56 protein-coding genes, 3 tRNA genes and 1 pseudogene (1 of these 60 only partly in view) are annotated in these 56,658 nt (G+C 61.6%); 22 read left to right on the plus strand and 38 right to left on the minus strand.

Annotation, left to right across the window (positions count from 1 at the left end; all coding sequences use genetic code 11):
- Position 1 precedes the first annotated feature (1 nt).
- The 5 genes from Q3Y64_RS18210 to uvrC all read right to left on the minus strand — a co-directional run bounded on the left by Q3Y64_RS18210 (position 2) and on the right by uvrC (position 2,768).
- Positions 2-77 (minus strand) — tRNA-Gly (locus tag Q3Y64_RS18210).
- Positions 78-91: 14 nt separating this feature from the next.
- Positions 92-165 (minus strand) — tRNA-Cys (locus tag Q3Y64_RS18215).
- A 99-nt stretch (positions 166-264) separates the two neighbouring features.
- Positions 265-340 (minus strand) — tRNA-Gly (locus tag Q3Y64_RS18220).
- A gap of 51 nt (positions 341-391) precedes the next feature.
- Positions 392-958, minus strand: coding sequence for a CDP-diacylglycerol--glycerol-3-phosphate 3-phosphatidyltransferase (gene pgsA / locus Q3Y64_RS18225; protein ID WP_170022971.1), 567 nt, complete (start codon positions 956-958; stop codon positions 392-394).
- 10 nt (positions 959-968) lie between these two features.
- Positions 969-2,768, minus strand: coding sequence for an excinuclease ABC subunit UvrC (uvrC, locus tag Q3Y64_RS18230; RefSeq protein ID WP_256376433.1), 1,800 nt, complete (start codon positions 2,766-2,768; stop codon positions 969-971).
- A gap of 216 nt (positions 2,769-2,984) precedes the next feature.
- Here uvrC and Q3Y64_RS18235 point away from each other — a divergent pair, with 216 nt between their 5' ends.
- Complete coding sequence (locus Q3Y64_RS18235) at positions 2,985-4,052, plus strand: CAP domain-containing protein (RefSeq protein WP_303564101.1); 1,068 nt, start codon at positions 2,985-2,987, stop codon at positions 4,050-4,052.
- A 2-nt stretch (positions 4,053-4,054) separates the two neighbouring features.
- Here Q3Y64_RS18235 and nagZ read toward each other — a convergent pair whose 3' ends face one another.
- The 14 genes from nagZ to rpoE form a co-directional block, all read right to left on the minus strand.
- Positions 4,055-5,095 (minus strand): beta-N-acetylhexosaminidase, encoded by a 1,041-nt coding sequence (gene nagZ, locus Q3Y64_RS18240; RefSeq protein ID WP_303564103.1) that lies wholly within the window; start codon positions 5,093-5,095, stop codon positions 4,055-4,057.
- A complete protein-coding gene (acpS, locus tag Q3Y64_RS18245; protein WP_101944058.1) occupies positions 5,092-5,472 on the minus strand; it encodes a holo-ACP synthase in 381 nt (126 codons plus the stop codon). The genes nagZ and acpS overlap by 4 nt, the downstream gene beginning before the upstream one ends.
- Before the next feature lie 7 nt (positions 5,473-5,479).
- Positions 5,480-6,232 carry a pyridoxine 5'-phosphate synthase gene (locus Q3Y64_RS18250; RefSeq protein WP_101944060.1) on the minus strand — a complete coding sequence of 251 codons (753 nt, stop codon included), beginning with the start codon at positions 6,230-6,232 and terminating at the stop codon, positions 5,480-5,482.
- 25 nt (positions 6,233-6,257) lie between these two features.
- Positions 6,258-6,977 carry a DNA repair protein RecO gene (gene recO / locus Q3Y64_RS18255; protein ID WP_303564107.1) on the minus strand — a complete coding sequence of 240 codons (720 nt, stop codon included), beginning with the start codon at positions 6,975-6,977 and terminating at the stop codon, positions 6,258-6,260.
- Between the two features lie 15 nt (positions 6,978-6,992).
- Positions 6,993-7,883 carry a GTPase Era gene (gene era / locus Q3Y64_RS18260; RefSeq protein WP_101944063.1) on the minus strand — a complete coding sequence of 297 codons (891 nt, stop codon included), beginning with the start codon at positions 7,881-7,883 and terminating at the stop codon, positions 6,993-6,995.
- Positions 7,880-8,563 carry a ribonuclease III gene (rnc, locus tag Q3Y64_RS18265; protein WP_254048284.1) on the minus strand — a complete coding sequence of 228 codons (684 nt, stop codon included), beginning with the start codon at positions 8,561-8,563 and terminating at the stop codon, positions 7,880-7,882. Before rnc ends, era begins: the two co-directional genes overlap by 4 nt.
- Positions 8,560-8,910: a DUF4845 domain-containing protein gene (locus tag Q3Y64_RS18270; RefSeq protein ID WP_101944065.1), complete on the minus strand. Its 351-nt coding sequence runs from the start codon at positions 8,908-8,910 to the stop codon at positions 8,560-8,562. The genes rnc and Q3Y64_RS18270 overlap by 4 nt, the downstream gene beginning before the upstream one ends.
- 18 nt (positions 8,911-8,928) lie before the next feature.
- Complete coding sequence (gene lepB / locus Q3Y64_RS18275) at positions 8,929-9,747, minus strand: signal peptidase I (RefSeq protein ID WP_303564113.1); 819 nt, start codon at positions 9,745-9,747, stop codon at positions 8,929-8,931.
- A gap of 20 nt (positions 9,748-9,767) precedes the next feature.
- Positions 9,768-11,561: a translation elongation factor 4 gene (lepA, locus tag Q3Y64_RS18280; protein WP_170022962.1), complete on the minus strand. Its 1,794-nt coding sequence runs from the start codon at positions 11,559-11,561 to the stop codon at positions 9,768-9,770.
- Between the two features lie 103 nt (positions 11,562-11,664).
- The gene (locus tag Q3Y64_RS18285; RefSeq protein WP_101944071.1) at positions 11,665-13,065 is read right to left on the minus strand and encodes a Do family serine endopeptidase; all 1,401 of its coding nucleotides are present in this window, start codon (positions 13,063-13,065) and stop codon (positions 11,665-11,667) included.
- Positions 13,062-13,478 (minus strand): SoxR reducing system RseC family protein, encoded by a 417-nt coding sequence (locus tag Q3Y64_RS18290; RefSeq protein WP_101944072.1) that lies wholly within the window; start codon positions 13,476-13,478, stop codon positions 13,062-13,064. Before Q3Y64_RS18290 ends, Q3Y64_RS18285 begins: the two co-directional genes overlap by 4 nt.
- A gap of 18 nt (positions 13,479-13,496) precedes the next feature.
- Positions 13,497-14,447, minus strand: a complete 951-nt coding sequence (locus Q3Y64_RS18295; protein WP_303564123.1) for a MucB/RseB C-terminal domain-containing protein — start codon at positions 14,445-14,447, stop codon at positions 13,497-13,499.
- Positions 14,444-14,956 (minus strand): sigma-E factor negative regulatory protein, encoded by a 513-nt coding sequence (locus Q3Y64_RS18300; protein ID WP_303564256.1) that lies wholly within the window; start codon positions 14,954-14,956, stop codon positions 14,444-14,446. Before Q3Y64_RS18300 ends, Q3Y64_RS18295 begins: the two co-directional genes overlap by 4 nt.
- Positions 14,957-14,958: 2 nt before the next feature.
- Complete coding sequence (gene rpoE / locus Q3Y64_RS18305) at positions 14,959-15,558, minus strand: RNA polymerase sigma factor RpoE (RefSeq protein ID WP_101944077.1); 600 nt, start codon at positions 15,556-15,558, stop codon at positions 14,959-14,961.
- A gap of 184 nt (positions 15,559-15,742) precedes the next feature.
- Here rpoE and nadB point away from each other — a divergent pair, with 184 nt between their 5' ends.
- Positions 15,743-17,356, plus strand: a complete 1,614-nt coding sequence (nadB, locus tag Q3Y64_RS18310) for an L-aspartate oxidase (RefSeq protein ID WP_303564127.1) — start codon at positions 15,743-15,745, stop codon at positions 17,354-17,356.
- Here the strand turns inward: nadB and Q3Y64_RS18315 are convergent.
- From Q3Y64_RS18315 to Q3Y64_RS18355, 9 genes are all read right to left on the minus strand, one after another.
- Complete coding sequence (locus Q3Y64_RS18315; protein WP_303564129.1) at positions 17,344-17,769, minus strand: protein YgfX; 426 nt, start codon at positions 17,767-17,769, stop codon at positions 17,344-17,346. The genes nadB and Q3Y64_RS18315 overlap by 13 nt on opposite strands.
- A 38-nt stretch (positions 17,770-17,807) precedes the next feature.
- Positions 17,808-19,046 (minus strand): beta-ketoacyl-ACP synthase II, encoded by a 1,239-nt coding sequence (fabF, locus tag Q3Y64_RS18320; RefSeq protein WP_101944083.1) that lies wholly within the window; start codon positions 19,044-19,046, stop codon positions 17,808-17,810.
- Between the two features lie 34 nt (positions 19,047-19,080).
- The gene (acpP, locus tag Q3Y64_RS18325) at positions 19,081-19,320 is read right to left on the minus strand and encodes an acyl carrier protein (RefSeq protein ID WP_101944085.1); all 240 of its coding nucleotides are present in this window, start codon (positions 19,318-19,320) and stop codon (positions 19,081-19,083) included.
- Positions 19,321-19,427: 107 nt separating this feature from the next.
- Complete coding sequence (gene fabG, locus Q3Y64_RS18330; RefSeq protein WP_303564160.1) at positions 19,428-20,174, minus strand: 3-oxoacyl-ACP reductase FabG; 747 nt, start codon at positions 20,172-20,174, stop codon at positions 19,428-19,430.
- A gap of 18 nt (positions 20,175-20,192) precedes the next feature.
- Entirely contained in the window at positions 20,193-21,137 is a 945-nt protein-coding gene (gene fabD, locus Q3Y64_RS18335) for an ACP S-malonyltransferase (protein ID WP_303564163.1), read from the minus strand.
- 22 nt (positions 21,138-21,159) lie between these two features.
- Complete coding sequence (locus Q3Y64_RS18340) at positions 21,160-22,125, minus strand: beta-ketoacyl-ACP synthase III (protein ID WP_101944090.1); 966 nt, start codon at positions 22,123-22,125, stop codon at positions 21,160-21,162.
- Positions 22,122-23,165 carry a phosphate acyltransferase PlsX gene (plsX, locus tag Q3Y64_RS18345; protein ID WP_101944092.1) on the minus strand — a complete coding sequence of 348 codons (1,044 nt, stop codon included), beginning with the start codon at positions 23,163-23,165 and terminating at the stop codon, positions 22,122-22,124. Before plsX ends, Q3Y64_RS18340 begins: the two co-directional genes overlap by 4 nt.
- A gap of 189 nt (positions 23,166-23,354) precedes the next feature.
- Entirely contained in the window at positions 23,355-23,534 is a 180-nt protein-coding gene (gene rpmF / locus Q3Y64_RS18350) for a 50S ribosomal protein L32 (RefSeq protein ID WP_101944093.1), read from the minus strand.
- 24 nt (positions 23,535-23,558) lie between these two features.
- A complete protein-coding gene (locus Q3Y64_RS18355; protein WP_101944095.1) occupies positions 23,559-24,077 on the minus strand; it encodes a DUF177 domain-containing protein in 519 nt (172 codons plus the stop codon).
- 71 nt (positions 24,078-24,148) lie between these two features.
- On the opposite strand from Q3Y64_RS18355, the gene Q3Y64_RS18360 reads away from it, so the two are divergent.
- Positions 24,149-24,733: a nucleoside triphosphate pyrophosphatase gene (locus Q3Y64_RS18360; protein WP_303564169.1), complete on the plus strand. Its 585-nt coding sequence runs from the start codon at positions 24,149-24,151 to the stop codon at positions 24,731-24,733.
- Positions 24,730-25,455, plus strand: coding sequence for an SAM-dependent methyltransferase (locus Q3Y64_RS18365; protein WP_303564170.1), 726 nt, complete (start codon positions 24,730-24,732; stop codon positions 25,453-25,455). Before Q3Y64_RS18360 ends, Q3Y64_RS18365 begins: the two co-directional genes overlap by 4 nt.
- Here Q3Y64_RS18365 and Q3Y64_RS18370 read toward each other — a convergent pair whose 3' ends face one another.
- The 4 genes from Q3Y64_RS18370 to Q3Y64_RS18385 are packed head-to-tail and all read right to left on the minus strand — an operon-like array spanning position 25,456 to position 28,380.
- A complete protein-coding gene (locus Q3Y64_RS18370) occupies positions 25,456-26,400 on the minus strand; it encodes a S49 family peptidase (RefSeq protein ID WP_101944099.1) in 945 nt (314 codons plus the stop codon).
- A complete protein-coding gene (locus Q3Y64_RS18375) occupies positions 26,393-26,752 on the minus strand; it encodes a Rieske 2Fe-2S domain-containing protein (RefSeq protein ID WP_101944101.1) in 360 nt (119 codons plus the stop codon). The genes Q3Y64_RS18370 and Q3Y64_RS18375 overlap by 8 nt, the downstream gene beginning before the upstream one ends.
- Complete coding sequence (locus Q3Y64_RS18380) at positions 26,731-27,390, minus strand: HAD-IIIA family hydrolase (RefSeq protein ID WP_101944102.1); 660 nt, start codon at positions 27,388-27,390, stop codon at positions 26,731-26,733. The genes Q3Y64_RS18375 and Q3Y64_RS18380 overlap by 22 nt, the downstream gene beginning before the upstream one ends.
- Positions 27,391-27,393: 3 nt before the next feature.
- Complete coding sequence (locus Q3Y64_RS18385; RefSeq protein ID WP_101944104.1) at positions 27,394-28,380, minus strand: RluA family pseudouridine synthase; 987 nt, start codon at positions 28,378-28,380, stop codon at positions 27,394-27,396.
- 502 nt (positions 28,381-28,882) lie between these two features.
- On the opposite strand from Q3Y64_RS18385, the gene Q3Y64_RS18390 reads away from it, so the two are divergent.
- The 14 genes from Q3Y64_RS18390 to Q3Y64_RS18455 all read left to right on the plus strand — a co-directional run bounded on the left by Q3Y64_RS18390 (position 28,883) and on the right by Q3Y64_RS18455 (position 46,106).
- Positions 28,883-31,642 carry an Rne/Rng family ribonuclease gene (locus Q3Y64_RS18390; protein ID WP_303564180.1) on the plus strand — a complete coding sequence of 920 codons (2,760 nt, stop codon included), beginning with the start codon at positions 28,883-28,885 and terminating at the stop codon, positions 31,640-31,642.
- 194 nt (positions 31,643-31,836) lie between these two features.
- Positions 31,837-33,645 carry a pilus (MSHA type) biogenesis protein MshL gene (locus tag Q3Y64_RS18395; protein WP_254048286.1) on the plus strand — a complete coding sequence of 603 codons (1,809 nt, stop codon included), beginning with the start codon at positions 31,837-31,839 and terminating at the stop codon, positions 33,643-33,645.
- Positions 33,642-34,775, plus strand: a complete 1,134-nt coding sequence (locus Q3Y64_RS18400) for a lipopolysaccharide assembly protein LapB (RefSeq protein WP_303564181.1) — start codon at positions 33,642-33,644, stop codon at positions 34,773-34,775. Before Q3Y64_RS18395 ends, Q3Y64_RS18400 begins: the two co-directional genes overlap by 4 nt.
- Positions 34,776-34,783: 8 nt before the next feature.
- Complete coding sequence (locus Q3Y64_RS18405; protein WP_101944111.1) at positions 34,784-36,496, plus strand: GspE/PulE family protein; 1,713 nt, start codon at positions 34,784-34,786, stop codon at positions 36,494-36,496.
- A 14-nt stretch (positions 36,497-36,510) separates the two neighbouring features.
- Complete coding sequence (locus Q3Y64_RS18410) at positions 36,511-37,713, plus strand: type II secretion system F family protein (RefSeq protein WP_101944113.1); 1,203 nt, start codon at positions 36,511-36,513, stop codon at positions 37,711-37,713.
- Positions 37,714-37,715: 2 nt separating this feature from the next.
- Positions 37,716-39,212: a hypothetical protein gene (locus tag Q3Y64_RS18415; RefSeq protein ID WP_101944115.1), complete on the plus strand. Its 1,497-nt coding sequence runs from the start codon at positions 37,716-37,718 to the stop codon at positions 39,210-39,212.
- A complete protein-coding gene (locus tag Q3Y64_RS18420) occupies positions 39,209-39,817 on the plus strand; it encodes a hypothetical protein (protein ID WP_303564189.1) in 609 nt (202 codons plus the stop codon). Before Q3Y64_RS18415 ends, Q3Y64_RS18420 begins: the two co-directional genes overlap by 4 nt.
- Complete coding sequence (locus Q3Y64_RS18425) at positions 39,814-40,230, plus strand: hypothetical protein (RefSeq protein ID WP_303564192.1); 417 nt, start codon at positions 39,814-39,816, stop codon at positions 40,228-40,230. The genes Q3Y64_RS18420 and Q3Y64_RS18425 overlap by 4 nt, the downstream gene beginning before the upstream one ends.
- Entirely contained in the window at positions 40,227-41,525 is a 1,299-nt protein-coding gene (locus Q3Y64_RS18430; protein WP_101944120.1) for a hypothetical protein, read from the plus strand. The genes Q3Y64_RS18425 and Q3Y64_RS18430 overlap by 4 nt, the downstream gene beginning before the upstream one ends.
- The gene (locus Q3Y64_RS18435) at positions 41,522-42,247 is read left to right on the plus strand and encodes a hypothetical protein (RefSeq protein ID WP_303564194.1); all 726 of its coding nucleotides are present in this window, start codon (positions 41,522-41,524) and stop codon (positions 42,245-42,247) included. The genes Q3Y64_RS18430 and Q3Y64_RS18435 overlap by 4 nt, the downstream gene beginning before the upstream one ends.
- 41 nt (positions 42,248-42,288) lie before the next feature.
- Positions 42,289-43,617 carry an adenylate/guanylate cyclase domain-containing protein gene (locus tag Q3Y64_RS18440; protein WP_101944123.1) on the plus strand — a complete coding sequence of 443 codons (1,329 nt, stop codon included), beginning with the start codon at positions 42,289-42,291 and terminating at the stop codon, positions 43,615-43,617.
- A gap of 74 nt (positions 43,618-43,691) precedes the next feature.
- A complete protein-coding gene (purT, locus tag Q3Y64_RS18445) occupies positions 43,692-44,891 on the plus strand; it encodes a formate-dependent phosphoribosylglycinamide formyltransferase (RefSeq protein ID WP_101944124.1) in 1,200 nt (399 codons plus the stop codon).
- Between the two features lie 3 nt (positions 44,892-44,894).
- The gene (locus Q3Y64_RS18450; protein WP_303564199.1) at positions 44,895-45,398 is read left to right on the plus strand and encodes a GNAT family N-acetyltransferase; all 504 of its coding nucleotides are present in this window, start codon (positions 44,895-44,897) and stop codon (positions 45,396-45,398) included.
- An 18-nt stretch (positions 45,399-45,416) separates the two neighbouring features.
- Positions 45,417-46,106: a DUF4197 domain-containing protein gene (locus tag Q3Y64_RS18455; protein WP_303564203.1), complete on the plus strand. Its 690-nt coding sequence runs from the start codon at positions 45,417-45,419 to the stop codon at positions 46,104-46,106.
- A gap of 1 nt (position 46,107) precedes the next feature.
- Here Q3Y64_RS18455 and Q3Y64_RS18460 read toward each other — a convergent pair whose 3' ends face one another.
- The 5 genes from Q3Y64_RS18460 to Q3Y64_RS18480 form a co-directional block, all read right to left on the minus strand.
- On the minus strand, positions 46,108-47,052 hold the full coding sequence (locus tag Q3Y64_RS18460) for an AEC family transporter (protein ID WP_303564206.1): 945 nt from the start codon (positions 47,050-47,052) through the stop codon (positions 46,108-46,110).
- Positions 47,053-47,098: 46 nt separating this feature from the next.
- Complete coding sequence (locus Q3Y64_RS18465) at positions 47,099-47,449, minus strand: VanZ family protein (protein WP_216821786.1); 351 nt, start codon at positions 47,447-47,449, stop codon at positions 47,099-47,101.
- A gap of 4 nt (positions 47,450-47,453) precedes the next feature.
- Positions 47,454-48,578 (minus strand): D-alanyl-D-alanine carboxypeptidase family protein, encoded by a 1,125-nt coding sequence (locus Q3Y64_RS18470; RefSeq protein WP_170022930.1) that lies wholly within the window; start codon positions 48,576-48,578, stop codon positions 47,454-47,456.
- A 150-nt stretch (positions 48,579-48,728) separates the two neighbouring features.
- Positions 48,729-49,700 (minus strand): TRAP transporter substrate-binding protein DctP, encoded by a 972-nt coding sequence (gene dctP, locus Q3Y64_RS18475; RefSeq protein WP_101944130.1) that lies wholly within the window; start codon positions 49,698-49,700, stop codon positions 48,729-48,731.
- A 257-nt stretch (positions 49,701-49,957) separates the two neighbouring features.
- Entirely contained in the window at positions 49,958-51,127 is a 1,170-nt protein-coding gene (locus Q3Y64_RS18480; protein WP_303564216.1) for a M20 aminoacylase family protein, read from the minus strand.
- Positions 51,128-51,218: 91 nt separating this feature from the next.
- Between Q3Y64_RS18480 and Q3Y64_RS18485 the strand changes: the two genes are divergently transcribed.
- Complete coding sequence (locus Q3Y64_RS18485) at positions 51,219-51,905, plus strand: energy transducer TonB (RefSeq protein WP_303564218.1); 687 nt, start codon at positions 51,219-51,221, stop codon at positions 51,903-51,905.
- Positions 51,830-52,015, plus strand: a pseudogene (locus Q3Y64_RS19540) (potassium channel protein); the annotation flags it as partial. The gene Q3Y64_RS18485 and the pseudogene Q3Y64_RS19540, both read left to right, overlap by 76 nt.
- Before the next feature lie 304 nt (positions 52,016-52,319).
- Here Q3Y64_RS19540 and Q3Y64_RS18490 read toward each other — a convergent pair.
- Complete coding sequence (locus Q3Y64_RS18490) at positions 52,320-54,134, minus strand: sodium:solute symporter family protein (RefSeq protein WP_303564221.1); 1,815 nt, start codon at positions 54,132-54,134, stop codon at positions 52,320-52,322.
- Positions 54,135-54,295: 161 nt separating this feature from the next.
- Here Q3Y64_RS18490 and Q3Y64_RS18495 point away from each other — a divergent pair, with 161 nt between their 5' ends.
- Positions 54,296-55,960: a VWA domain-containing protein gene (locus Q3Y64_RS18495; RefSeq protein ID WP_303564224.1), complete on the plus strand. Its 1,665-nt coding sequence runs from the start codon at positions 54,296-54,298 to the stop codon at positions 55,958-55,960.
- 128 nt (positions 55,961-56,088) lie between these two features.
- On the plus strand, positions 56,089-56,658 hold the 5' portion of the coding sequence (locus tag Q3Y64_RS18500; RefSeq protein ID WP_101944135.1) for a sigma-70 family RNA polymerase sigma factor. The gene runs 9 nt beyond the window's last position; only the first 570 of its 579 coding nucleotides appear in the window; it begins with the start codon at positions 56,089-56,091; the stop codon falls past the right edge of the window.

Consider the following 56,658-nt stretch of genomic DNA (forward strand, 5'->3'; position numbering starts at 1 on the left):
TTGGAGCGGGAAAAGAGTCTCGAACTCTCGACCTCAACCTTGGCAAGGTTGCGCTCTACCAACTGAGCTATTCCCGCAAAACTTTTAAACTTGGAGGCGCGAGCCGGAGTCGAACCGACCTACACGGATTTGCAATCCGGTGCATAACCGCTTTGCTATCGCGCCGTTAATTCGACACCAATTCGGCTTGCGCCACGTTCCGTTTTTAACCGGAACTTTCATCCAACCAAAAGGAAAAGCTTGCTTCTGCTTCCCCAAAAATTTTGGAGCGGGAAAAGAGTCTCGAACTCTCGACCTCAACCTTGGCAAGGTTGCGCTCTACCAACTGAGCTATTCCCGCGTCACGAGCCATGCATTATAGGGGCTAAAAAAAAGATGTCAACACTTACTCTCACTTTTCGTTGAGAACCTGCATCGCACGACGCATGTAATACACCATGGACCACAAAGTCAGTACGACCGCCACGACCATCAGCACCGAACCCATGCGGCGAATCGGCAACCCCAGCAGGTCGTCGTAATAGAGCAGCATCGGAATAGCGATCATCTGTGCGGCCGTTTTAAGCTTGCCGATGAAGGACACTGCAACGCTCTTGGTCTTGCCCAGCTGTGCCATCCATTCGCGCAGGGCAGAGATGGTCAATTCACGACCGACGATGATGAAAGCCAGCACTGCATTGCAACGATCCAGCCACACCAGCAAAACAAGGGCGGCACACACCATCAGCTTGTCTGCCACTGGATCCAGGAAGGCGCCGAAGGCGGAAGTCAGCCCCAACTTGCGCGCCAGCCAACCGTCAAACCAGTCAGTCACGGCGGCCACCACGAACAGGGCACAGGCAAGCATGTTCTGATGATGCTGTGACAGCACGTCCTGCGGCAGGTAATACACCGCCAATACCAGCGGGATCATGAGGATGCGCGCCCAGGTGAGCGCGTTAGGAATATTGAAGTTCATGCCGGGGCTGTCAATGCAGCGCGTTATAAATTTGCTCGGCCATTTTACGATTGATCCCCTCTACGCGGCATAAATCTTCCACCGTAGCTTCGCGCACCCCAGCCAGCCCGCCAAAAGTCTCGATCAATTTCTTGCGCCGTGTAGGCCCAACACCAGGAATATCCTCAAGCTGAGAAGTGAGGCGAGTCTTGCTGCGCTTGGCACGCATGCCTGTGATGGCAAAGCGGTGGGCTTCATCACGTACGATCTGGATCAGATGCAGCGCCGGATGCTCGCCGCCCAGCGCGAGGCCTGGGCGGCCGTCCGGATAAATAAGTTGCTCCAGGCCTGCCTTGCGTTCCTCACCCTTGGCAACTCCGACCATGGCAATGCTGGTCAGACCCAGCTCGGTGAGCACCTCCCAAGCGACACCGACCTGCCCCTTGCCTCCATCGATCAGGATCAGGTCGGGACGTACGCCCTCCCCCGCCGCCACTTTCTCGTAGCGTCGGGTGAGCGCCTGGCGCATTGCGGCATAGTCATCGCCGGGCGTGATGCCACTGATGTTGAAGCGACGGTATTCGGACTTCTTCATGCCTGCACCTTCCCACACAACACAGGAGGCCTGGGTAGCCTCACCCTGAGTATGCGAGATATCAAAACACTCGATGCGCTGTGGGCGCTCGGATAGCTCGAGGGCCGCCTGCAAGGCATCAAGCTGAGCCTCGGCGCGACCGGTTTCACGCAAGCGCGTCTCGATGGCAAGCCTGGCATTGGTAAGCGCCATTTCGGCCCATGCCTTTTCAGCCTGGAAGCGGGCAGTCGCTACAATCGGCGGTCGCTCGAGCACGTCTTCCAGCAATGCGCGGATCGCCTCTACATCTGCACCCTCGATCACCAGCTTGGTCGGTGCCGGATGCAAGCGGTAGTGCTGCTCAACGTAGGCCAGCAAGGCATCCGCTACGCCCAGCCCTTCACTGGCACTGGGGAATTGGGCCCGATCTCCCAGATGGCGGCCGCCCCGCACCATCGCAAGGTTTACACAAACCTGCCCTCCTGCGGCCTCCGCGACGAGGATGTCGACGTCCTCGTCCTTGCCTGAATCGACGAACTGCTTGTGCAACACAGTTTGCAATGCCCGGATCTGATCGCGGAAGACTGCCGCCTGCTCGAAGGCAAATGCGTCAGAGGCCGCCTGCATGCGTGCAGTCAGGCTATCAATGACATCTGAGTGGCGACCTTCAAGAAAGAGGGTCGCTAGCTTCACGTCGCGCGCGTAACTCTCTGCATCGATCACGCCCACGCAGGGCGCCGAACAGCGTTTGATCTGGTGCAGCAAGCAAGGACGAGAGCGATTGTTGAAAACACTGTTTTCGCAAGTCCGCAGCAAGAACAGGCGCTGCAGCAACTGGATGCTCTCGCGTGCCGCCCAGCTTGAGGGAAAAGGGCCGAAGTAGCGCACACCCTTCTCGAAAGCGCCACGGTAATAAGCCAGGCGCGGTGAGGCGTCGCCGGTGATCGCAATATAGGGGTAGCTTTTGTCGTCGCGGAAAAGAATGTTGTAGCGCGGCTTGAGCGATTTGATGAGGTTGTTTTCGAGGATCAGCGCCTCGGCCTCGGAACGCACGGCTGTGGTATCCACGCGCACGATCTGCGCCACCATCAGAGCAATGCGCGGGCTCGGATGGTTCTTCTGAAAGTAGTTCGAAACGCGGCGCTTGAGATTCTTGGCCTTGCCGACGTAGAGCACTTCCTCATCAACGCCGATCATGCGGTAGACGCCAGGCGCCTCGGTCAGCGAACGCAGGAAGGGTTTGTAATCGAAACTCACGGCGGTTTCTCGCAAGGGGCGGGTCAGGCCCGGATACTACCGCAGGGCAGGCGGGCTGGCCTCTCAAGCCTCCTCCCCAAGACAGAGCGCGCTACGAGCCAAGCAATTTCCGGCCGGCGGCACGGCACCGACCTGCGGGGCGGGCAAGCTCTGCCAGGCCGGTTAGGCTTGTGCCTAATCCGCGCAGCCCGAGCTGCGCCATTATCCGGAGTTCCCATGCATCGCCCTACCCGCCCGCCTTATACCTTGCTTCCCTGTGTGCTTTTCGTCCTGTCACTAGGGGCTTGCGGCGGAGGGGGCGGGGGAGACAGCAGTACGACATCAGGCCAAACGGGTAGCGGCACAAGCAGCGCAGCAAGCGCCTCACAGACAAGCAGTGCCCGCTCGGCCAGCAGCACCAGCAGCTCGGGCAATGCCAATAGCTCCAGTGCGGGTTCTAGCAGCTCAAGCAGCGGCCTTTACCAGAGTGCTCCGCTGGTTTCGAGCTGCATCGCCGGTCAGCTGCAGGCTAGCGAAAAGAATTCGGTGCTGACCCGGCTGAACGAGATTCGAGCCCGCCACGGCTTACCCGCCGTGAGCTATGACAGCAGCGGTGACGCCGCGGCAGCGGCTGCAGCGCTCTACATGGTAGCCAACGAGACCCTCACCCATACCCCTTCAAGCAGCGGCAAGTGCTACAGCGAAGACGCTTACCGTCTCGCGAACACCAGTAATCTCTATACCAGTTGGGGATACAGCACGGTCACCACCCCCAGCGCAGACGCCATGGTGAGCTATCTGATCGATAGCGGCGTGAGCAGCCTGGGCCATCGCCGATGGTTGCTCTACCCCTTCTTCGCAGCCACCAGCTTCGGCCGCGTAGATTCCGCCCCCGCCGGAGGGACAGGGCGCATGGCCTCGGCGCTGCGTACCATCGGCGGGGAAGCCAGCAGTGTCAGCATGAGCAATGACTTCGTGGCCTATCCTTATGGCAGCTATCCAGCGAGCGAGTTTTCGACCAGCTGGTTTCTGTCCTTCTCGGCGATCGCCAGCAAGACCAACCGCGCCAATAACGGCGGCAGCCAAGTGAGTTTTGCTGGCGCCACAATCACGGTTACGGACGGCAACGGCCAATCACTCGGCATTACCGAGCAATCCGCCAACTACGAAGGATATGGTCTGCCCAATCACCTGCAATGGAAGGTGGTGGGGCTCGCCAATGGCGGCAGTTACACGGTCAGGATTGCCGGCGTCAACGTAAACGGGACGAGCCGCGACTACCAGTACGCCTTCCAGTTGCGGTGATGTCAGACCAATGCTTGCACCGATGTCCAGGCATCGGTAAAGCGCTTGTCGATCGACAATACTTCGACGGCCGGGTAGTGAGCGGGTTGCAAAGCCGCAATGCGCTCGGCGGACTCGGCACGCAAGTTCGGCTGCCAGCGCACCAGCAGATCGGCGGTAAGCTCCGGGCGGTTGCACACCAGCACCATGTCGCAGCCAGCGGCATGCGCAGCGTCAGCCCGCGAGACAATATCGCCAGCAAGCGTCGCGCCCTCCATCGTGAGGTCGTCTGAAAACACCACGCCCTGAAAACCGACACGCTGCCGCAATACATCCCGCAACCAGAAGGGCGAAAAGCCCGCCGGCTGCGGATCGATTCGCTCATAGACGACATGTGCCGGCATCACACCCGAGAGCACCTGCCTGAGTTCGCTGCGATAAGGCACGATATCGTCGGCCCAGATCGCATCGAACTCCCGCTTGTCGACGGGCATTGCGACGTGCGAGTCGGCTTCGGCAAAACCATGGCCTGGGAAATGTTTGCCGACACACCCCATCCCCGCTTCACGCATGCCCACCGCCAGCGCGTGGGCCAGCATCGCCGTGATCTGCGGATCACGATGAAACGCTCGATCTCCCACCACCGCACTGTGTCCATAATCCAGATCCAGCACTGGCGCGAAGGAAAGATCGATGCCATAGGCGAGCAGTTCGGCTGCCAACACATAGCCCACATCCTGCGCAGAGAGTAAGGCATCGCGCGGCGAGCGCGCATACAACTCCCCCAGTTTGCGCATCGCCGGCAAGCGGGTAAAGCCTTGGCGGAAGCGCTGCACGCGTCCGCCCTCATGATCCACGGCAATGATCAGGGCCGGGCTGCGCAAGGCATGGATCTCTGCACACAAGGTGGCGAGCTGGTCAGGATTCTCGAAGTTGCGTGAGAACAGGATCACGCCGCCAACCAGGGGGTGGGACAGTATTACGCGCTCTGCGTCGCTGAGGGCCGAACCGGCCACATCACACATCACTGGACCGAGGGGCTGCTGCAGGGGCTTGAGACTCATGTTCGGATTTCCAGAAGCGCAAAGGCGACTACGGTATCGCGCTCGTCGCTGATCGAAAGATGGGCAGAGAGCTTCAGCGCCGCAAGATGCGCGGCCAGCGCCTCGCCGAAGAGATAGTGCGGCTTGCCGAGTTCATCATGCCCCACACCGATGGCACTCAATGTCGCAGGCGGGCGCAACCCCGTCCCCAAAGCCTTGGCCAGCGCCTCCTTGGCAGCGAAGCGCTTGGCCAGGAAACGCTCAGGCTCGCGTGCCAGAGCAAAATCTTCCAGCTCGTCCGGGTGCAGCAAGCGCTGCGCAAACCGCTCGCCATGGCGAGCCAAGGATTCGCGCATGCGGGCGATGGTGACGATATCCGTACCGATGCCGTAAATCACGCGAGCCTCAGCGCCGGGTATCCGCTTCGCGCATCAGACGCTTCATCTCGGCAACCGCCTCACGCAAGCCGACAAACACTGCGCGGCTGACGATGGCATGACCGATATGCAATTCGCGCACTTCCGGCAACGCTGCAACGGGCTGCACATTGAAGTAGTTCAGCGCATGGCCAGCATTGAAGCGCATTCCCAGATCAACGATAGCGCGACCCGCCGCACGAATTTTGTCGAGCTCGGCCAGCACTGCCGGACTCTGTGCATCACGGCCCTTGTGGTGAAAAGCAGCGGCGTAGGGGCCAGTGTGAATTTCGCAGACCCGCGCACCGATACGCGCGGCCGCTTCGACCTGTGCCAGATCGGGGTCAATGAACACACTGGTCATGATGCCAGCATCAGCAAGGCGGGCGATGGCGTCTTTCAGCTCAGCTTCTTGTGCCACGATATCCAGCCCGCCTTCAGTCGTAACCTCCTGCCGCCCCTCGGGCACCAGCATGGCCATCTCGGGCTTGATCTGGCAGGCGATGCCGACCATCTCGTCAGTCGCGGCCATCTCCAGATTGAGCTTGATATGGGTCAGCTCGCGCAGGCGCCGCACATCGTGATCCTGAATATGCCGGCGGTCTTCACGAAGATGCACGGTGATGCCATCCGCGCCACCGAGATGCGCCTCGACAGCAGCCCAGACCGGGTCCGGCTCATAAGTGCGGCGAGCCTGGCGGATGGTGGCGACGTGGTCGATATTGACGCCGAGTTCGATCATCTTCAGTTTCCTCAGTGCTACGTGTTCAGAGCGCCTGCAGTTCCATCAGGATACGGCGCGATTCGAGTGCCTGTCCGCCCAGATGGTACTGGATCAAGCGGCGCATGAGTCCCTTGGCATGGCTCAAGGTTTCCGGTGAGGAGAAATCCCCCGTAGCCATCGCCAGCAAGGCTCGCCCAGGCAGCAAGGGCAGGTCTCCCTGTTTCGCATCAGCCTCAACCGGGCCACGCTCGGTCAGAAAGATGTATTCGACATGTTCGCGCAGCGCCTCACCGCTTTCGACATCGTGATCCAGCGTCGGCGCGTAACCCACTTCGCGCAACAGATTCAGTTCGAAACTTCGCAAAAGGGGCTCATGCGCTTCACCGCCAGCTAGGCGCGCCAAGGCTTCGGCATAGGCGTCGAAAAGCTCTGGGTGGGGGTCCTCACGCGCCAGCAACCGAAGCATGAGTTCATTGAGGTAGTAGCCGCAAAGCAAGCCGATGCCGCCCAGCAAGGCTTGACCACCCTGCCAGCTGGCGCTGTGAAGGGTCTTCACCTCACCCTTGCCGGACCAGGTGACCTCGAGCGGCTGGAAGGACATCAGCGCCCCTCGCAACATGGAGCCGGGCCGCCGCGCGCCCTTGGCCACCATCGGCACGCGACCATGCTCACGCGAGAACATCTCGACAATCAGGCTGGTCTCGCGCCAGGGATAGCTATGCAGGAGAAACGCAGTCTCGTGATCAACCCGGGCGCGGCTCATCGCACTGCAATCGGCTTAGTCGTAACCCAGCGACTTGAGCGCGCGCTCATCATCCGCCCAGCCACTCTTCACCTTGACCCAGGTTTCGAGATAGACCTTGCTGTCGAAGAGCTTTTCGAGCTCGACGCGCGCCTCGGACGAAATGCGCTTAAGGCGCTCCCCGCCCTTGCCGATCACGATGCCCTTGTGCCCGGCCTTGTCCACGATGATCGCAGCGAAGATGCGGCGCAGATTGCCCTCGACTTCGTACTTCTCGATCTCGACGGTCATACCATAAGGCAACTCTTCGCCGAGCAGGCGGAACAGCTTCTCACGCAGGAACTCTGCGGCAAGGAAACGCTCGCTGCGGTCGGTAATGTCGTCCTCGCCATACAGCGCTTCACCCTCAGGCAGGTATTTGCCGACGGTCATCAACAGCTCGGGCACGTTGCTGCCACGCTCGGCACTGATCGGCACGATTTCGGCAAACGGAAACTCGGCTGACATCTGCTGCATGAAAGGCAGGAGCTTGCCTTTATCTTCCTCGAGATCAACTTTGTTAATCACCAGCACAACCTTGGCATCCTGCGGCAACAGCTTCATGACCTTGCGGTCATCCGGCCCAAAACGACCAGACTCGATCAGGAACATCACCACATCCACCTCATTCAGCACCTGGCTGACCGTGCGATTCATGGTGGCGTTCAGTGCATTCTGATGATGGGTCTGGAAGCCGGGCGTATCAACGAAGATGAACTGCTGCACGCCCTCGGTCAGCACGCCGGTGATACGGTGACGCGTAGTCTGCGCCTTACGCGACACGATACTGATCTTCTGACCAACCAAACGGTTCAGAAGCGTGGATTTGCCAACATTGGGACGCCCGACGATGGCGACAAGACCGGTATGGGTGACTGCTTGATTCATTGTTTTTCCAGTTCCTGCAAGGCTGCACGGGCCGCCTGCTGTTCGGCGATGCGCCGGCTGCTGCCGATACCCTGAGTCAGCAAGCCCAAAGGCTCCACCACGCAGGAAATTTCAAATTCACGGGCATGCGCAAGGCCGCGCTCGGCCACCAACTCGTAGCGTGGCAAGCCCAGGCGACGAGCCTGCAGAATTTCCTGTAACGCTGTCTTGGGGTCTTTCAAGGACTTGGCTGGATCCAGCGCTACCAGCTTGTTTGCGTACAGTCGCTCGATCACGCCTTTGACCGCCTCGAAGCCACCATCAAGATAGACTGCTCCAAAGACAGCTTCCAGCGCATCCGCAAGAATCGATGGGCGCTGACGACCACCACTTTTGTGCTCGCCCTCTCCCAACAAGAGGCTGTCGCCCAGATTCAGATCCAGTGCGATCTCATGCAAGGCATCCTGCTTGACGAACTGCGCGCGCAAGCGCGACAGCTCGCCTTCACGCAAGGCCGGAAAACGCTCAAAGAGCAGCATCGAGACCACCATGTCCACAATACTGTCGCCGAGAAATTCGAGGCGCTCGTTATTGTCCGCCGCGTAGCTCGAATGCGTCAGCGCCTGCCGCAACAGCGCCGGCTGGCGGAATGCATGCCCTAGTGCCTGAATCAGGGCCTCACGCAAACTGAAATCGCTCAATTCGAGGAAACATCAAAGTCCAGATAGAGGCCAACATTAGCCACCAGCGGAACTTCACGACGGTAAGAAACCTGCAAGCTGACCTTGCCGTTGTTTTTATCCACAACGACAGTTTGAGGATCGACAGAACGAATGGCGTCCACTTCTGTAAACCGAGCGAACGCTGTACGAAAGTTGCTCGGAGGAGCCGCCGGATCAACGGTTGCAACCACTTTGTTAAAGGCTTTCTGAACTGCAAAGTACTCACTGAAAACTGGCACCAACTTCAAGCCAACGACTAGGCAAGCTGCAATCAAAGTGCCGACGATAGCCAAGGAAATCAGGGTCATGCCTTGCTGTTTTTTCATTTCACACCCTCCCGCAGATCAGTGAAAACTGCCTACCCGGCCAAAATCCACGCCCGAAGGCGGCAGGATCTGGTCGGCATGGAACCAGATGAAGAAAGCGCGGCCAACAATATTGGCATCCGGTACAAAGCCCCACACGCGTGAATCGGCGCTCTGGTCACGATTATCGCCCATCACGAAGTAATGACCCGCCGGTACCCTGCAACTCACGCCCTGACGAGAGTGGGTGCAGTTCGCGGAATATTCATGCGGCACGAGCAACTGCTCAGGCACAAAGGGTTGAGCATCCCGGTTATTGAGCAGCATATGCTTGTTGCCGAGCACATCCTCCTCGAACTTCTGGAATACATCGAAGCTGCGCGGAATCAGGTAATCGCCTTGCGGTAGCACCGGCAAAGCTTGACCATTGATGGTGAGGCGCTTGTCTATGTATTCCACACGATCCCCCGGCAGTCCGATGACGCGCTTGATGTAGTCCTGACGCATGTCATGCGGGTAGCGAAAGACCATCACGTCACCCCGCTGAGGCTCACCGACCGCGATGATTTTCTTGTTCAGCACGGGCAACCGCACACCATAGGCGTACTTATTGACCAGGATGAAATCGCCCACCTGCAAGGTCGGAATCATCGAGCCTGAGGGAATGCGAAAAGGCTCGATCCAGAAGGAGCGCAGCATGAAGATCGGCAGGATCACCGGAAAGAAGCTGGCTCCGTACTCGACCCACCAAGGATCGGGCGATCCCTTGGGGCGTTGCTTGCGGGCCCTGAACACGTCGTAGCACCACAGGATGCCGGAGACGATGCTCAGGACAAAAAGAATGAGGGCGAAATCCACAGATACCTCGTTTCGGTTGACTAGCCTTCGTCGGTCCGCAGCACGGCGAGAAACGCCTCCTGCGGAATCTCGACGTTCCCCACCATCTTCATGCGCTTTTTGCCTTCTTTCTGCTTTTCGAGCAGCTTTTTCTTGCGTGTAATGTCGCCACCGTAACACTTGGCAAGTACGTTCTTGCGCATGGCCTTGATGGTTTCACGGGCCAAAATGTTCGAGCCGATCGCAGCCTGCACCGGCACGTCGAACATCTGGCGCGGGATCAGGCCGCGCAGGCGCGTCACCAGATCACGGCCACGATAGGTTGCGTTGGCACGGTGCACGATTACCGACAGGGCGTCGACCTTCTCGCTGGACACCAGCACGTCGAGTTTCACCACATCGGCCGCACGATACTCCTTGAAGTCGTAGTCGAGCGAGGCATAACCACGCGACACAGACTTGAGCTTGTCGAAGAAATCCATCACCACTTCAGCCATCGGCATGTCATACACCAGTTTCACCTGGCGGCCGTGGTAGTGCATGTCGACCTGGCTACCACGCTTCTGGTTGCACAGGGTCATTACAGGACCGAGATAGTCCTGCGGCACGAAGATGGTGGCGGTAATGATCGGTTCGCGCACTTCCTGCATCTTGTTCGACTCGGGCAGCTTGGCCGGATTCTCGACCTTGATCACCGAGTTGTCGTTCATCAGCACCTCATACACAACGGTCGGTGCGGTGGTGATCAAATCCATGTCGAACTCGCGTTCCAGGCGCTCCTGCACGATCTCCATGTGCAACAGGCCCAAGAAACCGCAACGAAAACCGAAACCCAGTGCCTGCGAAACTTCCGGCTCGTACTGCAGCGAGGCGTCGTTGAGCTTGAGCTTCTCCAGCGAATCGCGCAGCTGATCATATTCACTGGACTCCACCGGATACAGCCCGGCGAACACCTGCGGCTTGATTTCCTTGAAGCCCTCCAGCGGCTCGGCCGCCGGGCGGTTCACGACCGTAATCGTATCGCCCACTTTGGCCGACTTGAGTTCCTTGATCCCAGCGATCACGAAGCCCACCTCCCCTGCGCGCAAGGCCTCCCGCGACAAGGACTTGGGGCTGAACACACCAACTTGCTCGCACAGATGCTGCGCGCCTGTGCTCATGAACAAGAGCTTGTCCTTGGGCCGCATCTCACCATCGACCACACGCACCAGCATCACCACGCCGACGTAGTTGTCGAACCATGAATCGATGATCAGCGCCTTCAGCGGGCCATCCGGATTACCGCGCGGCGGCGGCACCTTGGCCACCACCATTTCGAGGATATCTTCCACGCCCATGCCAGTCTTGGCCGAACAAGGAATCGCCTCGGTCGCATCGATGCCGATCACATCCTCGACTTCCTGCCGCGCGCCATCCGGATTGGCCGAAGGCAGATCCATCTTGTTGAGCACTGGCAACACCTCTACGCCCAATTCGATGGCGGTGTAGCAGTTGGCCACCGTCTGCGCCTCCACCCCCTGGGTGGCATCCACCACTAGCAGCGCGCCTTCACAGGCGGACAGGGAGCGACTCACTTCATAGGAAAAGTCCACATGCCCCGGCGTGTCGATCAGGTTCAGGTTATAAACCTGCCCATCACGTGCCTTGTACTGAAGTGACGCGGTCTGCGCCTTGATCGTGATACCGCGCTCGCGCTCCAGATCCATCGAGTCCAGCACCTGTGCTTCCATCTCGCGATCGGAGAGACCGCCACAGGTTTGAATGAGGCGATCCGCCAGCGTTGATTTGCCGTGGTCGATGTGAGCGATGATCGAGAAATTGCGGATGTGCTGCATGCCGTTTCGAAACAGGTGTGGATGACGCAAAAGAGGGTGCCTCGGCACCCTCAGCAAAATATTGAAAAAGCAGGCGATTATAGCCGATGCGGGGTGCGCCTTCCTACCGTGCCGGCAGCTTCATGCCGACATAGCTGCGGCTCTCGCCGCGCAACACCAACAGGGTCAGGGCAGAGCCCCGCGGCAGTCCTTGCAACAGGCGATTGAAATGATCTGCTGACTTGAGTGATTGCTGCTGACCGCCCGTCGTCACAGCCAGCACCACATCGCCTGGCCTCAGCTCGGCACGCGCCGCTGCACCATTTGCCTCCACGATGCTGGCGCCCTGCTCCAGCGCCAGCTCTCGCTTCTGGCTACGGCTCAAGTCCTGCAGCACGAGCCCCAAAGGATTGCTCCCACGAGGCGCAGGCTCAACAATACGCGGCGGGGTATCTTGCTTTTCTTCCGGAAACGCACCTACCACAAGCTGCACACGGCGCATGCGGTTATCGCGCCAGAACTCCAGCTCCACCGTTCTTCCTGGGCGGACCGCCCCCACGATGCGCGGCAATTCATGGGAGTTCTGCACCTCGCGGCCATCACAACGCAGGATCACGTCCCCGCTGCGCAAACCGGCCTGCGCTGCAGGCCCGTCCGGCTCAACCTGACTCACCAGAGCCCCGGTCGCCGTACGCAAACCAAAACTGCTGGCAATGTCCTGACTCAATTCCTGCACCAGCACGCCGATGCGCCCGCGCTGCACATGGCCACGCTCGCGCAACTGGGCCTGCACATCCATCGCCACATCAATCGGAATCGCGAAGGACACCCCCATAAACCCGCCGGTACGGCTGTAGATCTGAGAGTTGATGCCTACCACTTCGCCTTTCAGATTGAACAGCGGGCCGCCAGAATTTCCCGGGTTGATCGCCACATCGGTCTGAATGAAGGGCACGATGCTGTCATCCGGCAGGCTGCGTCCTTTGGCGCTGACAATCCCCGCCGTCACCGAGCTGTCAAAACCGAAGGGCGAACCGATTGCCAGCACCCAGTCCCCCACACGCAGCCTGGAAGGGTCGCCCAAGCGAGCTTGTGGCAAGCGACTGGCGTCCACCTTGAGCAGGGCGATATCTGTGCGCCGGTCAGTGCCCACCACGCGCGCCGGATACTCGCGCCGATCATTCATGCGGACCAGGATCTCACTAGCCTCTTCCACTACATGCGCATTGGTCAGAATATAGCCCGCGCTGTCGATCACGAAACCGGAACCAACAGCCTGATCATCCTCTTCCGACTCTTCAGGCTCAGACGGCGGAGGCAGCCAGCGCCGCAACCACTCAGGCATCCGACCCGGAGTATCACTACGCAGAGCAGGCGCCTTGACCGACGCTGCCTGGCGGGTTGCACTGATATTCACCACCACCGGAGCCTGACGCTCGACCAGTCCGGCAAACTCCGGCAACTCCCGCGCCTGAATAGACAAGGAAAAACACAGGGCCAGTGCGACCGTGCAGCGCAAGATCAAGACAGCACTCCGGCAATTCTCGGACGTCGGGCATGACTCAGGCCCAGGCAGCGCGCCAAGCCGAACCCCAGTGCGAGCCCGACCAAGCCACCCAACGCACTGCCTACATCTCCCCCTAGCAACAGCATGCCCACAAATGCACCGCCAAGCACACCCGCAAGCGGCAAGCCGTAGCCCAGACCTGCGGCGCGCAGGGCCGACCCCTCTGGCACTTCGATCAACACACGCTGCCCGGGCTGCGCCCCAAGCGGATTGCCAACCCGGTATTCGCTGCAGCGCGCCGCTTCGGCGCCACCACAACCGCCCGGTTCATGGCAGCGCCCGCAGCCGCTGGAGCGCTGCACCTGCACCACGGCATCACGCTCTTCACACCGAACCACAACCCCTTCAGCCTGCACGGCCAACCCTTTCATTTCCACTCGCTCGAGCGTTCATTTACGGCGTTCAACGCCTTCGGCAATCAACTTCAGGGTTTGAGCCGGCACTTCGCCCAATACCGTGACCTGCTGATCGCCCAGCATCCGCCGATAGCTGCCAATCGGTCCCGCTGGCGGGGCCGGATTCTGCGCCCGCCCCTGGACTTGCGGCTCGATGAAAACCGAGACGTTGGCAAAGCCATCTGAAAAAGCCGCATGCACAGCCACCGCATCATCCTTGTGCAGCTTTCGATGCATCAGCGCCACCTGCTTGAAGCCAGCCGGCAACCTGCGAAACAACCAGGGAATATCCTCTGGCCGCACGTCCTCGCCAGCCGCGTTGATCACACGCCAGCCTGTCGTTTTGACGGACTGTGGCTTAAGCTTCTCATGCTCGATATGCGCATCCGGATTCATCTCGGTAAACGCGAACTGCTCAACCACACCAGCCGAGCCCGCGAGCATGCGCGACTTGAGCAGCAAGCCTGTCGCCATGTCGATCCACAACTGGTGGCCATAACGCAACTCATCACGCGGCTCCAGGTACAGAATCTGGGCCTCACGCCCCGCCACCCGACCAGGCTCACCCACCCGCAAGGTATAGACCTCCCCCAAGACAGCCGGGCGCGACACCAGTCGGCCAGGCTGCCTGGCCTGGATGGCGCGGTCCAACACCAGTATCTTGTCGGCAGGCAGGAAGCACTGCACATTTTCATTGTGCCGCAAGATCTCACGCGGCGCGCCATCCAAGGTTTCAAGGCGCTCGTGCTCGCCGGAACCATCCACCAACCGCACAATGCGTGAGGTCTCGGTGCGGCCCTGGGTCTGATATACAAAAACGCCAGTAAAACTCAGATTGCGCGAAGCCTGATTCATGCGCTGCAACCAGCCCAGCGCATCCTCAGCCAGGGCAGGCGTACTCGCGAGAAGGCCGACACACAGAACCAGAGCCAGACGTCGAGTCATCGTGCCAAACCTGCCTGCTCATCGCTCACGGTACGGATGTACTGCGCCACCCCGGCCATCGGCGCCCCGATAGCAGAAGCCTGGTGGGCCATGTAGTAAGCCCGATCGTCGGCCAGCGCCATCTGGGCAGCAGGCGTCTGCACCGGCTGCGGCGCCTGAGCCATCACCGGCGCCTGCACTGGCGACCACAGGCTCAAACCCATCCAGGCCGCCACGGCCAGCCCCGCAACTGCGGCAGCCATCGGCATCCAGCGCATCTCAGCCGTTTGCGGTGCCTTCACATGGCGACGTGGCGCCAGTACGACCGGCTCATTCTCCAGTGCATGCATCACCCTGTCAGTCAGTAGCGAACTAACTGCGGCCTGATCACGCAGCACATCTCCGATCAACCAGTACAACTCGCACTGCTCACGCGACGCACCCGGCCGGATCACCGCCTCCAGCGTCTGCACAGCCTCTCCCGGCGCGGCCTCACCGTCCACCCAAGCGGATAATTGCTCGTTCATCATGCTCACCACCTCTTGTCCGGCGCTACGTCCAGCATCGGTCTCAATCGTTCTGCAATCGCCTCGCGGGCCCTGAAAATGCGTGAGCGGACGGTACCGATCGGGCAATTCATCAAGGTCGCAATTTCCTCGTAACTCAACCCTTCGATCTCGCGCAGCACGATCGCCGTGCGCAAATCCTCAGGTAGCGCATCCATCGCAGCATTCACCGTCTCGCCGATCTGGCGAGTTTGCATCAAACGCTCCGGGGTATCGTTGTCGCGCAACAATTCTCCAGAGTCGTACTGCTCTGCCTCTTCCGCTTCAATATCGGTACTCGTGGGAGCTCGGCGCCCCTGCGAAACCAGATAGTTCTTAGCGGTATTCACGCCGATGCGATACAGCCAAGTGTAGAACGCGCTTTCGCCCCGGAAGTTTGGCAAGGCACGATAAGCCTTGATAAATGCTTCCTGCGCCACATCCTCAACCTCGGCGGGATCACGGATCATGCGTGAAAGCAAGCGGCCGAGCTTGCGCTGATACTTGGAGACAAGCAGGCCAAAAGCCTGCTTGTCTCCACGCTGCACGCGCTCAACCAGTTGCTGATCAATCTCTCTGTCGCTCATCTGCGTTCGGGCAGGGCCCGTTCATGCGGGAATTATCGCGCCCGAGTATAGCCGATGGATTGCGACCCATTGCCGCTGTGACCGGACACTGCACGCAAAGTTCAGTCACATCGCACTTGGCCGGATTGCGCCCTGCCGCTAGCATTACCAGCTTCGCATCGTGCACCCGCACCGGGAGCTCCTCTTGAAACGCTTCGACGTCCTCATTCTTGGCAGCGGTCTTGCTGGCCAATCCTTGGCACTGCGCCTCGCCGACCATCTGCAGGTCGCGCTGGTCAGCAAACGCCACATCGAGGACGGCGCCAGCGCCTGGGCTCAAGGTGGCATCGCAGCGGTCATCGACCCTTCGGATTCCACTGCGGCGCACTACGAAGACACCCAGATCGCCGGCGCCCAGCTTTGCGACCCTGCCGCCACGCACTTCGTCGTCGAGCACGGTGCCGCGGCCATCCAGTGGCTGCGCGAGCAGGGCGTGCCCTTCACGCCAGATTCGGATACCGCCTGGGGCATGCATCTCACCCGCGAAGGTGGTCACAGCCATCGCCGCATCGTGCACGTTGCCGACGCAACCGGTGCGGCAGTGCAGGAAACCCTGATCGACCGGGTCAAACGCCACCCGAACATCCAAATCATGGAAAACCACGTCGCCGTCGACCTGATCGTCGGCCACAAACTGGGGCAACCCGAAGCCGGCTGCCTGGGCGCCTACCTGCTGAATAACGACTCTGGTCACGTTGAAGCTTGCGCCGCCGGACATACCGTGCTGGCAACCGGTGGCGCCGGCAAGGTCTATCTCTACACGACCAACCCAGACACCTCAACTGGTGATGGCATTGCCATGGCCTGGCGTGCAGGCTGCCGCATCAGCAACATGGAGTTCATCCAGTTCCACCCAACCTGCCTGTACCACCCGCAGGCCAAGTCCTTCCTGATCTCTGAAGCCGTCCGCGGTGAAGGCGGTCTACTGCGCCTGCCGGACGGTACGCGCTTCATGCCGAAACATGATCCGCGTGGTGAACTTGCCCCACGTGATGTGGTTGCCCGCGCCATCGACTTCGAAATGAAGAAGCGCGGTATCGACAGCGTCTTTCTCGACATCTCGCACAAGAGTCCAGAATTTTTGCAGGAGCACTTCCCAACCATTTCGGCGCGCTGCCTAGAGCTGGGCATCGACATCAGCAAACAGCCCATCCCGGTCGTACCCGCCGCACACTACACCTGTGGCGGCGTGCAGATTGACCTGCGCGCCCGCACCGACCTGCCCGGCCTCTATGCGATTGGAGAAACCGCCTGCTCAGGTTTGCACGGCGCCAACCGCCTGGCCAGCAATTCATTGCTTGAATGCGTAGTCTTCGGCGAATCGGCTGCGCGAGATATTCTCGCCAACCGACGCAGCGCTCCCAACAGCCTGCCGGCCTGGGATGAAAGCCGCGTCTCGGACGCCGACGAAGAGGTCGTGATCTCCCACAACTGGGACGAGCTGCGCCGCTTCATGTGGGACTACGTCGGCATTGTGCGCACCAACAAGCGTCTCGAACGCGCCCAGCATCGCATCAAATTACTGATGCGGGAAATCGATGACTACTACAGCAACTTCCGCATCGGCAACGATCTGATCGAACTGCGCAATCTGGTCACAACCGCTGACCTGATCGTGCGCAGTGCCCTGCGCCGCAAGGAGTCCCGCGGTCTGCATTTCTCCAAGGACTATCCGCAACTGGCAGCGCAGGCACGACCAACCGTGCTCTCCAATCCACGCTGGCCCAGCGGCCTGAAACGCTGGAGTCAGGAAGGCTGAACGTCTTTCGGGCGCCAGCGCAGATAGCTGCGCAGCGCCCGCCAATCCTCCGCCGCGAGCCCGTCGCGGGTCAGCGCAGCACGCTCGCAACGCCCGCTCTCCAGCTCACGCCACACCAGCACAATCAGCCAGCCCAGATCGCGCGAATCCGCCAGCACGTCGACCTGCAAGCGCAAGTTGCCATCACTCCACCAGCAGGCATCGGCGCCCACCTCCAGAGTGCAAGATGCCAAACGACGCTGACTGCGCAGCTGCCACAGCGCGGACAGCGCCACGCCCAGCGCCACGCCCAAGGCCAGCGTGCGCGGCACCTCAGGCGCCAGCACACACAACAAGGGCAACACATGGGACACGACTGTCGCCACACGCAACAGCAGCGCGCGGCGAAGTGGCAAGAAAAAAGGCGCTGACATCCGTCAAGCGCCTTCTTGCATACAGCAACGGCAGATCATCAAATCTTGCGGAATACCAGCGTGCTGTTGGTGCCGCCAAAACCAAAGGAGTTCGACATGGCGACATCGATCGGCATAGGACGCGCCACGTTCGGCACATAGTCCAGATCACAAGCGGGATCCGGATCATTCAGATTGATCGTTGGCGGCGCAACCTGATTCTGGATCGCCAGCACCGAGAACACCGCCTCAATCCCCGCTGCAGCACCAAGCAGGTGGCCCGTCATGGACTTGGTCGAACTCATCGCAATCTTGCTGACATGAGCACCAAAGCAGCGTTTGGCAGCCATGGTTTCAGCGATATCGCCCAAGGGCGTAGAAGTACCGTGAGCATTCACGTAGTTAACTTCGTCGGCAGCAATCTTGGCATTGCGCAGGGCGTTAGCCATGCTGCGCGCAGCACCTTCGCCACCTTCAGCAGGCGCCGTGATGTGGTAAGCATCCGAGCTCATGCCGTAACCCGCCAGCTCAGCATAAATCTTTGCGCCACGCGCCTTGGCGTGTTCGTACTCTTCGAGCACCAGCACGCCAGCGCCCTCACCCAGCACGAAACCATCGCGGCCGGAGTCCCACGGACGGCTCGCCGTCTGCGGATCATCATTGCGCGTCGACAAGGCCTTGGCCGAGCAGAACCCCCCCATCCCCAGCAGGGATACAGTGGACTCCGCACCACCCGCGATCATGATGTCGGCATCGCCATACTCGATCAGGCGAGCGGCTTCACCCAGTGAGTGGTTGCCGGTGGCACAGGCACTCACAGTGGCAAAGTTCGGCCCCTGAAAACCGTAGTTGATCGACAACACGCCAGAAACCATGTTGATGATCGAACCCGGCACGAAAAACGGAGAAATCTTGCGTGCACCGCCTGCGGCGATCGCGTGCATGGTGTCTTCAATCAGCGGCAGACCGCCAATCCCGGAACCGATACACACACCGATGCGCTCCGCATTGGCAGGCTTCTCAGTGATACCGGCATCCTTGATGGCATCCATGGCCGCCGCCAGACCGTAGTGGATGAAAGTATCGAAACGGCGCGCTTCTTTCGGAGAAAGATAGTTCGCCACATCAAAACCCTTCACCTCACCAGCGATCTGGGTGGTCAGGCTGCTGGCATCGAACCGCGTAACGCGGTCAATGCCGGAGCGACCATTGATGATGCTGTCCCAAGCGGAAGCAACGGTATTGCCGACCGGCGAAATGATGCCGAGCCCAGTTACTACAACTCTGCGACGCGTCAAAGGTCACTCCTTACTGCAAATGTACGAAAAGCGATCAGGCCTTCAGGTGGGCGCTGACGTAGTCAATCGCTTGCTGAACGTTGGTAATCTTCTCGGCTTCTTCATCGGGAATTTCGCACTCGAATTCCTCTTCCAGCGCCATGACCAGCTCGACGGTGTCGAGAGAGTCAGCACCCAGATCGTCGACGAACGAAGAGTCGTTCTTGATGTCGGCTTCGTTAGCGCCCAGTTGCTCTGCAACGATCTTGCGCACGCGCTGCTCGATGTTTTCCATGAATGGCTCCTTCTTTTTCAAGCGGATAAGTAAGAAAAAACCCGAGCATTCTAACAGAATCCGGCCACAACTTCAGCCAACTCCGCCCTTCGGGTTCGTATGGCCTGTCAGGCCATGTACATCCCGCCGTTGACGTGGATTGTGGCCCCCGTCACATAGCTCGCGGCCGGCGAGGCCAGAAAGCTGACTACGGCAGAAATCTCTTCGGGCCGCCCAAGGCGGCCCACAGCGATCTGGGACTGCAGCATATCGCGCTGCGCATCCGGAAGATCGCGGGTCATATCGGTATCGATGAAGCCGGGCGCCACACAGTTCACGGTGATGCTGCGGCTACCCAGCTCACGCGCCAGCGCACGCGTCATGCCAGCCACGCCGGCCTTGGCGGCCGCGTAGTTAGCCTGCCCGGCATTACCGGAAGCGCCCACCACAGAGGTGATGTTGATGATACGTCCATTGCGTGCCTTCATCATGCCACGCATGACAAGGCGCGACATGCGGAACACCGCCTTGAGGTTGGTATCCATCACGGCATCCCACTCCTCGTCCTTCATGCGCATGGCAATGTTGTCGCGGGTGATGCCGGCGTTATTCACCAGCACAGCGATCGTGCCGAATTCTTTCTCAATTCCTGCCACTGCCGCCTCACAGGCAGCGGCATCCGTGACGTTCAGGGCAATCCCCTTACCCTTCACGCCAGCTTCCTGCAGCGCTGCATCGATCGCGGCTGCGCCATCAGCCGAGGTGGCCGTACCGATGACGGTTGCCCCAAGCTTACCCAGATCCAGCGCAATGGCACGACCAATGCCACGCGTAGCGCCGGTAACAAGTACAACCTGATCTGCGAGAGAGTTCATTCCTGAGTTCCCTTGATGTTATTGGTATTGCGGCAGCACGCGCACCAGCGCCTCTGCATCGGTCACAGCCTCAACCGCCAGTTCGCCGTTGATGCGCTTGACCAGCCCAGCCAGCACCTTGCCCGGGCCGAACTCCAGCACCGCCGAGATACCGCGCGGCGCCATGGCCTCCACGCTCTCAATCCAGCGCACCGGGCTATAGGCCTGACGCACCAGCGCGTCACGGATGGTTTCAGCCGAGGTTTCGACCTTCACATCCACGTTATTGAGCACTGCAATCTTCGGCTCGGACAGCGCCACACTCGCCAAACGTTCGGCCAGACGATCTGCAGCAGGCTTCATCAACGCGCTATGGAAAGGCGCGCTCACCGGCAAGGCCACAGCCCGCTTGGCGCCACGCGCCTTGCAGGCCTCCATGGCACGCTCCACCGCCCCGGCGTGGCCGGCAATCACGATCTGCACCGGCGAATTCAAATTCGCAGCCGACACCGATTCGCCCTGAGCGGCTTCTGCACAAGCTTCGGCAACCAGCTCAGGCGAAAGATTCAGGATGGCGGCCATGCCGCCCATGCCTGCAGGCACAGCGGCCTGCATCGCCTCAGCACGAAAGCGCACCAGCTTCACGGCATCGCGAAAATCCAGCACTTCGGCCGCCACCAGCGCGGCGTATTCGCCAAGACTGTGGCCAGCCACCAGCGCCGGGCGAGCGCCGCCGGCTTCCAGCCAGGCGCGCCACACGGCAATGCCAGCCGTCAGCATGACCGGCTGGGTATTCACGGTTTGCGACAGCACCTCTGCCGGGCCGTCCGCAACCATTTGCCAAAGATCCTGGCCCAGAGCCTCGGAGGCTTCGGCAAAGGTGTTGCGCACCACGGCCGACTCGGCAAAGGAGGCCATCATGCCCACCGACTGCGAGCCCTGCCCCGGAAAAACAACCGCCAGTTGATTCAGCGTCGTACTCATTCGACAACCTCGTGTTGAACAATCAGAAACGCAGCAGAACCGCGCCCCAGGTAAAGCCACCGCCAACGCCTTCGAGCAGCACCGTATGACCCGGCTGGATGCGGCCGTCACGCACGGCCACATCCAGCGCCAGCGGCACTGAAGCCGCTGAAGTATTGCCATGCTTATCCACCGTAACAACCACGCGCTCGGGCGGAATTCCAAGCTTCTTGGCCGTAGCTTGCATGATGCGGATATTGGCCTGATGCGGGATCAACCAGTCCAGCTTCTCCAGCGGCAGAGCAGCCTGCTCGGCCACCTCATGCGCGACCTCGGACAAGACCTTGACGGCATATTTGAAGACGGCCTGACCATCCATGCGAATGAAGGGGCTGCCCACAACCTGCCCACTCATCATCTGCGCATTCACAGACAGAATGCCGGTCTGCGAACCGTCAGCATGCATGGCCGAGGCAAGCAAGCCCGGTGTTTCATCAGCCACCAGCACCACCGCACCGGCGCCATCACCAAACAACACACACGTCGTACGGTCAGACCAATCCAGAATGCGCGAAAGCTTTTCAGCCCCCACCACCAGAACGCGACGATGCGAACCGGAGCGGATGAACTTGTCAGCCACGGTTAGCGCAAATACGAAACCACTGCACACCGCCTGCACATCAAAGGCAGCACAGCCAGAGGGAATGCCCAGTTCGTTCTGCAACAAGCAGGCTGTACTCGGAAAAACCATTTCCGGCGTGGTCGTAGCCACGATCACCAAATCAATGTCGGCCGGCTTGAGGCCCGCAGCATCCAGCGCTCGGCGGGCAGCCTCGGCAGCCATGCCGTGCGTCGTCACCCCCTCGCCAGCCAGATGGCGTGCACGGATACCGGTGCGATCACTGACCCACTCATCCGAGGTGTCGATACCGCGTGCCACCAGGTCATCATTGGTGACCGGTGCGCCCGGAACAAAGCCGCCGGTGCCGGCAATACGAGAAAAAGTCATGCTGCAGAACCCTCCTGCGTGGACTCCAGAGAGGCGGCAGTGTAACCGCTCATCCGCGCGGAGATGCGTTCAACCAACTGATTGCGCGCCGCTTCGGCCGCACGGCGTAGCGCCCATACATAAGCTGTCTGGTTGGCGGAGCCGTGACTTTTCACCACCACACCGCGCAGCCCGAGCAAGGCTGCGCCATTGAAACGACCCGGATCAAAACGCTTCTTGAAGCGCTTGAGCACCGGCATCGCAATCAGGGCCAGCAGCTTGGTCAGAAGGTTGCGCTTGAATTCCTGACTCAGGAAGTTGGTGATCATCCGCGCCACACCTTCCGAGGACTTCAGCGCCACATTGCCGACAAAACCATCACACACCACGACATCCGTGGTGCCTTTGAAAATGTCATCACCCTCCACGTTGCCGTAGAAGTTCAAATCGGAAGCGCGCAGCAACTCGGCAGCTTTCTTAACCACCTCATTACCCTTGATATCTTCCTCACCGATGTTGAGCAGACCAACAGTAGGACTAGGCTTGTGCTCCACCGCCTCCAGCAGCAACGATCCCATGATCGCAAACTGCAGCAGGTGATCGGCAGAACAGTCGACATTGGCCCCAAGATCCAGCATGTAGGTCTGGCCCTTCATCGACGGAATGATGGTGGCGATCGCCGGCCGGTCAATGCCTGGCAAGGTTTTCAGCACAAACCGCGAAATCGCCATCAGCGCTCCGGTATTTCCTGCAGAAACCGCAGCAGCGGCCTCGCCGGATTTCACCAGATTGATCGCCACACGCATCGATGAGTCCTTCTTGACACGCATCGCAACCGCTGGAGCCTCGTCCATTTCGACGACTTCGGAGGCTTCCTGCACCACGACACGCTCGCCGAATTCGGCCACAGCCTTGCGGAAAGCGTCATCAAACACAGCAGGCAAGCCAACCAGAATGACGCGCGCCTGCGCGTCCTCCCGCAGGAACTGGAAGGCGGCGGGCAAGGTCACGGACGGGCCGTGATCGCCGCCCATGCAATCAATCGCAAGGGTGATGGGCATCACAAAACGGAATCAACAGGCGAAACAAGGCAGCCGCCATCCAAATCAAATCGGAAAGCGAAACTGCCTTGCTGCAGGAACGCGAACAACCTGGAGGGTCGAACGCCACACGAATAGAGCACGCAAGTGCTGCGAGCCGCGCCGAGCATGCCGAGGCACGCGCGGCAGAAGACTCATGCGCAGAGCGAATTACTCGCCCTTAGCCTTGGCAACCTTCTTGCCGCGGTAGAAGCCGGACGGCGAGATGTGGTGACGCAGGTGAGCCTCACCGGTCGTCGGCTCCACGGCCAGGGCCGGGGCGGTCAGAAAATCGTGCGCACGATGCATGCCGCGCTTGGAAGGCGACTTCTTGTTCTGTTGAACGGCCATTTCTTGCTCCTTAAAGCTCTTAAATCAATCATCAGTTTTCGCGCCACCCGAAGCCCTGAAGCCCCTGAGCGCCGCAAACGGCGATGCGTCATCGCCATTTCCCTTTGCCACCGGCACACTGCAATCTTCATGCGTTGGCGCCAGCGGCAGGGCCAACAGCAACTCTTCCTCTACCGCAGCCAGCACATCGAAATCGCGCCAAGCATGCACCGGGTCGAAATCATCTTCTTCCAGCTCATCATCCGGCAGCGGCTCACCTCGCGGCACCAGCAAGAGACGGGTATCCACCTCTACCGTACAGCGCACGTCTCCAAGACAGCGCTGGCACTGCATGAGCAGCTCAGCACTGGCTTCAACTGCCATATAGGACTTGCCTTCAAGTCGATAACCTCGCAGCGCATAGCTGACAGGCTGAACTTCTTCCGTCTTTCTCAGCACATCCTGCACACGAGGCAGGTTGCGTGCATCCAACTCACCGCGAAGCGCGTCTTCGCGTCGAGCGAACTCGAATGGATCCGGAATGAGCTTTGGCTGGTGCGACATAAACCGTCAATGCTATTATTTTTGGCTGTTCCTGTCAAAGACTAATCCGGCCACGCAGACCGGCGCCACTCATGCATACCCCCCGCCTCATCCTGGCCTCCACCTCGGTCTACCGCCGCGAGTTGCTGGAGCGCCTCGGCCTTTCTTTTGAAACCACCCGCCCGGAAGTGGATGAAGCACCGCTCAATGGAGAAAGCCCGGTCGCCACCGCCGAGCGGCTTGCCGTAGAAAAGGCGCGCGCGGTCGCAGGGCGCTTTCCAGACGCACTGATCATAGGCTCAGACCAGGTCGCCCATCGCGGCAATGAGCGCTTCGACAAACCCGGCACAGCCGAGCGCGCCATCGCCCAATTGCGCAGCATGAGCGGCGACACCATCACCTTCCACACTGCCGTCTGTTTATTCAATAGCCGCACCGGCTATAGCCAGCTAGAGGGAGTGCCTGTCACAGCTCGCTTCCGCAAACTGACTGAAGCGGAAATTCGTCGCTACGTGGAGCGGGAGCAGCCACTGGACTGCGCCGGCAGCGCCAAGTCCGAAGGCCTGGGCATCAGCCTCCTCGACTACATGCGCGGCGATGACCCGACAGCCCTGATCGGTCTCCCACTGATTGCGCTTTCCCGCATGCTGCGCGCCGAAGGAATCCAGATCCCATGAGCCAGAGCAACACCCCCGGCCTGCTGCATCTGCTGCCAGTCGGACTGGGTCCAGGCGAATCCAGCAAGACCCACCCCCCTCACGTCCTCGCCACGCTGGATGTGCTCGATTATTTCATCGTCGAGCGCGCCAAGACTGCACGTTCCGAACTCAAGCGCCTGGGCTACAGCCGCGCCATCCAGAGCGCCGAGATCCATGAACTCCCCGAGCAGCTGGATACGCGCAGCATCGACACTTTGCTCGCGCCGATCCGCGCCGGACGCGACGGCGGCCTGATGTCAGAAGCCGGCTGCCCTGCCGTAGCCGACCCCGGGGCGCTGATCGTGCGCCGCGCCCACACGCTGGGTATTCGAGTGATCCCGCAAGTCGGCCCATCCTCGCTGCTGCTGGCACTGATGGCCTCCGGCCTCAATGGCCAGGGCTTCGCATTTCACGGCTATCTGCCACAAAAGCCGGACGAACGCCGCAACGCTATCCAGACACTGGAGCGCGAATCCGCAAAGCTCGCACGCACCCAGTTTTTCATCGAAACGCCCTACCGTAATCTCGCCATGTTCGCCAGCCTGCTCGAAACCTGCCGCGAAGACACCCTGATATGTGTAGCGCGCAGCCTGACCACTGCCAGCGAATGGGTCATGACGCGCCGAGTGGGTGACTGGAAGAAGAACGGGCCGCCTGATCTGGACCGGCAGCCCGTAGTTTTCCTGCTACTGGCGAGCTGATCAGCGCCAGCCGAAACGCTCCAGCGTACCCATAGCGCCGCCGGCGAGATCGGCACCGAAGCGTTTTGCGATGCGCTCGGCTACGTTTTCGCCGCGCGTGTAATCCTTGATCTTCTCGGCCTTGATTTCATCGCGCGCCACCGAATCGAGCGAGCCTAAGCCATCGGCCAGTCCAAGCTCGATACTTTTCGCGCCACTCCAGAACAAGCCCGAGAACATCTCCGGCGACTCTTTCAGACGCTTGCCACGCCCTGCGCGCACCACGTCGATGAACTGCTGATGCACCTCTGCCAGCATGCCCTTGGCAAACTCGACATGCTTCGGATTCTGCGGCGAAAAGGGATCAAGAAAAGCCTTGTTCTCACCCGCCGTAATGCTGCGCCGCTCGACCCCCAGCTTCTCCATCGTGCCGGTGAAACCGAAGCCATCCATGCGCACACCGATCGAACCAACGATGCTGGCCTTATCCACAAAGATCTTGTCCGCAGCCACAGCGATGTAATAACCGCCCGAGGCGCAGACATCCTCGACCACAGCATGCACCGGCTTATCCGGATGGAGCTTGCGCAGGCGATGAATCTCGTCATTGATAAGTCCAGCCTGCACCGGACTGCCGCCAGGGCTATTGATCAACAGCAGCACGCCCTTGGCCTGCTTGGCCTCAAAAGCCGCACGAAGAGCAGGCAAGACCGACTCAGCATCAACTTTCTCACCCGCAGCAATCGTACCCTCGATCCGCACCAGCGCCGTATGCTCGGCGCCATCCACCAAGCTTTCGCTGCTGTTACGCGCACCGATCAGCACCCAGATCAGGGTGCCGACATAAATGAACCCCAAAGCCCGGAAAAAGATGCTCCAGCGTCGCCGCCGACGGGCCTCACGCAGACTCTCGAACGCCAACTTCTCGATGACGTTACGCTCCCAACCCGGCTGCTGCTCACTCATCGCCCGCTCCATCCATAAGAAAGACCTGCCCATTCTCTTCGCGTACCCGCAGCGCCTGCAAGCTCCGGCCGACGCAGGGGCCGGCCACGCACAAGCCACTATCCGGCGCATACAGGGCGCCATGGGTGGCGCAAATCAGGTATTCACCCGAATCGTCCAGCATACGCCCCGGATTCCAGTCCAATTCCACCGGAATGTGGGCACAACTGTTTACATAGGCAAAAGTTTGGCCGCGCCAGCGCTGCACAAACGCAGGGAGCCGCACACCCTCCAGCTCCAACTCGAAACGCAGCGCATCACCCCCATCAGGCAAGTCCGCTGCCGCGCAGATCAACCGTGGCACGCCAGCCACTCACGCAGTTCGGCCATCGAATCCAGCAAGGCGCGCGGCGCCTCAGCCACAAGCTGATCGCGGGGATGAGCACCGTAGCTCATCGCCAGTGCGTGCGTGCCGGCATTCTTCGCCATCAGCAGATCGTGCGTGGTGTCACCAATCATCAGCACGCGATCCGCCTCCACCAGCAGCTCATCCATGAGCTCCAGCAACATACCCGGATGCGGTTTGGAAAAGCTCTCGTCAGCACAGCGCGTGGCATCAAAGAAGGCGCCCAGGCCACTACTCGCCAGCACCCGGCTGAGCCCACGACGCGCCTTGCCTGTTGCCACCGCCAGCTGATACCCCTCGCTACGCAGCCACTCGAGCAACTCGCGCGCACCGTCAAAAAGAACCAGATCATGATCACGCAACAGGAAGTGATGACGATAGCGCTCAGCTAGGCGCTGACACCCCTCGTCATCCAAGCCCGGCACCACCGCCTGCACGGCACCAAGCAGCGAGAGACCAATCACATGCGAAGCCTGCTCACGCGACGGGATAGGCAGCTCCAGATCGGCACACGCAGCCTGGATGGAATCGACAATGGTCGCAGTGGAGTCCATCAGCGTGCCATCCCAGTCAAACACGATCAGATCGAAATTGCGTTGCTTCATGCTTCAGCCGAAATCCTTATTCTGGGTTGCGTCAACATGACGCACAAACGCTGCCAGCTCGAGCGGCAGCGGGGCCTTCAATTCCAGCATCTCGCCGGACACCGGATGACGAAAACGCAGCAGTGCTGCATGCAGGAACATGCGCTCCAGCCCCTCGCATGCCAGCGCCTTGTTGAGCGGGAAGTCACCATATTTGTCATCGCCCAGCAGAGGAAAGCCGGCGTGTTGCAGATGCACCCGGATCTGGTGGGTGCGACCGGTCTTGAGCTCCACTTCGAGCAGACTGTATTTCTGCCAACGCTGCACGAGGCGCACGATGCTATGGGACGGCTTGCCGTCCTCACGCACCATCACGCGGCGCTCGCCATCAGCCGTCAAATATTTATACAAGGGGGCCTTGAGATGCTGCAGCGGATTCAGCCAGCGCCCGGACACCATCGTAAGGTAGCGCTTCTCCAGCTCACCGCTCCGCATACCATCCTGCACCGCATTGAGCGCCGTACGCTTCTTGCCCACGATCAGTAGGCCGGAGGTTTCACGATCCAGGCGGTGAGCCAGCTCAAGAAACTTTGCCTGAGGCCGCTGCTGGCGCAGAAGCTCGATCAGGCCGAAACTCAGGCCGCTGCCGCCATGCACGGCCAGCCCGGCCGGCTTGTCGATCACCAGCAGGGCATCGTCCTCAAACACCACTCGGAATTCATGTCGCGCCGCAGCAGCCAGTGGCGCCGGCGCTGCCCTTTCCGCTACCCGAATGGGCGGAATACGCACCTCATCGCCCACCTGCAGGCGATAGGTCTGACTGATTCGGCCGGCATTCACACGCACCTCGCCACTACGCAAAACCCGGTAGATATGGCTTCGGGGCACGCCCTTGCATTCGCGTAGAAGGAAATTGTCGATGCGCTGACCGGCATCCTCCTCTCCCACCGTCACCCTACGCACGGCCGGGTTACCGCTTGCTGCACCGCCGCTGTCTTTGCCTAAAGTCATGGGTTTCAGTTATATTGCTTTCGTTTTCGCGGGCTTTGCCCCGTGGGTCGTCCGTGTTGCACGGCTTGCCCGACCAGTCTGCTTCGCCCCTCCGGCTTGTTTGCAGCGCCCCAGGCTATAAATGCCTCGCGCGCTCCGGCCGATAGTGGTTGGCGCCGTTGAGTATTCCGGCGCGCAGATGCGGTCAGGTCGAGCTGAGCCGGCCACCCGCCCATCTGCGCGACAGGCGCCGCGAGGACATGATCGACCGAATAAAACGGTCGATGGTATCCCAAACCATTTGATTGATCGACCCATTTTGCGCGCGAACGCGAACCAGACTGGAACACTTTGAGCTCCGCACCAGCGACTCAGGGTGTCGTAAGGCAGACCCGATTCACTCCTTGCACAAGAACACATGAAGAGCAGTTTGTTGTTCCCTACAAGTTGAGTTAGCTGTTTCTTCCGCAAGGAAGAAACGATGGTTTGCCCTGCCCGCTTTAGCGCGCGGGAGAAGAAATAAATGAAGCGAATGCTTTTCAATGCAACGCAGGCCGAGGAACTCCGCGTTGCGATTGTTGATGGTCAGAAACTGATCGACCTCGACATCGAATCGGCCGCCAAGGAACAACGCAAGAGCAATATCTACAAAGGCGTGATCACCCGCATCGAGCCCAGTCTCGAAGCTGCCTTCGTCGATTATGGCGAAGAGCGTCACGGCTTTCTGCCGTTCAAGGAGGTGTCGCGCTCCTATTTCCGCGAAGGCGCGGACCGCAACGCATCCATCAAGGAAGCTCTGCGCGAAGGCCAGGAAATCATCATCCAGGTCGAGAAGGAAGAGCGTGGCAACAAGGGCGCAGCCCTGACCACCTACGTCTCGCTGGCCGGCCGCTACTTGGTGCTGATGCCCAACAACCCGCGTGGCGGTGGCGTTTCGCGCCGCGTCGAGGGTGACGAGCGCGCCGAACTGCGCGAAGTCATGGACGCACTCGAGGTACCCGGCGGTATGAGCCTAATCGCCCGTACCGCCGCCATCGGTCGCAACGCCGAAGAGCTGCAGTGGGATCTGAATTACCTGCTGCAACTATGGAGCGCCATCGACGGCGCCGTGAAGGACATGGACGGAGCCGGCCTGATCTATCAGGAAGGCAGCCTCGTGATCCGCGCGATTCGCGATTACTTCCAGCCGGACATCGGCGAGATCCTGATCGATACCGACGAGATCTATGAGCAGGCCCGCGCCTTCATGGGCACGGTCATGCCGTCCAACGTCAATCGCGTCAAGCGTTATCACGACGACGTGCCGCTGTTCTCGCGCTTCCAGATCGAACACCAGATCGAATCGGCCTACGGCCGTCAGGTCAACCTGCCCTCGGGCGGCGCCATCGTGATCGACCACACCGAAGCCCTTGTGTCGGTCGACGTGAACTCGGGCCGCGCCACGCGCGGCTCGGACATCGAAGACACGGCACTGCGCACCAATCTTGAAGCTGCCGACGAAGTAGCCCGTCAGTTGCGCCTGCGCGACCTCGGCGGCCTGATCGTGATCGACTTCATCGACATGGAAAACCCGCGCAACCAGCGCGAGGTCGAGAACCGCCTACGCGACGCGCTGCGCTTCGACCGTGCCCGCGTGCAGACCGGCAAGATCAGCCGTTTCGGCCTGCTCGAGCTGTCGCGTCAGCGCCTGCGCCCGGCCCTGGCCGAGACCAGCTACATCACCTGCCCGCGCTGCACCGGCACCGGCCACATCCGCTCGACCGAATCGGCTGCGCTGCACATCCTGCGCATCCTCGAAGAAGAGTCGATGAAGGAAAATACCGGCGCCCTGCATACCCAGGTTCCGGTCGATGTCGCCACCTTCCTGCTCAATGAGAAGCGCGTCGACATCGCCAAGATCGAGCTGCGCCACAAGGTAAACCTGCTGATCATCCCGAATCGTCACCTGGAAACGCCAGCCCACGAAATCGTGCGCCTGCGCCACGACCAGCTGAATCAGGAAGATAGCCACCTGCCCAGCTACAAGATGGCCTCCATGCCCGCGGACGCCACCTACACGCCGCCTTCGGCCAACACCGAAGGCAAGCCGCAGCGCCAGGAAGCCGCCATCAAGGGCATCACCCCTGATCAGCCCGCTCCAGTCAGCAGCGAACCGCGTCCGGCCGCCACCAAAGTCGCAGAGAAGACCGAAGGCAAGGGATTCTTCCGCCGAATTCTTGACTGGCTCAACGGCGATGCCGAAGTGCCGGCTGCACCCGCACCCGCACCCAAGGGCCGTAACGAGCGCCGTGGCGACAGCCGCCGCCGTGACGAAACCCGCGGCGAACGCAACAGTGAGCGCAAACCGCGTGGCGAAGGTGCCCAGGCGGCGCGCGGCAAGAGCCGTGACGAGCAGCAAGGCGAACGCAAGGAAGGCCAACGCAGCCGGAATGAGCCGCGTGGCGAGCGTCAGGACAAGGAACGCAATCGCAACGAACGTGGCGAGCGTACCGAGCGTCAGGACAAGGAGCGCAGCGAAGCCGTGCCGAAGCAGCCCCGTGAAGCCGGCGAACAGCGCGGCGAGCGCAATGAGCCGCGTCGCGAGCGCAGCCAGGAGCGCCGCGAGCGCCAGCAACAGCAGCGTGAGGCGGCCCAGAGCGTCAACACCGAAACTGTGGTTGCCGCAGCTGCCGTCAGCGCGGAAGCGACTGCGATTGAATCGGCAGCTCCGGAAGCCCAGTCTACCGAGCAACGCGAAGGCCGCAACCGTCGCAACCGTCGTGGCCGTGGCCGTGGTGAGCGCCGCAACGACAGCGAAGTAGCCGAAGTTCAGGTTGAAGGCAACGAGCAACAAGTTCAAACCGAAGAAGTGCTCACCGCTCCGATCGCCAGCCAAGTAGTAGTCGCAGAAGTTGCTGCCGAAGTGGTGGCTGCGCCTGCCGCCCCGGTCGTGATCGAAGCGCCTGCCCTGGCAGCCGAGCCGCAGCCTACTACCATCGCTATCGCCGAACCCGCTCCGGCCGCAACGCCTGCTGCCATCGCTGTGGAAAAGCCCCAACCAGAGCCGGTCATCGAAGTGCCCGTCACCCCGGTTACCGCGCCCGTCCGGCCAGCAGCTCCGCAAATCGACTTGAAGGCCCTGCTGGCTGCAGAAGCCGCCGAGCTGCAGATGGTGGAAACCGCAGCCGACAGCCCCCGCCCTGCCCCAGTGCAGGAGGAGCAGCCGGTCGTGGCACCGCGCCGTCGCAAGCCACGCCAAGTAGCCGCTGACGAACCCCTGCAACAGGTCGAAACCCGGGACTAAACCGGTCGCTCAATCTGCTTCAGGAACTGAAGAGGCCCCCGGAAACGGGGGCCTCTTCACATTCAGCTGCGTCCAAATCGCCGCCTCCTGGCCCAAGAGGCCCATATACCTGCAAGGCGCCCGAACGGCCCGCGGTCCGTGGCATGAATTGCGCTAAGATTCGGAGCCAAGTCGACAATATGGGAAAATCTCGCGTGACATACCCTGCCCGCGCTACGGCCCTGCTACTGAGCGCCCTGCTGGGCGCCTGTACTTCCACGCCGAGCGTCAAGCTGGAAACAGCGCCACACCTCTCCAGCGAAGCACAAAAAAATCGCCCTGCAGGCGATGTTCCTCCGCCCGCAGTGCGTAGCTTTGCTCTACCGACCCCGAAACCGGCAAAGAAACAAGAAACTTACTCGGTGGTGGTCAACAACGTGCGCGCCCAGGACTTGCTGTTTGCACTGGCGCGCGACGCCAGGGTGAACATCGACATCCATCCCGGGATCGAAGGCACAGTCACACTCAACGCGCTTGACCAGACCCTGCCGCAGATTCTCACCCGCATCTCGCGCCAGATCGATATGCGTTACGAACTGGACGGCCAGAATCTGGCGGTGCTGCCGGACTCGCCTTTCCTGCGCAATTACAAGATCGACTATGTGAATCTCTCGCGCGAGACCAACAGCACGGTCTCGGTAGCCTCCCAAATCGGCTCGGCCACCAGCATCGGCAGCTCGGACGACAGCACCTCCGCACAAAACAGTGGAAATGGCAGCGGTTCCTATGCGCGTATCCAGAATATTTCGAAGAATCGATTCTGGGAATCACTGATCCAGAACGTGAAGGATCTGCTGCGCGAAACAGACAAGCTGCTACCGGAAGGCACCATGGAGCGCAGCATCCAGGTGGACACCCAGGGCAGCACGACACGACGTGAGGTCACCAGCACCACCAAGCCAACCGGCAATCTCGCGCGGACCGCGGGCGATACCAATACGGTCACCGCCGCCACGGAGCGAGTGGTCACCTTCCGCGAAGCCGCATCCGTCATCGCCAACGTTGAGACAGGGGTTCTCACCGTGCGCGCGACATCACGCCAGCAGGAGAAGGTTCAGGAGTTCCTCGACAAGGTCATGAACAGCGCCAAGCGCCAAGTGCTGATCGAAGCCACCATCGCCGAAGTGCAACTGACCCAGAACTACCAGCAAGGCGTCGACTGGAGCGCCCTCAACGTCTTCGACACCGGGCTAAAAGTCGTGCAGCAAGCGGTCGGCGTCTTTACCGGCGTCAATACAACGCCCACCATGGAGCTGGGCTACACCTCGTCTGGCGGTAACTTCACCAGCGCGGTGAAACTGTTGGAGACCTTCGGTACGGTCAAGGTGCTCTCCAGCCCCAAGCTCTCTGTGCTCAACAACCAGACAGCGGTCATGAAGGTCGTGGATGACAGCATCTACTGGACCTACAAGAGCGAAACCACCGATACCACCGCCACCTCCACCGGCCGCACCACCATTACCTCCACCCTGCACTCGGTACCTGTGGGACTGGTGCTGACCATCACCCCGCTGGTGGGCGATGACGACTCGGTGACCCTAAACATCCGCCCGAGCATGTCGCGCGTGATCGGTGAAAAAACCGACCCTACGCTTCAGCTGATCAACAGCTCGATCACGGTCACCAACACCATCCCGCTGATCCGCTCACGCGAATTCGATTCAGTGATGCGCATCAACAACGGCAATATCGCCGTTATGGGTGGCCTGATGGAAGACGCACTCAACAACGATGACTCCAGCGTACCGGGCCTGGCAAACATTCCAGCAGTGGGTAATATTTTCCAGAACCGCAACGACACCTTCAAGAAAACCGAGCTGGTGATTTTCGTACGCCCCACAATCATCCGCAGCGCCAGTCTCGAAGGAGATTATCGCAATCTGGCCGCAAGCCAGCCGAACGAGCGCTTCTTCAATCAGGAGGCAGGTCCGCGATTGCTGACCCTGCCGGAGTCGGGCAAGTGAGTCTGCTGATCGACGCCCTCCGCCAAGCCGAAAACGCTCAGCGCAATGCTGGCGAGCGTCAGCCGGACTCTTCTGCCGAACTGCGCCTGGAAGAGCTGCCCGCCGCCCCCCTCAGCGTCAGCAGACCGATTCCGCCACGCCCGACCGGCACGCCCTCCGCCAGTGCCAGCGCGCCGCCACGCGAAGCCATCAAAGATCTGTTTGAACTCAAGCAGCCCAGACCCAATCATGTGCCGCTGATTCTGGCTGGCGGCGGCCTACTGGCGCTTGCCATCGGTGCGCTCTATCTGTGGTGGGCCACCAGCCAACCCGGCGGCATCCAGGCCGGCCCTGGTCTGAACGCCGCCCAGCCTGCAATGATTACCCCAGTTTCAAGCGCCGCTACGTCAGCCCCGCAGCCCCCACGTGAAACGCCGTCGGCCCGGGACGAATCCAGCCCGCCAGCTCCGATGGCAGTGACCAACCCACCGCCCGGCTCGCCTGCGGCACAGATGCCGACGCTGGAGCCTGGCTCGATCCGCCGTACCACACCACCAGCGCAAGCCTCCAACAGCCCGCTGCAGGAGGCGCACGAGGCCTACGAGCAAGGCCGTCTCACCGAGGCCTACCAGCGCTTCGGCGAAATCCTGCGTCAGGAGCCGCGCAACCTCGGCGCCCTCAATGCCCAGGCCTTGATCGCCCTGCGTGCCGGGCAGCGCAATGAGGCCGAACGCCTACTACGCCAGGCGCTGCAGGCCGACCCCAAGGATGCCCAGGCACGTAGCCAGCTGGCCCTGCTCTATGCCGAAGGTGATCCGGTAACGGCCGAAAGCCGCCTACGCAGCCTGGTCGCCGAACAAGCAGAGTCTGCTCCTGCGCTGTTTGCACTGGGCAGCCTGTACGCACGCCAAGCGCGCTGGGTGGAAGCCCAGCAAGCCTTTTTCCAGGCCCACACGCTGGACGAGCGCAATGCTGACACGCTCTACAACCTCGCGGTCGCTCTTGATCACCTCGAACAACCGCGCCTGGCCGCCCGCTACTACGAACAGGCCGCCAATGCCGGTCGCCCCGGCATGATCGCCTTCGACCCAGCCCTGGCCCGCCAGCGTGCCCGCAGCCTGAGCGACACGGCTCAGCTTGCCACCCCCTGAGCTCCCGCATGACGACTCCGCTTCACCATCAACCGCTGGGCCAGCTGCTGATCTCGCATGGCGTGATCACCGATGATCAGCTGCGCATCGCCCTGCACGAGCAGAATCGTTCGAACCTCGCACTCGGCAAGCTGCTGGTGCAACTGGGTTTCGTCTCCGAAGCCGCACTGCGCGATGCTTTGTCCGAATCTCTCGGCAAGCAAGGGGTAGATCTTGGTCGGGCGATTGCCGACCCTGATGCGCTGGCACTGGTCCCGGAAGATCTGGCCAAACGCCACCGCCTGCTGCCGCTGCGCTGGGATCCAGAAGCCCGTCAGCTGACTATCGCGATCGCAGACGTGGATGACATCGTCGCGCTCGACAAACTGCGCGCCCTGCTGCCCGAAGAAGCGCGCATCGAAACCCTGCTGGCCGGCGAGAACGAGATCGCGCATGCCATCGATCAGTACTACGGCTTCGAGCTCTCGATCGATGGCATCCTCACCGAAATCGAGACCGGCGAGATCGACTACCGATCGCTGGCTGCCAGCGACCAGTACGACCAGCCGATCGTGCGCCTGATCGACGCGTTGATGTCGGATGCAGTCAAACGGGACGCTTCCGACATTCACTTCGAGCCAGAAGCCAGCTTCCTGCGTGTGCGTTATCGCATCGACGGCATCCTGCGCCAGATACGCGTACTGCATAAGTCCTACTGGTCAGCGATGGCTGTACGCATCAAGGTCATGTCCGGGCTGAACATTGCCGAGACACGCGCGCCGCAGGATGGCCGTATCTCACTCAATGTGCGCGGCCGGCCAGTGGATTTTCGCGTCTCGGCGCAGCCCACGATCCACGGTGAGAACATCGTTCTGCGCATCCTCGATCGCCAGAAGGGCATCGTACCGCTGGATCGCCTGGGACTCGGAGATCCACAGCTGGACATGCTCAAACTGATGATCGCCCGCCCGGAAGGCATCATCCTGTTCACCGGCCCCACCGGCAGCGGCAAGACCACTACCCTGTACTCGATCCTGAATCACATCAACTCCGAGGGCATCAACATCATGACCCTCGAAGACCCGGTCGAATACCCGATGGCTATGATCCGTCAGACATCGGTATCGGAAACCAGCAAGCTGGATTTTGCCAATGGCATCCGCTCGATGATGCGTCAGGATCCGGACGTCATTCTGGTCGGCGAAATCCGCGACGAGGACACCGCCGAAATGGCTTTTCGCGCCGCCATGACCGGCCACCAGGTGTATTCCACTCTGCACACCAATTCGGCCATCGGAGCGATTCCACGCCTCTTTGACATCGGCATCCTGCCGGACATCATGGCCGGCAATATCATCGGCGTGGTGGCCCAGCGACTGGTGCGCAAGCTTTGCCTGCATTGCCGCCGCGCACGTACGCCAGAGCCTTACGAACTGAAGCTTCTCGGCGCAATGGAGCGCCCGGTGCACAGCCTGTTTGAAGCCGTTGGCTGCCCGCACTGCGATTACCAGGGCTATCGCGGGCGCATGGCGGTGATGGAATTGATGCGCATGGACGCGGATATCGACGAGCTCATCGCCCGCCGTGCCACCTTCCGTGAAATCCGCAATGCAGCGCGTGCCAAGGGCTTCCGTACGCTGGCCGAGGATGGCATCCGCCGCGTGCTCGAAGGTCTCACCACGCTCGAAGAACTCGCCCGGGTGGTCGACCTCACCGAGCGCATGTTCAGCGCCGAGCACTGAGACAGGCGAACTGCATGGCCCTCTACGCCTACAAAGCCATGAACCCCAGTGGGCGTCTGGTGCAGGGTCAGATCGAAGCCCTGAATCTGGTCGACCTCGAGATGCGCCTCAAGCGCATGGAGCTGGATCTGATCAACGGCTCGCCAGCGCGCCACAGCCTGGCCAGCGGGCTCGGACGCATGCCGGTACGCGAGCGCAGTCTGTTCTGTTTTCACCTCGAGCAGCTCACCCGCGCCGGGGTGCCGCTGATCGAAGCCCTGATTGATCTGCGCGACTCCACAGACCATCCGCGCATGCGCGCCGTGATCGCCAATCTCGTCGAAAGCATCGAAGGCGGCCGCAGCCTCTCGCAGGCGCTCTCCGAACAAGGCAATGTCTTCGATCCGGTGTTCTGCTCGCTGGTCCGCGCCGGTGAAACCAGCGGCAATCTGCCAGACGTACTGCGCGAACTCAACGAAGCGCTCAAACGCGAGGACGAGCTCTCCTCCTATGTGAAGAAGCTCACCATCTACCCCGGTTTCGTGCTCTCGGTCACTCTGCTGGCGGTGTTCGTATCCATGGTTTATGTCGTACCGGAGCTCGCCAAGCTGTTCCGTTCCACCGGCGTTGCCCTGCCCCTGCAGACCCGTTTGCTGATGGGCACCTCACGCATCGTCAGCAACTGGTGGCCGCTGATCCTCGCCACCCTGGCGAGCCTGGTGGTGATCCTTAGCTCCCTGATACGCACCCGCCCGGATGCAGCCCGCCGCTGGGATGCCTTCAAGCTCGGCCTGCCCATCGTCGGCAACGTCTATCGCAAGATCATTCTCTCGCGCTTTGCCAACCTGTTTGCCATGATGTATGCATCAGGCATTTCCATCATCGACACCATCCGGGTAGCGCAGGACGTGGTCGGCAATCGCGTCTTGCGCGACGCGCTGGAGCGGGTAGAACAACTCATCGCCGAAGGGCAGAATGTCACCATGGCTTTCGCCGCCACCGGCATCTTCCCACCCTTGGTCGTGAGGATGCTGCGGGTAGGCGAGCACACCGGCTCGCTTGATCAGGCCCTGCGGAACGTGAGCTACTTCTACGAGCGCGATGTGCGTGAATCGATTGCCAATCTGCAGGCCATGCTTGAACCCTTGCTGATCCTGTTGCTGGGCGGGCTGATGATGTGGGTTGCCCTCTCGGTGCTGGGTCCGATCTACGATGTCATCACCAAGATGAAGTTCTAAGCATGCTCACCCGCTACCTCCACTATCTCGATCAGGAAGGCCTCACCAGCTACCGTAGCGCTGGCGGACGTCTGGCCTTCGTCGCCCGCCATGCAACGGGCGCCGAGGGCGTGGCGACCTTCTCGCAGTGGCTGCAGACGGCAGACAAGACCACCCACACCCTGCTTGCCAATCTGGCCGACGAAGGCTTCCAGAACGACAGCATTCCCTATGTCGCCGGGAGCGATCGCAAGGCTCTCATCACCCGCAAGCTGGCCCAGCAATTTCATGCTTCCCCCTATGTCACCAGCCTCTCGCTGGGACGCGAACGGGAGGGCCGGCGCGACGAGCGCATCCTCTATACCGGCATCACCCGCCCGGGCGCACTCGATCCGTGGCTAGCCGAGCTCCAAGGCCGCGAAGCGGCGCTGAACGCCCTTTACACTCCCCCACTGCTGACTCAGGCCCTGCTCGGCCTCCTGCGCCCAGAAGTACCGCAAGGCCTGATCGTCAGCTTCTGCCGGGCCGGTATCCGCCAAACCTATTTCGAGCAAGGCAGCCTGCGCTTCTCGCGCCTCTCGCCGGCACCGGAGGGGGACTTTTCCACCTGGGGCGAAGCCTGTCTGCGCGAAACCCAGAAAACCCTGCAATACCTCAGCGGCCAGCGCTGGATCACCCGTAACACCCGGCTGCCGGTATGGCTGCTGCTTGCCCGCCAGGACTTCGCTCCGCTGCTGGCGGCCGTCGAGCAGGCGGCCCAGCTCGAATTCCATCTCGTCAATCTGAACACCCTGTGCCAGGCCATCGGCCATCGCGAACAGCTCACCACTTCCGACAGCCAGCCGTTGCTGATGCGCCTCGCCCTGCGCGAAAGCCGCGCCCCCCAGCTGGCGCCGGACGCCAGCCGCCGCATCCATCGCTTCCGCCAAGCCCGTCAGCTGATCTTCGCACTCGGAGTGCTGGCCGGCCTCGCACTCGGGCTCAGCGCACTCAAGCACTACATGGACGGGCGCGAACTACAGCAGCAGCGCAGCCAGCTCCTCGCCGAGATCCAGAGCGAAAACCTCCGCTACCAGCAACTGCTTGCCAGCCTGCCGGCACAGCCCGCACCACTCGATAGCCTGCGTAGCGTGGTCGAAGCCGAAGCTCGTCTGCACACCCGAGCAATCCCGCCGCAAGCCGCACTGCTCCCACTCTCAAAAAGCCTTGAACGCTTTCCGGACATCGAACTGCTGCAACTCGAGTGGGATGCGGGAGATGCCGCCAGCACCACAAGCCCGGCCCGCCTGGTGCTGAACATCAATGCGGCTCTTCCTGTAGCGGCCGCATCCGACCCACGCGCCGCACTGCAGCGCATCCAGGCCTTCTTTGCCGATCTGCGCCCGCGCGTCAACGAACTCGTACTGCAAGAGCAGCCTTTTGATGCGGAATCAGACAAGACCCTGCGCAGTGATGCCGAAACCCTGCGCAAACGCCCCGAGTTCAAACTGCGTCTGGCCATCAGGAAGGAGCAGCCATGAACGCCGAACTGCAGCGCCTCGCCCTGCGTCATCTGGGCGGCAGCCTCCTTGTTGCCCTCATCTGCATCACCCTCGGCGCCACCTTGTTGTGGGCTGCCCGGCATAGCCAGGCCAATGCTCGCGCCAGCCACGCCAGCACCCGCGACGAAGCGCGCCAGCTGCATGAGCGTTATCTCGCGACCCGCCGCGATGAAGCCTCGCTGCGCGAAACCATCGCACGCTTTGAAACCCTGCGCCAACAAGGTCTGATCGGCCCGGAGAACCGTCTCGAGTGGGCCAATGGCGTACGCTCAGCAGCCCTCGCCCTGCGTCTGCCGCCACCGGAATTCACCCTCGCGCCCCGTCGCAGCCTGGGCAAGATTGACGCCGCCGGCCTCTTCAACCTGCAGGCCAGCCAGATGAAGCTGAGCCTCGAATTACTCCACGAAGGTGATCTGTTGGCCCTTCTCGAGCGCCTCGCCACCCGGCCGGACGTACTCCTCCACCCGCAGCGCTGCTTGCTCGTGCGCAACAACAACCGTACGGGAGGGGATGGAGGCGGTCTGCACGCCGAATGCGCGCTAGACTGGATAAGCATCACACCGCCAGCCACCGTAGAACCATGACCCGCGTCCGCCCCCTCCTGCTCTCAGCCCTGCTTGCCAGCCTTGCCCTGTTCGGAACCAGGCCCGCCGACGCGCAGCCGGTAGCCACAGCGGAAAGCACTGCGCAGGAGAACGGGATCGGGCGCCTCTTCCACAGCCGCCAGCAACGCGCCATCCTGGATGAATTGCGCCGTCGCAATGCCCGCATTGGCGAAGAGCAGGAGTCAGACAGCATCACCTTGCAAGGCATCGTACGCCGCAGCGGGGGCCAGAGCACGGTATGGATCAACGGCCGCGCCCATCACGATCGCGCTCCGGTCGCCGCGCTCGGCGAGCGCTCGGCCAGCGTCTTCGTGGGCGAAGGGAAGACGCGGGAACTGAAGGTTGGTGAGCGCATCCAGCTCGTTCCGGCACCGGAGCAGATCCGGCCATGAAACAGCAGCGTGGCTACATCCTGCTTGCCATGCTCGCCCTGCTGCTCGCGCTTGGAGCAGCCTGGACGGTCAGTGCCGTCAATTCCCCCTTGCAGGACTTTGCCCAACGCAGCACTAGTGATCTGCGCAGCCGTCAGCTCGAAGCGCTTGAAGAAGCCCGCATGCGTCTGATTGACCGGGCGGTGTTCGGCGGAAAAAGTCAGGCAGCCAACCCTGGCGCCATGCCCTGCCCGGACACCGACAACAACGGCATCGGTGCAGATGGCACACCCGCGCTAGGCGGCTGGGGGAGCCTGCTCTGCAGCCCCAGCGAAGCCCAGACGGCAGGTCGCTTCCCTTATAGGGATCTACCCGTTCTGAACAGCAGCCGCAGTGAAACCGCGGCCAAAGACGCGAACGATGAGTGCGTCTGGTACGCCATCAGCCCGGTATTCCGCTCGATGAATGTGACCGAGCGACTTAAAGACACCGGTGACAAAGCGCCTATCAACCCCGACACCAAATCCGTCATACAGGTCAATGGGAAACCGGTCATGGCCCTGCTGATAGCTCCGGGCGCACCCTTACTGACGCAGGCGGGCTCGCGCAGCACCGCTACGCCATGCTCCAGCGGCAAGACAAAAGCCTTTCTGGACAGCCTTGACGACATTAGCAATGCTGCCGGCAAGGATAGCGGCAGTATTTCCTACTATGCCGACTCGGCCAGCGTCACCGCCCTCAATACCAGCACCGGCAAATGCATGCCGCGTAGTGCCATCACGGACAGCAGCAAAATCGGTGGAGAGTGCAGCAATGATGTGATCCTTCCCGTGACACGTGCAGACATCATGAAACCGCTGCTGCGCGAAGTTTTGGAGCGACTAGCCAATGAGACCGGCACAGATACAAGTCCAGCCCCCACTCAGATCGGTAGTTGCAGTGCTAGCAGCACAAAATCCATCGACAAGATCATCCCGGCAAGCAGCTCTGGCACACTGGCCACGCTGCGCAGCAAGAACCCGGCATGTTTTGACTTCACTGCCTTCGGCGGCATGACGCTCACTGAAACAAAAATCAAGAATGGCGTCAGCACGACCACGCTTGCCGAAGTCGATAGCGGCAGTGGCTGTTACGACAGCGACTCAACCCAAACACCACTCTGGCTCTGCGCCAACGACTGGTACCGCTTCATCAACTATGACAGCACCGGCAGCGCCCCGAAGCTCTCGATCAAGCTTGATGCAAGTGATCCTGCCAGCTACCGCTGCAGCATCTCCCTGAACAGTGACTCCCCCCGAAAGGCGCTCTGCCAATGACGTCAGCCCGTTCAGCTGCAGGTTTCTCGCTAGCGGAAATGGCCATCACGCTGCTGATCATCACCCTGCTTTCGGCCGGTGCACTGCTGACGCTGCGCATCCAAACCGAACACGGCCGCTTTGCCCAGACCCAGGCAGCCCTGCTCGAAGCCAAACAGGCTCTGCTGGCCTACGCGGCAGCCCAGGGAGCCCTGCCCTGCCCGGCAGATCCAGCCCAGATGGGAGGCGCGAGCTTCGGCGCGGCCCGTAGCACTTGCAGCGGCGATCTACGCCGTGGCCTGCTGCCCTGGCGCACCCTGGGTGTTCAGGGGCTGGACGCGTGGGATCAGTACCTGAGCTACGAAGTCTCAAACAACTTCACCGTGACGCCGGGCAAGACCAGTGTGGGCAATATCACGGTTGTGCTCGACAGCAACGACCCCGCCACCGATGCGGTGGCCTTTGCCCTCTGGTCGCACGGCGCCAACGGCAATGGCGCCATCAGCGTGCAGAACACCCTGCGCAGCACACCCACCGATGCCAACGAGATCAGCAACCGCTCGGCCGGCTTCAGCACCCCGCTGCGCGTGGTACTGCGAACCCAGTCAGACAGTTTTGACGATCAGGGGCTCTACGTGTCGCGCTACGTCGTACTCAAGCAGCTGATGGACGCCGGTTTCAGCCTCAGCGACAGCACTTCGAGCAGCGCCAGCAGTGCGGCCAACTCCAGCGCATCACCCTGAGCACGACTGGTCACAGACAAGTCTGCGAGAATAGCGCCCTGATGAGTTCTGCCAGCCTCCTCCACCGCCTTCGCACCGCCGGTATCGACCCGGGGGATAGCGACGAGCTACGCCTGCAGAAGGGGTTGCTGGCACTGGTGAGCGGCCTGGTCAGTCTGGCGTCCGGCCTGTGGCTCCTGATTTACTGGCTGCTCGGCCCGCAACTCCCTTCCAGCCTGCCTTTCGGCCTGCAACTGGTGATCGCGGCCAACATGCTGATCTACGCACGCTGGAGCAATTTCGAAGTTTTCCGCACCGTGCTGCTCAGCGTGCTGCTGTTCTTCCCCTTCATGGCCCAATGGGCCCTGGGTGACTCTGTCGCCGCCTCCGGCCTGATTCTGTGGGGCGTGCTGGCGCCGGTCTGCGCCCTGCTCTGCGTGGGTGCGCGTGAGTCGCTGCCATGGTTTGCCGCTTACGTCATTTTCACCCTGCTCACCGGCGCTGCAGATTATGTATTGGCAGATCTTGGGGGGCCCGCCAGCGGTGTTCCACGCAAGGTCTCGGTACTGTTTTTTGCGCTCAACTTCGCCACGCTCTCCAGCATGGTTTATCTGTGCCTGCGCTTTGCGATCACCGAGCGCCGCAAGACTCAGGGCCAACTCGAAGAGGCCCATGCTCGCTTGGCCGTGGAACAGGCCCGCTCCGAGCGCCTGCTGCTGAATATCCTGCCGGCGCCAATCGCGCTGCGCCTGAAGAACTCGGAAGAGACGATTGCCGACGGCTGCGCCGAAGTGTCGGTGATGTTTGCCGACATCGTGAATTTCACCGAGCTCGCCGCCGGCCTGCCGCCGGACGAAGTGTTCAAGGTGCTCAACCACGTTTTCAGCAAGTTCGACGAACTGGCCGAGGCGCGAGGCCTCGAAAAGATCAAGACCATCGGCGACGCTTACATGGTGGCCGGCGGGCTGAACGCCAGCCTCGCCGATCCCTGCGGAGCGATTGCCGATATGGCGCTGGACATGCGTGACTGGCTGGCCGAAGACTCCGCCGTGCAGGGTCGCAATCTGCAGATCCGGGTCGGCATCGGCACCGGCCCGGTAGTGGCCGGAGTGGTTGGGCGCAAGAAGTTCATCTACGATCTGTGGGGCGACACGGTGAATCTCGCCAGCCGCATCACGGGCGAGAGTCACCCGAGCATGATCCAGTGCGATTCCACCACCTTCGCCCGCCTCAAGTACCGCTTCATCTTCGAAGACCCGGTCACCCTGCGCCTCAAAGGCAAGGGCATGGTCAGCGTATGGCGCCTGCTCGGTCGCGGCAGCGAGAAGGGAAAATCGCCCCGCACATCGCGCTTTGAAACCCTCGATATCGACGTCAGCGGCGTAGATTGAGGCAGACCTGCCTCGCTGTCGGCCGCGCAGGTAAAATCCCGCCTTCCCTTTCCCCTCTCCGAGTTCCAAGTACCATGCATATCGGCACGCCCCTCTCCCCCTCCGCCACTCGTGTCATGCTTCTCGGCTCGGGTGAGCTAGGCAAGGAAATCATCATCGCCCTGCAGCGTTTCGGCTGCGAGGTGATCGCCGTGGATCGCTACCCGCACGCCCCCGGCCACCAGGTGGCCCACCGCTGGCACAGCATCGACATGACCGATGCCCAGGCCCTGCGCGCACTGGTGGAACTCGAACGCCCGCACATCATCGTGCCGGAGATCGAAGCCATCGCTACCGACGAGCTGGCACGCATCGAAGCAGATGGCCTCGCGGTGGTGGTGCCCACCGCACGCGCCACCCAGCTCACCATGAACCGTGAAGGCATCCGACGCCTGGCGGCCGAGGAACTTCAGCTCGCCACCTCGCCCTACGCCTTCGCCGATACGATCGATGCGTTGCGCGCCGCGATCCGCCAGGTCGGCTATCCCTGCGTGGTGAAGCCGGTGATGTCCTCCTCCGGCAAGGGTCAGTCCGTAATCCGCAGCGAAGCGGATGTAGACGCGGCCTGGGAATATGCAGCCACCGGCGGGCGAGTGAAGGGCGGGCGGGTGATCGTTGAAGGCTTCATCGATTTCGATTACGAGATCACGCTCCTCACCGTGCGCGCCAGCAATGCCAGGGGTGAAATCGAGACCAGCTACTGCGCACCGGTCGGCCATGTGCAGGTACGGGGCGATTATGTCGAGAGCTGGCAGCCGCAAGCCATGCTGCCCGTTGCTCTGCACCGCTCGCGCGAGATAGCTGACAAGGTCACCACCGCGCTGGGCGGCCGTGGCCTCTTCGGCGTGGAGCTGTTCGTGAAGGGAGAGCAGGTGTGGTTCTCCGAAGTCAGTCCGCGCCCGCATGACACGGGTCTGGTCACGCTGGCCTCACAACGCTTCTCCGAGTTCGAGTTGCATGCCCGCGCCATCCTTGGCCTGCCGGTGGACACCAGCCTGCGCCGCCCGGCCGCCAGCGCCGTGATCTACGGCAACATGGACGCCACCGGGATCGTCTTCGAAGATATCGACGCGGCCCTGCAGGTGCCGGAATCGGATCTACGCCTGTTCGGCAAGCCCGAAGCCTTCGAGCGCCGCCGCATGGGGGTGGCCGTGGCCAGCGCCGATGATGTTGAAACAGCACGCGCACGCGCCACCGCCTGTGCCAACAAGGTCAAGCCCTGCGCGGCAGGCTGAAGCATGCTGCAGATCCGGCCGGAAACTGCGGCAGATGTCGACGCCATTGGCCGGATCACACAGCAGGCCTTCAATGGCCTGCCCCACAGCCAGCAGACCGAGCACTTGCTGATTGCCGCCCTGCGCAAAGCTGGTGCGCTGAGCATCTCGCTGGTTGCTGAAGAGCGCGGCGAAATCATTGGTCACATCGGCTTCTCAAAAGTGTCGATCGGCGGCGAAGAGCATGCCTGGTTCGGCCTCGCTCCGCTGTCGGTAGCACCTGCCCGCCAGCGCAGCGGCATCGGCCAGGCGCTGATCGCGGCGGGTCTGGCCCGCCTCGACGAACTCGGGGCCCAGGGCTGTGTCGTGCTCGGCGACCCGGCCTATTACCGACGCTTCGGTTTTCGCCCACAGCCAGGTCTGGTCCTTGCCGACGTACCGGCCGACTACTTCATGACTCACACTACCTGCGTGCCCTGCCCCCAGGGCAGTGTCAGCTTCCACCCTGCTTTTGCCCTCTGCGGCTAAGCTCTCCGGAGAACCTCCATGCGCTTCAAACACCTCGTCTGCAGCCTTCTGCTTGCCGCCACAAGCAGCCTCACCCATGCCGGCCTGCTGGACGCCTTCTCCGACAAGGACGCCACAGGCGGCATGCGCGAAGCGCTGGCCCAGGGCGCAAGCATGGCCGTGAAACAGCTCGGGCGCGAAGATGGCTTCCTCGGCAACCCCAAGGTGCGCATCGAACTGCCCGCCAACCTGCAGAAAGCCGAGACTGCGCTGCGCATGATGGGCCAGGGCCAGACCATCGATGAACTCGAGACCAGCATGAACCGTGCGGCCGAGCAAGCCGTACCGGAAGCGCAGGCATTGCTGCTCGCTGCCGTGAAGCAGATGAGCGTGCAGGACGTGAAGAACGTCCTCAGCGGTGGTGAAGACTCTGCCACACGCTACTTCCGCGAGAAGACCAGTGCCGAACTCGGCAAGCGTTTCCAGCCCATCGTCAGCCGGATCACCGGCAAGCTGGCAATCACCCAGCAATACAACTCACTGGCGGGCAAGGCCGCCGGCTTCGGCCTGCTCAAGCCGGAAGATGCCAGCGTGGAGCAGTACGTGACAAAGAAGGCCCTCGATGGCCTCTACCTGATGATTGCTGAACAGGAACGTGCCATTCGCGAGAACCCCGCCCAGGCCGCTGGCTCACTGGCGAAGAAGATCTTCGGAGCGCTGGGGAACTGACTCAGCCCAGCGCCTCGATCACGGTCAGCACCACCGGCGTGGTAACCGCCGCCAGCAAGGTGGACAGCACCATGCCGGCCGCCGTAGGTGCCTCGAAAACCTTGAACTGGCGGGACATCAGATAGACGTTCACGCCCATCGCCATCGACGAGAGCAACACCACCACCTGCGTTTCCATTTTCGGCAGGCCCAGCCCCCAGGCCAGCAGGCCCACCACCAGCGGCAGCACGATGAGCTTCATCAGGCAGACCGTGAGGCTTTGCGTCAGGCCTTCGCGCACGCTGTATTCGGCCAGGCCCATGCCCAGCACCACCAGTGCCATAGGCGTGGCAGCAGCGCCGACCATGGCCAGCGGCTGGGCCACGAGATGCGGCAGCGGCAGGCCGGTGAGGCCATACAGGGTGCCGGAGACGATCGCCGCGACAATCGGATTGGTGACCACGCTGCGCGCCGTCTTGGCAAAACCGCGCACGGAGAATTCGCCGTGCTGCGCCCATTCGATCGACACCGTGACCAGGGTCCACAGGGTCAGCGCATTGAATACCAGCACCAGTGCCACGCTGGGCAGCGCCGCGTCCCCCAGTGTGGCCTTGGCCAGTGGCAGGCCCAGCATTACGTTGTTGGAGAAGATGCAGCCGAGCGCGAAGATCGAGCCGGAGACTCCGTCCAGATGAAAAATCCGGGCCGCCATGACACGCCCGAGCACAAAGACGATCAGCGCACCGCCAAAGAAGGCAATCAGCAGACGTGCATCCACCGCCGGCAACTTGGAGAAGTCGCTCATCGTGTGGAACAGCAATGCCGGCAGGGCCAGGCCAAACACGAAACGGGTCAGCGCATCGGCCACGCTGCGCGGCCAGCCCCCCCAGCGCACGATGGCGTAGCCGGCGAAGATCAGCACAAAGAGAGGAGACGCGGCGGCAAGACGATCGAGGAAGAGCTGCATGAGAGCGACCAGGGAGGCGAACCTGATTTTACGCCGTCAGCAGCGCTCAGGCCCGGGTACGTCTTCCCCACAGGCGTAGCAGCGCCAGCCCCAGCAAGGCACCAACGAGATCCGCCAGCCAGTCATCCAGGCCAGCAAAGCGCCCGGGCAGTCCCGCCTGATGGAATTCGTCTGCTGCACCGATACCCAGAGCGATCAACAGCGCCAACCACGCGGGCAGGCCCAAGCCGCCCCGCAGCAGCAGGGCCAGCACGGCGAACAGGGTGAGATGGGCCAGCTTGTCCCACGGCGCCGGAATCAGGCCGGCGGCCTCGGGCTGGGCTCCACCGGCAAACAGCGCCAGCAGCATCAGACCAAGAACCAGCGCAGCCAGCACCTGGCGCGGGGAAACTTTCACTGGATCAGGCAAACCACAGGCGGATGCTGTCGATCAGGCGGCGCCACCAGCTGCCCTGCTCCACGGCCTGCAAGGCGGTAAGTGGATATTCGGCAAGAGCCTGGCCATCGAGCATGAGGCGCACGCTGCCAATCTGCTGGCCAGCAGCCACCGGAGCGATCAGGCGTTTTTCGAGCGTGATTTCCTGCTTGATCTCGGCAGCCTTGCCGCGTGGCAGGGAGATGTAGCGGTCAGCCGCAAAACCGGCCAGCACATGCTGGTTCGCCCCCTTGAAGACTTCCACCGTGCCAAGCGACTGACCGATGCTGAAGAGTTTGGGGGTATCAAAGTTCAGCAAGGCCCAGTCAAGCAGCTTGGCCGACTCACGCGCACGCTCTTCCATACCAGTGGTGCCGGTAACGACCGAGATCACCCGGCGTCCGCCACGCTTGCTGGAGGCCACCAGGTTGTAGCCGGCCGAGGCGGTGTGACCGGTCTTGAGGCCATCAACATCCGGATCGCGGTAGAGCAGGAGATTGCGGTTGTCCTGCTTGATCTTGTTGTAGAAGAACTGCTTGATCGAATAGATCGGATAGAACTCGGGGAAGTCGTGAATGATGGCTTCGGAGAGCTTCACCAGATCGGCCGCAGTGGTGTACTGGTTGGCCGCGGTGAGGCCATTACTGTCCATGTAATGGGTGTTGACCAGGCCAAGGCGCTGCGCCTCGCGGTTCATCATGGCAACGAAAGCCTCTTCGCTGCCGGCAATCGCTTCGGCCAGCACCACGCAAGCATCGTTGCCGGACTGCACGATCATGCCCTTGAGCAGATCATCCACGCTCACCGGCACCTTGATGTCGACGAACATCCGCGAGCCCTCCTGCTTCCACGCCTTGATCGACGGCGTGAGCAGCTGATCGAGCTTCAGGCGCCCTTCCTTGACGGCCTTGAAGCTGAGGTAGGCCGTCATCAGCTTGGTCAGCGAGGCCGGCTCAATGCGCATGTCAGCCTGATTGCCACCCAGCATCTGGCCACTTTGCATGTCGTAGATGGCATAGCTGCGCGCGGCAACTTCAGGCGGCTGCGGCAGAGCGGCGAAACTGGCAAGAGGAAGGCTAAGGCTGGCTGCGAGCAGCAGACGACGGAACATGGGTTCTCCGGAAAACAGGAATGAATTGAGGGGCGGGCCCGGGGCGCCGCGATTTTACTCCCGGTGGGATAGCCTGAGCCGTGAGGAGTTCCGCGTCGCAGCAATAAAAAAAGCCGGCGCAAGGCCGGCTTTTCACGAAAGAGGCAGAACTCAGATGCGGGTCGTCATCAGCTTCACGAGCAGATCGCGCGTCGCCGGATTGTCCATGTAAGGGCGATAGACCACTGCCACACGCGAGAGCAGCACGCTGCTGTCGCCGTATTCGACGAACTTCACGCCTTCCTTTTCAAGGCGGGTACGGGCCTTGGCCAGACGCTGGTTCCAGATGTCGCGATCGAACTTGGCCGACTCCTGCCCGGCTGCGCGCACAGCCTCGCGCTGGGCGGCCGGCAGACGATCCCACCACACCTTGGACACCACCAGAGCCTCAAACTGAACGATGTGGTTGTTATTCAGGTAGAAGTAACGGGCACGCTTGTAGTGGCCTTCGGATTCGTACTGCAGCAGATCGTTTTCAGCAGCATCGATCTTGCGCTCGTCAAAAGCACTGTTGACCTCCTTGTACTCCAGCTGCAGCGGGGTGCCACCCAGAGAGCTGACCAGATTGGTCAGATCCTTACGTGCCGGCACACGGATCTTCACCTGTTTCAGCGCAGCAGGAGAGTCAAGCTTTTCGCGCGAGTAGATGGCACGGCTGCCGCCGTCGTACCAGCCGAGAAGCACCATGCCGTTGGCGGCCAGACGCTTTTCCATATCCTGCCCCAGCTCACCCTCGAGCAGGCTGAACATCTGGCGCGAATTCTTCAGGATGAAGGGCAGGCGCATCACTTCAGCCATCGGGGCCACCCGGCCCACCGCACCGCCGCTCAGCACAGCCACGCCGACGTCACCCTTGCGCACCGACTCAAGCAGCTTGGCCTGATCCTTACCCGCCGAGATCGGCAGGATTTGCGGCGCGGGCTGGCCAGTAATGGTCTGCACGCTGTCGAGGAAGCGCTGCAGCGCAACCGTGCTGGGATGATCCTCGACCTGCGGCGACCAGGCGCCAGGCGCGGCTGCGGCAAAGGCGCTGCTCAACAGCAGAGTGCAGGCAAGGGACAAACGGGCGATCGATTTGGACATCTGGCAATCCTTCCACGGCAAAGCTGTGACTTAGTGCGCGAAGTATGCCAAATACTAGGGGTTAACCCCAAGCCCTTTTCCGATGAACGGACGCCGCCCTTGATCCCGAACAAATCCTTTTCAAACAATCACTTGGATATTAACCCAAGCGCTTGCAGACTGCTTCAAGCAGCCTGCAAAGCCTTGCCCGTGGCGGCATTCCGGGCATTCGCCCGGAATAAATGCAAAATCGGTAAAGATTCGTTACGACGCCCGTCTCAAGAGGCCAGCAGATGGTGAGCCAACTGCACCCAATAGCTGGCGCCGAGGGGCAAATTGTCATCGTTGAAGTCGTAATGCGGGTTGTGCAGGGTGCAGCCGCCCTCACCCGGGCCATTGCCGAGCCATACGTAGCAACCGGGGCGGTGCTCGAGGAAGCAGGAAAAATCCTCTGCCCCCATGCTCGGGCGCAGCCCCCAGTCCACATTGTCCGCTCCGACCAGAGCGGTTGCCACCGCCCGGCAATGCTCCGCTTCAAACGGAGTATTCACGGTCGGCGGATAGCCCCCCTCGTTGAGCTTGGCCTCGATCTTCACGCCATACGCAGCGGCAATCCCGTCACACAGGCGCTGCAAGTGCTGCCAGGTGGCCTCGCGCACCTCGCGCCGCAGGGCCCGGGTTGTGCCACACAGGCGGGCCTGGTGCGGAATCACGTTGTAGGCATCGCCCGCTTGAAAGCGTGTCACTGACACCACTGCGCCATCAAGCGGATCGGTGTTGCGTGCTACCACGGTCTGCAGCGCCCCCACCAATGCCGCGCCCGCCACCAGAGGATCTGCCGCCAGATTAGGCATCGCGGCATGACCACCATGGCCGGTAATCAGAATGTCGAAACGATCTGCACTGGCCATCACCGGCCCCGGCGTGATGCCAAAGCGGCCGACCGGCATGCCGGGCCAGTTGTGCAGGCCATAGATGGATTGCACCGGAAAACGCTCGAAGAACCCGTCCGCAATCATTGCGCTGGCACCGCCACGCCCTTCCTCTGCCGGCTGGAACACGAAGACCAGGCAGCCATCGAAATTGCGATGCTGGGCAAGGTACTCCGCCGCGCCGAGCAGCATGGCGGTATGCCCGTCATGGCCACAGGCATGCATGCAGCCGGTGTGCTGCGAGCGGTGGGCGAAAAGATTGGCTTCGGCGATCGGCAGCGCATCCATGTCAGCACGCAGACCGATGCAGCGCTCGGACGTGCCAGCACGCAAAACGCCGACCACGCCGGTCTGGCCCACGCCGCGATGCACTTCGAGGCCCCAGCGCTCAAGCAGGCTGGCCACCAGATCGGCGGTGCGGGTTTCTTCAAAGCCCAGTTCAGGATGGGCGTGGAGATCACGCCGGATCTCGATCAGCGCGGCATGGCGTGCGGCGATTTCAGGAAGGATCTGCATGTTGGGGCGTCCTGGCTTCTGTCTTCAGCCGCAGGGAATTGCGCTGCGGCATGGATTTGTAGTGCCCCGAATCTTACACTCGCGGCTCGCTATGAAGCCCGCGCCCACCCCTTCCGCCCTGCCCTCACGGCCCCCGTCCGGGCGCCTGCGCTGGTCTTTTGCCTGGCTTATGGCCTGCCTGCTCACCAGCGGCATGCTTGACCTGCTGGCCGGGATGAATAGCCCGCAAGTACTCCGCAAGGCGGCGGACGCACTGCAGGTAAGCTTGCTCACGGAGCCGGCACCACCTTCCTCCGCCCGACAGCCTCTGGCCACGCCCGCCGCGGCCTCCGCCGGACAGACACCCGCCCCGACACTGACCACTCCAGTTGCAACGCCTGCTGCGCAACGCCCCGTCGCCGGATCCGACTCGGCCGCCGTGGGCACTGCTGCGCTCAGCGAAGCAGAGCCCACCGCACCGGCCCACGCCGCCTCGGCAGCCACCACCAGGGAAGCGTCCGCGCCAGTCCGTAGCCTGGCTCAACGCTGTCCGCACCAGGTAAAGCCGGTTTTCCCGCCTCTGGCCCTGGAGGATGGCGTGGAGACCGGCCGCGTCACCGTGCGCCTGCATCTGGACAGCGAGGGTCGGGTGCGTGAAGTCAGCCTCGTGGAGGCCAGCCCACAAGGCTATTTCGAAGCGGCCACACGCCGCGCGGCCCTGCAGTGGCGCTGTCTGCCACCGGCCGAGGCGGGCGAAACGCTGCGGGTGCCCTTCGAGTTCGGGATCGCTGCACACTGAGACTGACGCGGCTGACTGCACCTGGCGGGTGCTACGTCTGGCAGACCGGTGACGCCACCGACGACGATGAGTTGATCAATGCCGGCATCGAGCGTGCTCATGGCGTGTTTGCCGTTACCAATGACGAAGCCCAAAATATGATGATCACATTCACGGCGCGTCAATTCACCGAGTACCACGCCCGCTCACTCTGGGAACTGAGCCTGCGCAGCCCGGAATACATCCTCGTGGCGATCCGCGTAGGACGCGACTGACGCTTCAATCCACAGGACGACTTCAACTGCAACCGGACCATATCCTGGTTGCGATGGCCACACTGGCAGGCCGGTACGAGTTCGAGGCCGCCGTGGGTGGCATCTGACGCCAAACGCAAGAAAGCCGCCCAAAGGCGGCCCCTATCATCCTGCAAGCGCTTCAGCGCAGCGCTTGCACAGTCATCCGCTCATCCACAGTCCGGATGGGTACATCCGCCTCTCGATCATGCCGCCCGATTCTGGCCGAACGCGTCAGCGCAAAGCCTATTGCCAAAACAGCCAGCGCGCAGAGCAGGAAGGTCATCCGCCCCCATAAGGGATTCGGAATCAGCAACATAGCCAGCATGCCGACACCGCCAACCGTTACGATACGGCCCAGCTTGCTGCGCTGATGCAGGTCGGCCTCGGTAGGTCGATCATCCGACAGCTCCGGCCGCTCCAGATCGGCAAAGAAGGCGTCCGTCTCGCGCTGCACCGGCGTTTCCTCACGCTTGTAAAACAAAGTGGTGAGGCAGAAGAAACCGCCTGTCAGCACCAGATGCGCAGCGATGTTGATCATCACCGAGAGATCAGCCATCTCGCGCCTGGTAAAGGCAATCCCCAGCCACTCGGCAAGCAGCGCCGGCTTGAGCCAGCTCACCAGCATCCAGGATACGCACAGCCCCACTACCACCGTGGCCCAGGGCGCCCACTTCGGCGTACGACGGACGAAGACGCCGAAGAACAGCGGCACCAGGATAGGCGACTGCAGCAGCGTAGCCACTTGCATCATCAAATCGAATAGCGACAAATGCTTGAGCGACTGGAAGAACTGCGCCATCAGGATCACCAGGATGCCGTTGACGATGGTGACCAGCTGCCCCACGCGCAGCAGCTGGGCATCCGTCACATCCCGCTTCTTCGCCAGGATTGGCTTGAAGAAAGAGCGTACGAAAATGCCTGAGTTGCGGTTGAGCGCCGAATCCATGGAGCTCATGGTGGCCGCGAAGAGGCCCGCCAGAAGCAGGCCGACCGTTCCCAGCGGCATGAACTTCTCGGCAAAAGCCAGATACACGCCATCGGCAGCCTTGGCGCCCAGTTCAACCGCGTGGAGGCTTGCTGCGTCCGGCATCAGCGAAGCGGATACCCAGGGCGGTACGAACCAGATGAAGGAGCCAATCAGCATCATGCCCAGCGCCATCAGCGCAGCCTTGCGCGCATGACGCGAATCCTTGGCGGAAAGGAAACGGTAGGACTCCTGCAGATTGTTGATGCTCTGCATCTGCTTGACGACGAAGAACAGGAAAGTTCCCACGATCAGCAGCGGGTAGTTCATGTCCGGCCCTGTCACAAACCCGCCGGGGAAGTTCGCCACCATTTCGCCCGGGCCACCCACCGCGATCAGGCCCACCACCGCACAGGCAATCGACAGCACAGCCACGATCAGCGATTGCACGAAATCACTGGCCACCACACCCCAGGCTCCGGAAAGCAGAGAGATCAGCAGCACCACGAGGCCCGTGCCCCAGATGGTCAGCACGATATCCACCTTGAATACCGCGCTGACAAAGATGGCCAGGCTGTTGAGCCACACCCCTGCATTGATGACAGAGAGCGGAATGATCACCCAGGTGAAGAACTGCTCATTGCCCGGCCCGAAGCGCCGCCGCACACCCTCGGTGGGCGTATCCACGCGGATCTGGCGCATGCGCGCCGAAAACCAGGCCCAGGACACGGCATACGCAATCACGTTGCCGACGAATACCGCAATTGCTGCAAGCCCATCGCTATAGGCCTTGCCCGCCGCGCCGGTAAAGGTCCAGGCGGAGAACTGGGTCATGAAGGCCGAGGCGCCCACCATCCACCACAGCATCTTTCCACCGCCACGAAAGTAGTCACTCGCCGAATTGCTGGCCATTTTCCGGAAAGCCAGACCGATGCCGATCATGAAGGCGAAATACGCCAGCACGACGGCTGCATTGATATCCAGATTCATTAAAACACTCCTGCCCGATATGAAATCGATGTTGCATAAGGGACCGGACTCTGCGGACGGGGTTCCGGAAAAGTTCATCTCCAGCTCTATTTCTGGATCTGGATCAACCCCGTTTCATCGCCTCGCCCGTTTCAGTCTCACCCCCTCAACGGAGCCTGAACATGAAGCCACGCCTTGCATTCGCCCTCCTCGCCACCTTCCTGGCGGCCTGCGTCAGCACCCAATCCGAAAACCCACCCTCGTCACAGACTGCAACAAACACACAGGTCCCCAGTGATCCGGCAAGAACGCCGACAGCGCCCCCCGCGCCTGCTGCCGCCAAAGTGGCCGAAACACGCTCAGTCAGCGCCGACATGGTCCGCATGATCGCCATGCCGGCGCCCATTCTGATGCAGGCGCCAGCACCGGATCGCGAACGCTATGGCGCGCTCACAGACAACCCGGTGAAGCGGGTGGCGGAAGCCCCGGTCTCCACCTTCTCCATCGACGTGGATACCGGCAGCTACAGCAATGTGCGCCGCATGCTGAACGCCGGGCGCCTGCCGCCTGCCGACGCCGTGCGGGTCGAAGAGCTGATCAACTACTTCCCGTATGACTACGCTCAGCCACAGGATGGCCGCCCGTTTGCGGTGCACACCGAACTCGCGCCGGCACCGTGGAATTCCGAGCGGGTGCTGCTGCGGATCGGCATCAAGGGCATGGATGTAGCCAAGGCCAGCCTGCCGCCCGCCAACCTGGTTTTTCTGGTCGATGTTTCCGGCTCGATGAACAGCCCCGACAAGCTCCCGCTGCTCAAGTCTTCACTGAAGCTGCTGGTGAATGAACTGCGCCCGCAGGACCGCATTTCGCTCGTCACCTATGCTTCGGGCACTCAGGTGGTGTTGCCCCCGACTGCGGGCAGCGACAAGGCCACGCTCATTGCCGCCATCGATGGCCTGCGTGCCGGCGGCAGCACGGCGGGCGCCTCAGGCATCCAGCTCGCTTACGCGGCTGCGCAGCAAAGCTTCATCCCGAACGGCATCAATCGCATCCTGCTCGCCACCGATGGCGACTTCAACGTCGGCCTCAACGACACACGCCAGCTCAAAAGCCTGATCGAAGAAAAGCGCCAGAGCGGCATCTCGCTCTCCACGCTGGGCTTCGGCACAGGCAACTACAACGAAGCCATGATGGAGCAGATCGCCGATGTGGGCGACGGGGCGTACTCCTACATCGACAGCCTGATGGAAGGCCACAAGGTGCTGGTGAACGAGATGACGTCCACGCTCGCCACCATCGCCCGCGATGTGAAAGTGCAGATCGAATTCAACCCGGCCGTGGTGCGCGAGTACCGCCAGATCGGCTACGAAAACCGCCAGCTGGCACGCGAGGATTTCAACAATGACAAGGTCGATGCCGGCGACATTGGGGCGGGGCATACGGTCACAGCGCTGTATGAACTCACCCTGGTCGAGGGCAAGCCCAGTGTGGATGACCTGCGCTACGCACCGCAGCCGCCACGCGAAGGCCCACTCGCCAATGAACTGGGCCATCTCAAGCTGCGCTACAAGCTGCCCGCAGCCTCCAGCAGCCAGCTGATTGACTTCGCCCTCCAGCGCAGCGCGATCAAGCCGCTCGCCGCCGCCAGCAGCGAGTTCCGCTTTGCCACCGCCGTGGCCGGTGTCGGCCAACTTCTGCGCGGCGGCAAGTACACCGGTGACTGGGGCTACGCGCAAGCGCGCGCGCTGGCTGCAACGGATCTGGGCCAGGACCGCTTCGGCTACCGTGGTGAATTCCTGCGCCTGCTGGATCTGGCGACGGCACTGGGGACGAGACCGGTGCTGTAAGCGTGCGGCCTTGGGGCGCGAGCCGATGCCGGAGCGAGCAATCCCTCGACCAGCGCAGGGCAGGCTTCCAGTCGCGCGCAGCCAGAGGCCGCGCCTACAAGAGGAAAGGCGCGGTCTATACTCGCGCCATGAGCACCGCCGCCCCCGCCGATCTCGCCGCCCTGCCCGATGAAGACCTGATGCTGCTGGTAGCCAGCGGCATCATCGAAGCACCGGCCACCGAGCTGTTCCGCCGCCACAACCGCGCCCTGTTCAACTTCATTGCCTGGCAATGCCAGGGCAATCTCGCCGAAGCGGAAGACATCGCCCAACGCAGCTGGGAGAAGCTCATGACGCGCTGTGCCGATTACCGCCCACAGGCCGCCTTCCGCACCTTCCTGTTCCAGATCGCCCGCAACCTGTGGCTGGACCTGCGCCGCTCAGCGGGCGAGAGCCTGCGCGAAGAACTCGACGAGCAGCAGCCCGACATTCCCGCCGACTACCTCGATCCGGAGGCTGAACTGGCCCTGCATCAGGATCTGGGGCGGGTGCATGAAGCCCTGCTGGCCCTGCCCGCCAATCAACGCGAAGTGGTGGTACTGCGCTTCTTTGCCGAAATGAGTCTGGAAGAAGTTGCGCATACCGTCGGCGAAGGTTTCGAAACCGTGAAAAGCCGCCTGCGCTATGCCTTCGCCCGCCTGCGCCGTGAGCTGGAGGGT

Source organism: Uliginosibacterium sp. 31-12, assembly GCF_030548425.1.
Lineage (GTDB): Bacteria > Pseudomonadota > Gammaproteobacteria > Burkholderiales > Rhodocyclaceae > Uliginosibacterium > Uliginosibacterium aquaticum.

Excerpts from the sequence above, each read along its gene's own strand:
- pgsA (WP_170022971.1), bottom strand. The coding sequence starts at position 958 with ATGAACTTCAATATTCCTAACGCGCTCACCTGGGCGCGCATCCTCATG.
- Q3Y64_RS18235 (WP_303564101.1), top strand. The coding sequence starts at position 2,985 with ATGCATCGCCCTACCCGCCCGCCTTATACCTTGCTTCCCTGTGTGCTT.
- nagZ (WP_303564103.1), bottom strand. The coding sequence starts at position 5,095 with ATGAGTCTCAAGCCCCTGCAGCAGCCCCTCGGTCCAGTGATGTGTGAT.
- Q3Y64_RS18250 (WP_101944060.1), bottom strand. The coding sequence starts at position 6,232 with ATGATCGAACTCGGCGTCAATATCGACCACGTCGCCACCATCCGCCAG.
- recO (WP_303564107.1), bottom strand. The coding sequence starts at position 6,977 with ATGAGCCGCGCCCGGGTTGATCACGAGACTGCGTTTCTCCTGCATAGC.
- era (WP_101944063.1), bottom strand. The coding sequence starts at position 7,883 with ATGAATCAAGCAGTCACCCATACCGGTCTTGTCGCCATCGTCGGGCGT.
- Q3Y64_RS18270 (WP_101944065.1), bottom strand. The coding sequence starts at position 8,910 with ATGAAAAAACAGCAAGGCATGACCCTGATTTCCTTGGCTATCGTCGGC.
- lepA (WP_170022962.1), bottom strand. The coding sequence starts at position 11,561 with ATGCAGCACATCCGCAATTTCTCGATCATCGCTCACATCGACCACGGC.
- Q3Y64_RS18290 (WP_101944072.1), bottom strand. The coding sequence starts at position 13,478 with ATGAAAGGGTTGGCCGTGCAGGCTGAAGGGGTTGTGGTTCGGTGTGAA.
- Q3Y64_RS18295 (WP_303564123.1), bottom strand. The coding sequence starts at position 14,447 with ATGACTCGACGTCTGGCTCTGGTTCTGTGTGTCGGCCTTCTCGCGAGT.
- Q3Y64_RS18300 (WP_303564256.1), bottom strand. The coding sequence starts at position 14,956 with ATGATGAACGAGCAATTATCCGCTTGGGTGGACGGTGAGGCCGCGCCG.
- rpoE (WP_101944077.1), bottom strand. The coding sequence starts at position 15,558 with ATGAGCGACAGAGAGATTGATCAGCAACTGGTTGAGCGCGTGCAGCGT.
- Q3Y64_RS18315 (WP_303564129.1), bottom strand. The coding sequence starts at position 17,769 with ATGTCAGCGCCTTTTTTCTTGCCACTTCGCCGCGCGCTGCTGTTGCGT.
- acpP (WP_101944085.1), bottom strand. The coding sequence starts at position 19,320 with ATGGAAAACATCGAGCAGCGCGTGCGCAAGATCGTTGCAGAGCAACTG.
- fabG (WP_303564160.1), bottom strand. The coding sequence starts at position 20,174 with ATGAACTCTCTCGCAGATCAGGTTGTACTTGTTACCGGCGCTACGCGT.
- fabD (WP_303564163.1), bottom strand. The coding sequence starts at position 21,137 with ATGAGTACGACGCTGAATCAACTGGCGGTTGTTTTTCCGGGGCAGGGC.
- Q3Y64_RS18340 (WP_101944090.1), bottom strand. The coding sequence starts at position 22,125 with ATGACTTTTTCTCGTATTGCCGGCACCGGCGGCTTTGTTCCGGGCGCA.
- plsX (WP_101944092.1), bottom strand. The coding sequence starts at position 23,165 with ATGCCCATCACCCTTGCGATTGATTGCATGGGCGGCGATCACGGCCCG.
- rpmF (WP_101944093.1), bottom strand. The coding sequence starts at position 23,534 with ATGGCCGTTCAACAGAACAAGAAGTCGCCTTCCAAGCGCGGCATGCAT.
- Q3Y64_RS18355 (WP_101944095.1), bottom strand. The coding sequence starts at position 24,077 with ATGTCGCACCAGCCAAAGCTCATTCCGGATCCATTCGAGTTCGCTCGA.
- Q3Y64_RS18360 (WP_303564169.1), top strand. The coding sequence starts at position 24,149 with ATGCATACCCCCCGCCTCATCCTGGCCTCCACCTCGGTCTACCGCCGC.
- Q3Y64_RS18365 (WP_303564170.1), top strand. The coding sequence starts at position 24,730 with ATGAGCCAGAGCAACACCCCCGGCCTGCTGCATCTGCTGCCAGTCGGA.
- Q3Y64_RS18370 (WP_101944099.1), bottom strand. The coding sequence starts at position 26,400 with ATGAGTGAGCAGCAGCCGGGTTGGGAGCGTAACGTCATCGAGAAGTTG.
- Q3Y64_RS18380 (WP_101944102.1), bottom strand. The coding sequence starts at position 27,390 with ATGAAGCAACGCAATTTCGATCTGATCGTGTTTGACTGGGATGGCACG.
- Q3Y64_RS18385 (WP_101944104.1), bottom strand. The coding sequence starts at position 28,380 with ATGACTTTAGGCAAAGACAGCGGCGGTGCAGCAAGCGGTAACCCGGCC.
- Q3Y64_RS18390 (WP_303564180.1), top strand. The coding sequence starts at position 28,883 with ATGAAGCGAATGCTTTTCAATGCAACGCAGGCCGAGGAACTCCGCGTT.
- Q3Y64_RS18405 (WP_101944111.1), top strand. The coding sequence starts at position 34,784 with ATGACGACTCCGCTTCACCATCAACCGCTGGGCCAGCTGCTGATCTCG.
- Q3Y64_RS18410 (WP_101944113.1), top strand. The coding sequence starts at position 36,511 with ATGGCCCTCTACGCCTACAAAGCCATGAACCCCAGTGGGCGTCTGGTG.
- Q3Y64_RS18415 (WP_101944115.1), top strand. The coding sequence starts at position 37,716 with ATGCTCACCCGCTACCTCCACTATCTCGATCAGGAAGGCCTCACCAGC.
- Q3Y64_RS18420 (WP_303564189.1), top strand. The coding sequence starts at position 39,209 with ATGAACGCCGAACTGCAGCGCCTCGCCCTGCGTCATCTGGGCGGCAGC.
- Q3Y64_RS18425 (WP_303564192.1), top strand. The coding sequence starts at position 39,814 with ATGACCCGCGTCCGCCCCCTCCTGCTCTCAGCCCTGCTTGCCAGCCTT.
- Q3Y64_RS18430 (WP_101944120.1), top strand. The coding sequence starts at position 40,227 with ATGAAACAGCAGCGTGGCTACATCCTGCTTGCCATGCTCGCCCTGCTG.
- Q3Y64_RS18435 (WP_303564194.1), top strand. The coding sequence starts at position 41,522 with ATGACGTCAGCCCGTTCAGCTGCAGGTTTCTCGCTAGCGGAAATGGCC.
- Q3Y64_RS18440 (WP_101944123.1), top strand. The coding sequence starts at position 42,289 with ATGAGTTCTGCCAGCCTCCTCCACCGCCTTCGCACCGCCGGTATCGAC.
- purT (WP_101944124.1), top strand. The coding sequence starts at position 43,692 with ATGCATATCGGCACGCCCCTCTCCCCCTCCGCCACTCGTGTCATGCTT.
- Q3Y64_RS18450 (WP_303564199.1), top strand. The coding sequence starts at position 44,895 with ATGCTGCAGATCCGGCCGGAAACTGCGGCAGATGTCGACGCCATTGGC.
- Q3Y64_RS18455 (WP_303564203.1), top strand. The coding sequence starts at position 45,417 with ATGCGCTTCAAACACCTCGTCTGCAGCCTTCTGCTTGCCGCCACAAGC.
- Q3Y64_RS18460 (WP_303564206.1), bottom strand. The coding sequence starts at position 47,052 with ATGCAGCTCTTCCTCGATCGTCTTGCCGCCGCGTCTCCTCTCTTTGTG.
- Q3Y64_RS18470 (WP_170022930.1), bottom strand. The coding sequence starts at position 48,578 with ATGTTCCGTCGTCTGCTGCTCGCAGCCAGCCTTAGCCTTCCTCTTGCC.
- dctP (WP_101944130.1), bottom strand. The coding sequence starts at position 49,700 with ATGTCCAAATCGATCGCCCGTTTGTCCCTTGCCTGCACTCTGCTGTTG.
- Q3Y64_RS18480 (WP_303564216.1), bottom strand. The coding sequence starts at position 51,127 with ATGCAGATCCTTCCTGAAATCGCCGCACGCCATGCCGCGCTGATCGAG.
- Q3Y64_RS18485 (WP_303564218.1), top strand. The coding sequence starts at position 51,219 with ATGAAGCCCGCGCCCACCCCTTCCGCCCTGCCCTCACGGCCCCCGTCC.
- Q3Y64_RS18490 (WP_303564221.1), bottom strand. The coding sequence starts at position 54,134 with ATGAATCTGGATATCAATGCAGCCGTCGTGCTGGCGTATTTCGCCTTC.
- Q3Y64_RS18495 (WP_303564224.1), top strand. The coding sequence starts at position 54,296 with ATGAAGCCACGCCTTGCATTCGCCCTCCTCGCCACCTTCCTGGCGGCC.